Annotated in this window: 50 protein-coding genes and 7 tRNA genes (2 of these 57 running past the window's edge); 31 read left to right on the top strand and 26 right to left on the bottom strand. The window is 47.8% G+C overall.

Annotated features, from left to right (window positions below; genetic code table 11):
- Nucleotides 1-1530, bottom strand: the 5' portion of a protein-coding gene (locus BFC18_RS17485; protein WP_070126841.1) for a PAS domain-containing hybrid sensor histidine kinase/response regulator. It extends 489 nt beyond the left edge of the window; the window shows 1530 of its 2019 coding nt (coding positions 1-1530); it begins with the start codon at nucleotides 1528-1530; its stop codon lies beyond the left edge, outside the window.
- An 80-nt stretch (nucleotides 1531-1610) separates the two neighbouring features.
- Nucleotides 1611-2789, bottom strand: coding sequence for an MFS transporter (locus BFC18_RS17480; protein WP_070126840.1), 1179 nt, complete (start codon nucleotides 2787-2789; stop codon nucleotides 1611-1613).
- A 94-nt stretch (nucleotides 2790-2883) separates the two neighbouring features.
- Between BFC18_RS17480 and BFC18_RS17475 the strand changes: the two genes are divergently transcribed.
- Nucleotides 2884-3657 (top strand): DeoR/GlpR family DNA-binding transcription regulator, encoded by a 774-nt coding sequence (locus BFC18_RS17475; protein ID WP_070126924.1) that lies wholly within the window; start codon nucleotides 2884-2886, stop codon nucleotides 3655-3657.
- A gap of 44 nt (nucleotides 3658-3701) precedes the next feature.
- On the opposite strand, the gene BFC18_RS17470 is transcribed toward BFC18_RS17475, so the two are convergent.
- The 3 genes from BFC18_RS17470 to BFC18_RS17460 all read right to left on the bottom strand — a co-directional run bounded on the left by BFC18_RS17470 (nucleotide 3702) and on the right by BFC18_RS17460 (nucleotide 6274).
- Nucleotides 3702-4337: an HAD family hydrolase gene (locus BFC18_RS17470; protein ID WP_070126839.1), complete on the bottom strand. Its 636-nt coding sequence runs from the start codon at nucleotides 4335-4337 to the stop codon at nucleotides 3702-3704.
- Nucleotides 4338-4478: 141 nt separating this feature from the next.
- Nucleotides 4479-5201, bottom strand: a complete 723-nt coding sequence (locus BFC18_RS17465; RefSeq protein ID WP_083273160.1) for a 3-keto-disaccharide hydrolase — start codon at nucleotides 5199-5201, stop codon at nucleotides 4479-4481.
- 95 nt (nucleotides 5202-5296) lie between these two features.
- Nucleotides 5297-6274, bottom strand: coding sequence for a helix-turn-helix domain-containing protein (locus BFC18_RS17460; protein WP_070126838.1), 978 nt, complete (start codon nucleotides 6272-6274; stop codon nucleotides 5297-5299).
- 214 nt (nucleotides 6275-6488) lie between these two features.
- Between BFC18_RS17460 and BFC18_RS17455 the strand changes: the two genes are divergently transcribed.
- The 4 genes from BFC18_RS17455 to BFC18_RS17440 all read left to right on the top strand — a co-directional run bounded on the left by BFC18_RS17455 (nucleotide 6489) and on the right by BFC18_RS17440 (nucleotide 10761).
- Nucleotides 6489-7892: an ethanolamine ammonia-lyase subunit EutB gene (locus BFC18_RS17455; RefSeq protein ID WP_070126837.1), complete on the top strand. Its 1404-nt coding sequence runs from the start codon at nucleotides 6489-6491 to the stop codon at nucleotides 7890-7892.
- Entirely contained in the window at nucleotides 7892-8731 is an 840-nt protein-coding gene (gene eutC, locus BFC18_RS17450) for an ethanolamine ammonia-lyase subunit EutC (RefSeq protein ID WP_070126836.1), read from the top strand. Before BFC18_RS17455 ends, eutC begins: the two co-directional genes overlap by 1 nt.
- Nucleotides 8732-8744: 13 nt before the next feature.
- Nucleotides 8745-10148, top strand: coding sequence for an ethanolamine permease (gene eat, locus BFC18_RS17445; protein WP_070126835.1), 1404 nt, complete (start codon nucleotides 8745-8747; stop codon nucleotides 10146-10148).
- A gap of 157 nt (nucleotides 10149-10305) precedes the next feature.
- Nucleotides 10306-10761 (top strand): NADAR family protein, encoded by a 456-nt coding sequence (locus BFC18_RS17440; protein WP_211481047.1) that lies wholly within the window; start codon nucleotides 10306-10308, stop codon nucleotides 10759-10761.
- A 141-nt stretch (nucleotides 10762-10902) separates the two neighbouring features.
- Here the strand turns inward: BFC18_RS17440 and BFC18_RS17435 are convergent, their stop codons facing one another.
- A complete protein-coding gene (locus BFC18_RS17435) occupies nucleotides 10903-11646 on the bottom strand; it encodes an SDR family oxidoreductase (protein ID WP_070126833.1) in 744 nt (247 codons plus the stop codon).
- Nucleotides 11647-11801: 155 nt separating this feature from the next.
- Between BFC18_RS17435 and BFC18_RS17430 the strand changes: the two genes are divergently transcribed.
- Nucleotides 11802-12605 carry an SDR family NAD(P)-dependent oxidoreductase gene (locus BFC18_RS17430; RefSeq protein ID WP_070126832.1) on the top strand — a complete coding sequence of 268 codons (804 nt, stop codon included), beginning with the start codon at nucleotides 11802-11804 and terminating at the stop codon, nucleotides 12603-12605.
- A 19-nt stretch (nucleotides 12606-12624) separates the two neighbouring features.
- Here the strand turns inward: BFC18_RS17430 and BFC18_RS17425 are convergent, their stop codons facing one another.
- Complete coding sequence (locus tag BFC18_RS17425) at nucleotides 12625-13599, bottom strand: LysR family transcriptional regulator (protein WP_070126831.1); 975 nt, start codon at nucleotides 13597-13599, stop codon at nucleotides 12625-12627.
- Between the two features lie 107 nt (nucleotides 13600-13706).
- Here BFC18_RS17425 and BFC18_RS17420 point away from each other — a divergent pair, with 107 nt between their 5' ends.
- Together BFC18_RS17420 and BFC18_RS17415 are read left to right on the top strand one after the other, a co-directional pair.
- Nucleotides 13707-14903, top strand: a complete 1197-nt coding sequence (locus BFC18_RS17420) for an MFS transporter (RefSeq protein ID WP_211481046.1) — start codon at nucleotides 13707-13709, stop codon at nucleotides 14901-14903.
- An 18-nt stretch (nucleotides 14904-14921) separates the two neighbouring features.
- Complete coding sequence (locus BFC18_RS17415; protein WP_070126829.1) at nucleotides 14922-15776, top strand: SDR family NAD(P)-dependent oxidoreductase; 855 nt, start codon at nucleotides 14922-14924, stop codon at nucleotides 15774-15776.
- A 24-nt stretch (nucleotides 15777-15800) separates the two neighbouring features.
- Here the strand turns inward: BFC18_RS17415 and BFC18_RS17410 are convergent, their stop codons facing one another.
- Complete coding sequence (locus tag BFC18_RS17410) at nucleotides 15801-16673, bottom strand: metallophosphoesterase (protein ID WP_170826622.1); 873 nt, start codon at nucleotides 16671-16673, stop codon at nucleotides 15801-15803.
- A gap of 367 nt (nucleotides 16674-17040) precedes the next feature.
- Between BFC18_RS17410 and BFC18_RS17405 the strand changes: the two genes are divergently transcribed.
- Complete coding sequence (locus BFC18_RS17405) at nucleotides 17041-17964, top strand: LysR family transcriptional regulator (protein WP_070126827.1); 924 nt, start codon at nucleotides 17041-17043, stop codon at nucleotides 17962-17964.
- 126 nt (nucleotides 17965-18090) lie between these two features.
- Here BFC18_RS17405 and BFC18_RS17400 read toward each other — a convergent pair whose 3' ends face one another.
- Nucleotides 18091-18738, bottom strand: a complete 648-nt coding sequence (locus BFC18_RS17400) for a TetR/AcrR family transcriptional regulator (protein ID WP_070126826.1) — start codon at nucleotides 18736-18738, stop codon at nucleotides 18091-18093.
- Between the two features lie 142 nt (nucleotides 18739-18880).
- Here BFC18_RS17400 and BFC18_RS17395 point away from each other — a divergent pair, with 142 nt between their 5' ends.
- Together BFC18_RS17395 and BFC18_RS17390 are read left to right on the top strand one after the other, a co-directional pair.
- Complete coding sequence (locus BFC18_RS17395; RefSeq protein WP_070126825.1) at nucleotides 18881-19981, top strand: HlyD family secretion protein; 1101 nt, start codon at nucleotides 18881-18883, stop codon at nucleotides 19979-19981.
- A 12-nt stretch (nucleotides 19982-19993) separates the two neighbouring features.
- Nucleotides 19994-21541 (top strand): DHA2 family efflux MFS transporter permease subunit, encoded by a 1548-nt coding sequence (locus tag BFC18_RS17390; protein ID WP_070126824.1) that lies wholly within the window; start codon nucleotides 19994-19996, stop codon nucleotides 21539-21541.
- Between the two features lie 42 nt (nucleotides 21542-21583).
- Here the strand turns inward: BFC18_RS17390 and BFC18_RS17385 are convergent, their stop codons facing one another.
- Both BFC18_RS17385 and bioA read right to left on the bottom strand, forming a co-directional pair.
- The gene (locus tag BFC18_RS17385) at nucleotides 21584-22114 is read right to left on the bottom strand and encodes a DUF2937 family protein (RefSeq protein ID WP_070126823.1); all 531 of its coding nucleotides are present in this window, start codon (nucleotides 22112-22114) and stop codon (nucleotides 21584-21586) included.
- A 9-nt stretch (nucleotides 22115-22123) separates the two neighbouring features.
- Nucleotides 22124-23395 carry an adenosylmethionine--8-amino-7-oxononanoate transaminase gene (gene bioA, locus BFC18_RS17380; protein ID WP_070126822.1) on the bottom strand — a complete coding sequence of 424 codons (1272 nt, stop codon included), beginning with the start codon at nucleotides 23393-23395 and terminating at the stop codon, nucleotides 22124-22126.
- A 98-nt stretch (nucleotides 23396-23493) separates the two neighbouring features.
- On the opposite strand from bioA, the gene bioB reads away from it, so the two are divergent.
- From bioB to bioD, 4 genes are read left to right on the top strand one after another with little or no spacing between them, the layout of a single operon-like run.
- Nucleotides 23494-24606 (top strand): biotin synthase BioB, encoded by a 1113-nt coding sequence (gene bioB, locus BFC18_RS17375; protein WP_070126821.1) that lies wholly within the window; start codon nucleotides 23494-23496, stop codon nucleotides 24604-24606.
- A complete protein-coding gene (bioF, locus tag BFC18_RS17370) occupies nucleotides 24606-25763 on the top strand; it encodes an 8-amino-7-oxononanoate synthase (protein WP_070126820.1) in 1158 nt (385 codons plus the stop codon). Before bioB ends, bioF begins: the two co-directional genes overlap by 1 nt.
- A complete protein-coding gene (locus BFC18_RS17365) occupies nucleotides 25760-26638 on the top strand; it encodes a methyltransferase domain-containing protein (RefSeq protein ID WP_070126819.1) in 879 nt (292 codons plus the stop codon). Before bioF ends, BFC18_RS17365 begins: the two co-directional genes overlap by 4 nt.
- Nucleotides 26639-27316 carry a dethiobiotin synthase gene (bioD, locus tag BFC18_RS17360; RefSeq protein ID WP_070126818.1) on the top strand — a complete coding sequence of 226 codons (678 nt, stop codon included), beginning with the start codon at nucleotides 26639-26641 and terminating at the stop codon, nucleotides 27314-27316.
- On the opposite strand, the gene pepE is transcribed toward bioD, so the two are convergent.
- Nucleotides 27293-28009, bottom strand: a complete 717-nt coding sequence (pepE, locus tag BFC18_RS17355; protein ID WP_070126817.1) for a dipeptidase PepE — start codon at nucleotides 28007-28009, stop codon at nucleotides 27293-27295. The two genes, bioD and pepE, sit on opposite strands and share 24 nt — an antisense overlap.
- 157 nt (nucleotides 28010-28166) lie before the next feature.
- Between pepE and BFC18_RS17350 the strand changes: the two genes are divergently transcribed.
- Nucleotides 28167-29147, top strand: coding sequence for a Gfo/Idh/MocA family protein (locus BFC18_RS17350; protein ID WP_070126816.1), 981 nt, complete (start codon nucleotides 28167-28169; stop codon nucleotides 29145-29147).
- A gap of 17 nt (nucleotides 29148-29164) precedes the next feature.
- Here the strand turns inward: BFC18_RS17350 and BFC18_RS17345 are convergent, their stop codons facing one another.
- Nucleotides 29165-29452, bottom strand: coding sequence for a hypothetical protein (locus BFC18_RS17345; protein WP_139139038.1), 288 nt, complete (start codon nucleotides 29450-29452; stop codon nucleotides 29165-29167).
- Nucleotides 29453-29535: 83 nt separating this feature from the next.
- The gene (locus tag BFC18_RS17340) at nucleotides 29536-30633 is read right to left on the bottom strand and encodes a serine hydrolase domain-containing protein (protein WP_070126814.1); all 1098 of its coding nucleotides are present in this window, start codon (nucleotides 30631-30633) and stop codon (nucleotides 29536-29538) included.
- 136 nt (nucleotides 30634-30769) lie between these two features.
- Here BFC18_RS17340 and BFC18_RS17335 point away from each other — a divergent pair, with 136 nt between their 5' ends.
- Both BFC18_RS17335 and BFC18_RS17330 read left to right on the top strand, forming a co-directional pair.
- On the top strand, nucleotides 30770-31399 hold the full coding sequence (locus BFC18_RS17335) for a winged helix-turn-helix domain-containing protein (RefSeq protein WP_139139037.1): 630 nt from the start codon (nucleotides 30770-30772) through the stop codon (nucleotides 31397-31399).
- Between the two features lie 36 nt (nucleotides 31400-31435).
- A complete protein-coding gene (locus BFC18_RS17330; RefSeq protein ID WP_070126812.1) occupies nucleotides 31436-32710 on the top strand; it encodes a TolB family protein in 1275 nt (424 codons plus the stop codon).
- Between the two features lie 24 nt (nucleotides 32711-32734).
- On the opposite strand, the gene gdhA is transcribed toward BFC18_RS17330, so the two are convergent.
- Nucleotides 32735-34081, bottom strand: a complete 1347-nt coding sequence (gdhA, locus tag BFC18_RS17325; protein WP_070126811.1) for an NADP-specific glutamate dehydrogenase — start codon at nucleotides 34079-34081, stop codon at nucleotides 32735-32737.
- A 216-nt stretch (nucleotides 34082-34297) separates the two neighbouring features.
- Here gdhA and BFC18_RS17320 point away from each other — a divergent pair, with 216 nt between their 5' ends.
- From BFC18_RS17320 to BFC18_RS17310, 3 genes are all read left to right on the top strand, one after another.
- Nucleotides 34298-34987: an SDR family NAD(P)-dependent oxidoreductase gene (locus BFC18_RS17320; RefSeq protein ID WP_070126810.1), complete on the top strand. Its 690-nt coding sequence runs from the start codon at nucleotides 34298-34300 to the stop codon at nucleotides 34985-34987.
- A 194-nt stretch (nucleotides 34988-35181) separates the two neighbouring features.
- On the top strand, nucleotides 35182-35655 hold the full coding sequence (locus tag BFC18_RS17315; RefSeq protein WP_070126809.1) for a low molecular weight protein-tyrosine-phosphatase: 474 nt from the start codon (nucleotides 35182-35184) through the stop codon (nucleotides 35653-35655).
- 363 nt (nucleotides 35656-36018) lie between these two features.
- Nucleotides 36019-37365: a class II 3-deoxy-7-phosphoheptulonate synthase gene (locus BFC18_RS17310; protein ID WP_070126808.1), complete on the top strand. Its 1347-nt coding sequence runs from the start codon at nucleotides 36019-36021 to the stop codon at nucleotides 37363-37365.
- 6 nt (nucleotides 37366-37371) lie between these two features.
- Here BFC18_RS17310 and BFC18_RS17305 read toward each other — a convergent pair whose 3' ends face one another.
- Nucleotides 37372-37713 carry a hypothetical protein gene (locus tag BFC18_RS17305; RefSeq protein ID WP_070126807.1) on the bottom strand — a complete coding sequence of 114 codons (342 nt, stop codon included), beginning with the start codon at nucleotides 37711-37713 and terminating at the stop codon, nucleotides 37372-37374.
- A 69-nt stretch (nucleotides 37714-37782) separates the two neighbouring features.
- Here BFC18_RS17305 and BFC18_RS17300 point away from each other — a divergent pair, with 69 nt between their 5' ends.
- Both BFC18_RS17300 and BFC18_RS17295 read left to right on the top strand, forming a co-directional pair.
- Complete coding sequence (locus BFC18_RS17300) at nucleotides 37783-38202, top strand: DUF3224 domain-containing protein (RefSeq protein ID WP_070126806.1); 420 nt, start codon at nucleotides 37783-37785, stop codon at nucleotides 38200-38202.
- Between the two features lie 299 nt (nucleotides 38203-38501).
- Complete coding sequence (locus BFC18_RS17295) at nucleotides 38502-40091, top strand: rhamnogalacturonidase (RefSeq protein ID WP_070126805.1); 1590 nt, start codon at nucleotides 38502-38504, stop codon at nucleotides 40089-40091.
- 338 nt (nucleotides 40092-40429) lie between these two features.
- Here BFC18_RS17295 and BFC18_RS17290 read toward each other — a convergent pair whose 3' ends face one another.
- From BFC18_RS17290 to BFC18_RS17280, 3 genes are all read right to left on the bottom strand, one after another.
- Nucleotides 40430-41380 carry an IS30 family transposase gene (locus tag BFC18_RS17290; protein WP_070126804.1) on the bottom strand — a complete coding sequence of 317 codons (951 nt, stop codon included), beginning with the start codon at nucleotides 41378-41380 and terminating at the stop codon, nucleotides 40430-40432.
- A gap of 291 nt (nucleotides 41381-41671) precedes the next feature.
- The gene (locus tag BFC18_RS17285; protein WP_170826621.1) at nucleotides 41672-43369 is read right to left on the bottom strand and encodes a hypothetical protein; all 1698 of its coding nucleotides are present in this window, start codon (nucleotides 43367-43369) and stop codon (nucleotides 41672-41674) included.
- On the bottom strand, nucleotides 43350-45341 hold the full coding sequence (locus BFC18_RS17280; protein ID WP_070126802.1) for a patatin-like phospholipase family protein: 1992 nt from the start codon (nucleotides 45339-45341) through the stop codon (nucleotides 43350-43352). Before BFC18_RS17280 ends, BFC18_RS17285 begins: the two co-directional genes overlap by 20 nt.
- A gap of 1113 nt (nucleotides 45342-46454) precedes the next feature.
- On the opposite strand from BFC18_RS17280, the gene BFC18_RS17275 reads away from it, so the two are divergent.
- Together BFC18_RS17275 and BFC18_RS17270 are read left to right on the top strand one after the other, a co-directional pair.
- Nucleotides 46455-47942: a hypothetical protein gene (locus BFC18_RS17275; RefSeq protein WP_070126801.1), complete on the top strand. Its 1488-nt coding sequence runs from the start codon at nucleotides 46455-46457 to the stop codon at nucleotides 47940-47942.
- Nucleotides 47935-49161 carry a PEGA domain-containing protein gene (locus BFC18_RS17270; protein ID WP_170826620.1) on the top strand — a complete coding sequence of 409 codons (1227 nt, stop codon included), beginning with the start codon at nucleotides 47935-47937 and terminating at the stop codon, nucleotides 49159-49161. Before BFC18_RS17275 ends, BFC18_RS17270 begins: the two co-directional genes overlap by 8 nt.
- Before the next feature lie 5 nt (nucleotides 49162-49166).
- On the opposite strand, the gene BFC18_RS17265 is transcribed toward BFC18_RS17270, so the two are convergent.
- Entirely contained in the window at nucleotides 49167-49379 is a 213-nt protein-coding gene (locus BFC18_RS17265) for a DUF3820 family protein (protein WP_070126799.1), read from the bottom strand.
- Nucleotides 49379-51166: an ABCB family ABC transporter ATP-binding protein/permease gene (locus tag BFC18_RS17260; RefSeq protein ID WP_070126798.1), complete on the bottom strand. Its 1788-nt coding sequence runs from the start codon at nucleotides 51164-51166 to the stop codon at nucleotides 49379-49381. Before BFC18_RS17260 ends, BFC18_RS17265 begins: the two co-directional genes overlap by 1 nt.
- A 168-nt stretch (nucleotides 51167-51334) precedes the next feature.
- Here BFC18_RS17260 and moaA point away from each other — a divergent pair, with 168 nt between their 5' ends.
- Together moaA and BFC18_RS17250 are read left to right on the top strand one after the other, a co-directional pair.
- Entirely contained in the window at nucleotides 51335-52303 is a 969-nt protein-coding gene (moaA, locus tag BFC18_RS17255) for a GTP 3',8-cyclase MoaA (protein ID WP_070126797.1), read from the top strand.
- Between the two features lies 1 nt (nucleotide 52304).
- A complete protein-coding gene (locus BFC18_RS17250) occupies nucleotides 52305-52862 on the top strand; it encodes a GNAT family N-acetyltransferase (protein WP_070126796.1) in 558 nt (185 codons plus the stop codon).
- 79 nt (nucleotides 52863-52941) lie between these two features.
- On the opposite strand, the gene BFC18_RS17245 is transcribed toward BFC18_RS17250, so the two are convergent.
- From BFC18_RS17245 to BFC18_RS17225, 5 genes are all read right to left on the bottom strand, one after another.
- Entirely contained in the window at nucleotides 52942-54570 is a 1629-nt protein-coding gene (locus BFC18_RS17245; RefSeq protein WP_070126795.1) for a response regulator, read from the bottom strand.
- Nucleotides 54571-54839: 269 nt separating this feature from the next.
- Nucleotides 54840-54915: transfer RNA gene (locus BFC18_RS17240), tRNA-Val, on the bottom strand.
- Nucleotides 54916-54946: 31 nt separating this feature from the next.
- Nucleotides 54947-55022 (bottom strand) — tRNA-Val (locus BFC18_RS17235).
- Nucleotides 55023-55144: 122 nt separating this feature from the next.
- A tRNA-Val gene (locus BFC18_RS17230) sits at nucleotides 55145-55220 on the bottom strand.
- 31 nt (nucleotides 55221-55251) lie between these two features.
- A tRNA-Val gene (locus tag BFC18_RS17225) sits at nucleotides 55252-55327 on the bottom strand.
- A gap of 303 nt (nucleotides 55328-55630) precedes the next feature.
- On the opposite strand from BFC18_RS17225, the gene gltX reads away from it, so the two are divergent.
- The 4 genes from gltX to BFC18_RS21750 all read left to right on the top strand — a co-directional run.
- The gene (gltX, locus tag BFC18_RS17220; protein ID WP_070126794.1) at nucleotides 55631-57040 is read left to right on the top strand and encodes a glutamate--tRNA ligase; all 1410 of its coding nucleotides are present in this window, start codon (nucleotides 55631-55633) and stop codon (nucleotides 57038-57040) included.
- Between the two features lie 91 nt (nucleotides 57041-57131).
- Nucleotides 57132-57207: transfer RNA gene (locus BFC18_RS17215), tRNA-Ala, on the top strand.
- Between the two features lie 140 nt (nucleotides 57208-57347).
- Nucleotides 57348-57423: transfer RNA gene (locus BFC18_RS17210), tRNA-Glu, on the top strand.
- Nucleotides 57424-57614: 191 nt separating this feature from the next.
- A tRNA-OTHER gene (locus BFC18_RS21750) sits at nucleotides 57615-57671 on the top strand (it continues 89 nt past the right edge of the window).

Below are 57671 nucleotides of genomic sequence, written 5' to 3'. Positions count from 1 at the left end.
GCCTTGGTTACTGCTTTGAACAGCAATTTGGCCGTCATGCAGCTCAATAAGCCTTTTTACCAATGTCAGGCCGATGCCGAGTCCATTTTGAGATCGTTCCAGCACGTCTTCGACTTGAGAAAACATTTCAAAAATACCGCTGAGTTTGTCGGCAGGAATACCAACACCGGTATCTGTGATATCCACTGAAACTGTCGAACTGGTTACATTCAGCGCTATCGAAATTCTACCTTTATCCGGCGTATATTTGGCTGCATTATTGATAATGTTTGTAAATATCTGGGCAAGACGAATTTGATCACCATTTACCCATACATCATCCTCAGGACCATGAAATGTCAGAGATTGTTTTTGTGCATCTATGAGTGGCTGCACTGTTTCTATGGCATCTTGAATGGCTTCACAGAGATTAACCGCAGCGCGGTCAACACGTATCTTGCCACGTGTAATCCGCGACACATCCATTAAATCATCTACAAGCCTGACGAGTTGCGAGACCTGTCGATCTACCTGCCTGAATGCTTCCTCTTTTTGCTGCGGCGAGAAGTCAGCGCGAAGAATTTCGAGAGAGTTGCGAATGGGGGCCAGCGGATTACGAAGCTCGTGGGCGAGGGTGGCAAGAAATTCATCTTTGCGTTTGTCGGCTTCCTTCAGCGCGTTTAGCGCATTTTGTTCGGTGGTGATGTCTACGCCCACACCCGGAAAGCTCACGGCCTGACCGTCTCCATCATAAATTGGCCGCCCACGAAAAGCGCCCCAGCGAATACTGCCATCCTGCTGTACCAGACGATACCGCTGATCGTAAAAATTTCCCGTTGCAATACAATCTTGTATAACCGCGTTAACGTCGTTGATGTCGTCCGGGTGAATACTTTCCTGAGGGCGTTCTATGGGTACACCTTGTGACGCTTCTTCTGGCGTCAGGTTAAAAACTTCACCCAAACGCTGGTCACAAACGAAGAGATTATTTTTGATGTCCCAGTTCCAGATCCCAAAACTGTGTGACGCCTCAAGTGCGAGACGCTGCCGAGATTCAGCCTCTTTGGCCATTTTCTCTGCTTCATAGCGTTCCGTAATATCTCGGGTCGAACCGGTGATGGCTTCCACATTGCCATCGGCATCAAGCACAGGTACAAAAATGTATTCGTAAACACGCAGTCCGTGCATGCCATGATAGGGCACGTCACCTCGCAGCGGTTTTTTGGTAGCGACAACTTCTCTAAGCTCACGCATGTGCTTATCAGCTTGCCACTTTTCATAATTTAACTCATACAGGCTTTTGCCAATGGCTTGTTCCCACATAATTCCCCAGATATCCAGTAACGCATTGTTCACGTAGGTGAATCGCCCTTCGAGGTCAAAGGTATATACGGGATCAGGATTGTGGGAGAGGGCAGCTTCATAGAGACGCTGTTGTTTGAGAAGGCATGCTAACGCCTCGCTAGAGGCTTGAAGTTGGCTTTCAGCACTGTGTGGCGTTAGTAATTCTGGAATACGACTAACCGGGAGTCCTGCACTTAAGTCTTTCAAGCATCTCTCTATTTTTTCTGCTTTTTAGAATTCTATCCTAGTGCAGAACGCACTAGTGTGCGACATATTTCATCTCTTATTTAGTCGTGAAACTGAGATTTCTGATAAGGAACAAATCTGCTTAGCAGCAGTACCAGTGCAAGCAGCGGAATTAGCAGTAGAAGCGCGGTGGACAGGCTGGAATGTTCAGCGACTACGCCGATACTCGCAGGCCCTAAAAGCACACCGGAAAATCCGAGCGTGGATACGGCGGGCACGGCGGTACTCTGGGGCATGACAGTCTGGTTAGCAATGGCGGTGAACATCACCGGCACCACGTTGGCTGCACCCAGACCAATCAGGAAATAGCCTATAATTGATGTGACTGAGTAAGGCAGCGCGAGAAGGATCACGAGACCCATGGCAGAAGTTAGCGTGCCTGCCATCACCACCGGAAACCCGCCAAATTTCGACACCACATTATCACCAGTGAACCTGCCTGCCGTCATGGCAATGGAAAAGGCAGCAAAACCTAAACCACCGAGATTAATGGGCAGCGACCGGTATTCGGTGAGGAACAGACTGCTCCAGTCGAGCACAGCGCCTTCTGCAAGAAAGAAACAAAAACAGATGGTGCCGATGGCTAATACAGGGCCTCGCGGCAACGCGAAAGCCGGGCCGTTTTGTTCATTGCCGTATGGCAGCAAGTGGCGCTGGTAATAAAACAGGCAAACGCCAATCAGGCAGACACAAAACACAACCGATAATGTGACGGAAGTAAGTGACAGCAGGAAGGTCATCAACAGCGCCCCGGCAATGCCACCGAGGCTATAAAAACCGTGGAATCCTGACATCATAGTTTTATCACTTTGCTTCTCAACGAGTATTGCCTGAACGTTCATGGCGCAATCTACAGTGCCCAATCCCGCCCCGGCTAAAACCACCATAACCATTAGCAACCAGAAATGGGATAGCAGTGGCAGCGTGAGCATCGATAAAAGCAGTAGTGTAAATCCTGCCAGGATCACTTTTCGGCAACCGAAGCGACTAGAGAGTGGCCCTACAGTGGGCATGGCAAACAGCGCGCCCAAGCCCATACATAAAATGAGTCCACCCAGCGCACCGTCTGAAACACCAGAGTTTATTTTCAGGTAAGGAATGATAGTTGCCCACACAGCTGAAATAAGACCGGCCCCGAAAAAGGCGCAGTTTGTTGCTCGTTTCTGCGATGTTAAAGATGAAGTGAATGGCTGAATGTCCCGGCGAAAATCTGTCGGCATGAACGAAAGTATCCAAAACTGTTGTTTTATCTATAAAGAAAACGCATCGTTACGATATACTGGCAATCGAATTAATGCTCAATGGTGTAATTTTATGCTCGATTATGCATCCTTTCCTGAACAAAGACAATCAGAGTTGGTAACCCGGTTGCAGCGGGAAGGAAAACTTGTCTGCTCACAGCTTGCTTCTGAGCTCGGCGTATCTGAGCATACGATTCGCAGGGACATTGTCGAACTCGCGAATCGCGGACTTTGCAAGAAGGTTTATGGTGGCGCGATAGAAATTTCGCCAGCTCAGGGCAGTATTTTAACAAGAACGAGCAATATCGGGCATGAAAAGCAACGTATTGCCGAAGGAGCACTTAAGCTGATCGCGCCAAACTCAACGGTTTATCTCGATAGCGGGACTACCAGTTTGGCCGTGGTGCAATCGATGCCCCGGGATATGGACATTACGCTGATCACTAATTCTATTCCGCTGGCCCACGAAGCGCTGTCGCTGTCGAAAGCAGAAGTTATCTTATTGGGCGGAAAAGTGGAAAAATCGGTTGGCGGTTCCGTGGGCGCAGAAGCCCAAGAGCAATTGCGAAAACTTTACATCGACATCGGCTTTCTGGGCGTGTGTGCTTTTGATACCACGCGTGGAATTTCCAGTTTCAACTACGATGATGCCTTATTTAAGCGATTACTGGTTAAACAGTGCGGTCAGTTGGCGGCACCGGTGACAGGGGAGAAATATGCCACCATCGCCAGGCACCATGTTGCAGAGGTAATTGATATTTCTGACATTATTGTGTGCAAAGATAAACTGAGTCAGGAGCAACAAAACGCGCTGGCGCAGACAGACATCACGGTTAATTACGTTTAGGGAGTGGACTAATGTACGTACTGAATACGGTCGTCCATCTCCTTTTAAGCGTTATGCTCCATCAGTTCCTGAAATTCAGTCAGCGACGTCACATGGTAGCGGGCGTTATCAGATTTTGTGATACCCGGTCGCAGAATTTGTACTGTTCGCATGCCAAGTGAATTACCGGCTGCAATTTCAGATTCTGCACTGTCGCCAATAACCCAGATATCCTCCGGGGACACGTTTTCGGTCCTGGCAACAATATCGAAGTAGAACGCCTTGCCTTTGCGGGGCGGTTCACCCGGGTCGTCATAAAAAACATCTTTAAAGGCGTCTCTCAATCCCGCCGCTGCAATCTTGGAACGCTGAAATTTTTCAAAACCCGATGTGACTACATACTTTGTTCCGGGCATTGTATTTACCAATTGGCTGTCAGCGTAACCTTTAATACTGCCTTTCGCTTCCAACTGTCGAAAGTAGGCCAAACCTGCTTGTGTCGATTTTTCAGAGAATTTGAATTTTTCAGCGATGTAGTCGAGAGGTTTTCGCCAGAAGTCTGCTTTCATCTCTGCAAATTGCTCAGCGCTTAGATGATTCTCGTTATTTTCGAGTAATGTAAACAATGGATGTAAAACGTTTTCACCTACCGCGTTACCGGGAACCAGACAATTGTCAAAGTCGAAAATGATGATGCGCACTTCTACCTCTTAATTAAAACCGTTGAGTGATGAGCTTCTCATGCCCAAGTTGCATTTTTAATGTTGACCATCAATAAATGACAAATCAGTATCAAAAGGCCGTCAGCCCCATTTATAACACTCGCCATTCTATTAAGAGTCTTATAACACTCGGACTTTCATGTTGCGGAAGTAAATGGGGGAGGTCCATTCTTGCAGCACGATATGGCCTTTGCTAGACGCGCTGAATTGTGGCAAGTCTTTAAAGCGCGATTGAGAAAGCCAGTTTTTCCATTCATTACTTTTGAAGTCGACTGAAGAGGTGAGGGTACCATTCAGGTAGAACTCAACTTTGCCGTTGTTCTGTTTGATCACCGAGTGATTCCATTGACCGTCGCTGTGCATTTTTGCCGCTGCCAAAGGAGAAGTGTATCCAAAAATATCCCCGGAACGCTTGGCCGGGTCGTCGTTATCTTTATGTGCAGTGCCTAATAGCTGGTACTCAGGGCCAGTTTGCCAGGCAATTTGGTGCTCCGGTGTTTCCTGCACATTAATAAACACACCGCTATTGCCCTCTACCGGTGATTTCCATTCAAACTGCAGCTCGTAGTTTTCAAATACTTTGTCGGTTGCCAAATCACCGTGTTGAACATCGCTGGCTTTCAGGTTCACGGTTAATACGCCGTCCTGTACTTCCCAGGCGGATTTTGCATCGGGATGCTGAAACGGGTGCCATCCTTTTGTTGTATTGCCATCGAATAACAGCTGCCAGCCTTGCGCTTCTTCAGCAGGAGTCAGGGCATTTATTTCGCCAAAGACATTAAAGCTGGAAGCAGAAAGCGTAAGGGTTGCGGCTATGCCAAACCAAGAAGCACGGGACATCATGTTGTTACCTTAATCAAATTTTTAACAAGAATGCCACATTAAGGAAAGTCAGGCTATTGGGGTAAGCTCAGTTGTAGATTGTTAAAGTGCAATGGCTAAGGTCTTCTCACCGAACGAGCGAGGGTTTTTGAAGGTAATTCGCCAAATAACTTCTGATAATCCCGGCCGAATTGTCCGGGATGCCAGAATCCCCTTTGAATTGCGATGTCCGAAATTTTGGCACCAGTTTCTGCGTTAAGCAGGTCACGGCGCACCTGGTTCAGGCGACGCATTTTTATAAACTGAAGGGGGCTTATCCCAAGTTGCGATTCAAAGCTGTATTGCAATGTACGCCGACTCACATGGGCAGTTTCACAGAGTTCTGTGATAGTCATGGCTTTGTCGGGATTCGCATCGATATAAGCTTTCACAATTTCAATCACCCGCTTTCGTTGCTCGTAGCTCCGTGGCGCTGATTTGTCGTAGTGGGGAATGGCCAGTACGTCCAGCAAAGTCTGAATGAATCTTTCGGTTTGTATTGCTGCAGGGATTGAGGGGATATCTTTCTGATCCTGTAACGCCAGCAGTAATTCAATATGCTGAGAAAGGCGCACTTCCTGTTGATGTGTAAGACAGACCTTCGCTTGTGCGCCCGATATTTTAGGCACTGTAACGCCGAGTGTTTCCGCAGCCTTTCGCAGTGTCGAGGTCGATATCACCACACCATAAATCTGAAAATCATCCGGTGTAACCAGTTCAAAATCAACCGCACCCGGTTGACTCATGAGTTGATTATCACCGACTTCAAGTCCGTTAATGCGGGGAAGGCGGTGCTGCGAAGAACGTACCGGCAGACCAAGCCAGATGGCATCCGCTCTTACTTTGCATTGCTGTCGAAGTGACTGACTGGTGGTTTCCTTGAATACCTGAAGATCCTCAAACGGTAATTCCTCGATGACGCCCGAAAAAGCCCCCGCACTGATCTGATCATAACACTGCTGCCAGTTGACCAGGTTTTCTGCCTGTTCTTGTGCATCCCTGGCCGTGTATATGCACTTAGATGGTGCGAAATGATCGCTAACTGACGGCTTCAACGGCTTAAAACCTCATTGGACAACGCATTTTCCCTGATTTCTCCCTTCTAATATCCTGAAAAGACGTAATTTTTAAAATATTGCCAAAATTTGATATTGGCGTGGTACAGCTCTCGCTGCATTCAGTATTAAGAATTAGAACAAGATCTGTGTGCCAGGTGCAAGCCAATAATTTCCATTGGCCCATCTTTCATTACAGTAAGGAGAATATGACGTGTACCGTTATACCCTTGGGGATAAAACATTCACCTTTAAAAATCTGGCTGAATTAATGGCCAGAGCGACTCCTGCACGTTCTGGCGATCGGCTAGCTGGTGTTATTGCCCGTTCTGCTGAAGAGCGTGTTGTTGCGCAGATGTGCCTGGCAGAGGTTCCGCTAAAGCAGTTTCTGAATGAAGTGCTGGTACCTTACGAGAAAGACGAAGTGACTCGGCTCATCATCGACACTCATGATGCCGAAGCGTTTGCACCGATTTCACACCTGACGGTGGGGGACTTCAGGAACTGGCTGTTAAGCGATGAAGCCACAACGGAAGTGCTGAGCGAGGTGCGAGCTGGGATCACGCCAGAAATGGCCGCGGCGGTTAGCAAAATAATGCGCAATCAGGATCTTATTCTGGTGGCTAAGAAGTGCCGGGTGCTCACGGCGTTTCGTAACCAGATTGGTTTACCCGGTCATATGTCAACGCGATTGCAACCCAATCACCCTACCGACGATGTTAACGGCATAGCCGCCAGCATGCTTGATGGTTTACTTTACGGTAATGGTGATGCGGTGATTGGCATTAATCCGGCCACAGACAATGTGGCGCAGGCCATTAAGCTGATGAAACTGATGGATGATGTCATTCAGAGTTATCAAATCCCCACGCAGTCCTGCGTGCTAACTCACGTCACTAATACTATTGAGTGTATTGAGCAGGGCGCCCCCGTTGATCTGGTTTTCCAGTCCATTGGAGGTACCGAGGGCACTAACAGCAGCTTTGGGTTTAACCTAAATACACTGGCAGAAGCTCAGCAGGCTGCGCACTCGCTGAATCGTGGCACGCTCGGCAACAACGTGATGTATTTTGAAACCGGGCAGGGCAGTTCATTGTCTGCAAACGCCCATCACAGTCTGGATCAGCAAACCTGTGAGGCACGTGCCTACGCAGTAGCCCGCCATTTTGATCCGCTACTGGTAAATACGGTGGTGGGGTTTATCGGCCCTGAGTATCTGTTTGACGGCAAGGAAATCATCCGGGCCGGTCTGGAAGATCATTTCTGCGGCAAGCTACTCGGCGTGCCTATGGGTTGTGACGTGTGTTACACCAACCATGCTGAGGCCGATCAGAACGATATGGATAACCTGCTTACTCTACTGGGTGTTGCAGGATGTCATTTTGTGATGGGAATTCCCGGCTCCGACGACATTATGCTGAATTATCAGACTACCTCTTTTCACGATGCACTTTATGCCCGTCGTGTTCTGGGGCTTAAGCCTTCACCGCAATTCGCAGAGTGGCTGGAGAAAATGCAGATTATGAAGAATGCCGGTCAGGCAATTCTGGCAGACAGTATGCCAGATGCCTTCCGCCATTCTCTTGCCGCACCTTCACGTAAATCCGGAGGCCATTGATGAAAAAGCCTGCTTTCATTACCGAGAATCCGTGGCAGCAACTTCGTAGCTTTACTGATGCCCGCATCGGACTGGGACGCGCTGGCGTTAGCTTGCCTACCGAACAGCTACTTGCGTTCCAGCTTTCTCACGCTCAGGCGCGGGATGCAGTGCACTTTCCGCTGGATCTCGATGCCTTTGAAGGTGTTTTCGTGGATGCTGGCTTTGACGCGCCAATCAGACTGCATTCTCAGGCCGAAGACAGAATGACTTACCTGCAACGCCCGGATTTAGGGCGATTGCTTAATGAAGATTCCGCTGAGCGATTACGGCAGTGTTTCGATTCACCGGCACCGTCTTTCGACCTCGCCCTTGTTATTGTCGATGGATTGTCGTCTACCGCCGTGGCCCGGAACACATTACCCTTTATTACCGCGCTGTGTGAGCAACTGGATAGCAGTAAATACGATTGGACACTGGCTCCGCTCGCTGTTGTTGAGCAAGGGCGGGTTGCCATTGGTGATGAGGTAGGCGAGTTGTTGAACGCCTCTATCGTATTGGTGCTGGTGGGGGAGCGTCCGGGCTTGAGCTCGCCCGACAGCCTTGGGTTGTACATGACCTGGGGGCCACGCAAAGGGCTGAGCGATGCCATGCGTAACTGCATTTCAAACGTGCGCCCGGCGGGCCTGAAGCCAGAGGATGCCGCGCGCAAAGCGTTTTACCTGTTGGACGAATCCAGACAGCGAAAGCTATCTGGCGTAAAGCTGAAAGATCGCAGTCAGGATGATGTACTTGAACATGATTCAACATCCCGCTCATTTCTCATCCGTCCGCTCGAAGACAAATCAGAAAAACAATAACTGGGGGAACCACATGTCTGAACAACTCAATCAGGAATATCTGGCGAAGCGTCAGTTAAAAAGAGGCACCGCAGGCTGGATCCTTTTGGCTGGCCTGGGTGTGTCATACGTTATTTCCGGTGATTTTGCCGGCTGGAATTTTGGTATCGCTGAAGCAGGCTGGGGCGGGTTTGCCATTGCTGGCGTGTTGATGGCGCTGATGTATTTCACTCTGGTGCTATCACTGGCGGAAATGTCTGCCGCCATTCCTGCCGCGGGTGGCGGTTACAGTTTTGCCCGTCAGGCAATGGGACCGGTGGGTGGCTACCTTACTGGATTGGCTGTGCTTATCGAGTACGCGTTGGCACCGGCCGCTATTGTAATTTTCATTGGTGCAGCGGTAGAGGAGCTACTTGGGTTTAACGGCCCGTGGGTTTACGCCATTTTTTACCTCGCTTTTATTGGTATTCACCTTGCAGGTGTAGGCGAAGCCCTGAAAGTGATGATGGTGATTAGTGGCCTTGCCGTTTTTGCCATCATTGCCACCGGCATTGCTCTGGTGGGTAGCTTTGATACGGCTAATCTGTTCGATATCGCTGTGACGGATGCGGCCGGTGCAACGGAATTCATGCCGCTCGGCTGGTATGGTGTATGGGCAGCGTTACCGTTTGCCATGTGGCTGTTTCTGGCGGTAGAAGGGGTACCGCTGGCTGCTGAAGAAGCGAAGAACCCCGCGAAGGATGTGCCCAAGGGCATTATCGGCGCGATGATCTTTCTGCTGTTTACCGCATTACTGGTGGTCTTTCTGTTAGCGGGTGCAGCAGGTGCAGAAGCTATTGGAGGCAGTGCTGTGCCGTTGGTCGACGCGCTGAAAGCAACCGGGAACAGTACCCTCGCGACTGTGGTGAATGTACTCGGTCTTGCTGGCCTAATCGCTTCGTTTTTCTCTATTATTTATGGTTACAGCCGTCTTGTGTTTGCTTTATCCAGAGCGGGTTACTTACCGCGAAGTCTGTCTGTGACCAGCGAACGTAAAGTGCCGTCGCGCGCATTAATAGTGCCGGGTATTTTTGGTTTTCTGGTTTCACTCACCGGCGAGGGAGACTTGATACTCGCCATGGCGGTTGTTGGCGCAACGGTATCCTATGCACTGATGGCGCTAAGTCATATTTTGCTACGGGTGAAACAGCCTGAATTACCCCGACCTTACAAAACTCCCGGCGGTATGGTGACATCGGCGATCGCGCTATTGCTTTCCATAGTGGCATTGACCGGAGTGTATGCCTTTGATCCACGTGCGTTTAATTATACGCTCATCCTGTTTGTTGTCGGCAGCCTGTATTTTTTCCTCTACAGTAAAAACCGTCTGGTAGCGAAAACACCGGAGGAGGAGTTCAACATGCTGGCGCAGGCTGAGTCCGATTTGGAGGCATCTTAGGGTATTGCATTAATCTTGATGCTTCCTGAGAGAACGCGATATATAGCCGGTCAGTACTTTGCGAGTACTGACCGTTTTTTTACTGCTGATTTGAAAATGTCATCAGGGCTGGTTTTCTTTATACTGGTTTTAACTTCAGCAATGTAACGGACTGATTTTGTTTAATACGAATAACGAGATGGAAAGCGCCCGTCAGTTTTCCCGTTTTGATTTGGACGACCCACTGTCAACCTGCTCACCACACCCGATTGTACTGGAACAGCAAAACTGGCTGACCTGCGAGCATTATGTTCAGGCTAAGACACTACGAAGCGACAGTCAGGCCATTACCGTAGCGACAATGGCTACTGGCGAGCGTGCTTTCGCTTACGCCAAAGCCTGGTATCGTCTGAAAATAGCAGATTACAAAACACTCGCCCCAGTCTTGATGAAACGCGCACTGTACACCAAGGTACAAATGTACGAAGAAGTACGCGAAGCGCTAATGGCTACTGAAGATAAGCTGATTGTTGAAACGTCACAATACGATTATTTCTGGGGAATTGGCCGTGATCAACGAGGACTAAATCATATAGGTAAGGCCTGGATGGATATTCGCGATAAACTTCGATAGGCTGAGGTTTAGCTCGACTTGAAGAAGGCAAAGAAAAGGGCGACCAACTCTGCTGTTTCAACATTTGATTCGAAGCGAACATCAGAATATCTGGTGATTACAGCATTACATCACCAGAAAATCATAAATCCAAATGGTAGTTTACCAATCCTGTAGTGTGGGGTGAACAACGAGGTCGAAAATATTAACCTCATCAGGTTGAGCCAAAGCATATGCCACAGCGTCACCAATATACTTAGGGTCGATACCGACATCATTGACTTCCATCGCCACTTTCTTCCCTGCTTCATCATTTACTTTTTCTGTCCAGCCCGTATCTATCACACCGGGACTTATCATAGAAGTGCGGATACCATACTTGACTCCCACTTCCTTGCGTAGGCTTTCAGTAATTCCACGGATAAAAAACTTAGTGGCACTGTAGACGCCACTAGACTTACCCACGTGAATTCCTGCTACTGAAGAGGTGTTTAAAATAAGTCCGCACTTTGTCTCTACGAAATATGGCAGCACTGATGCAATCCCGTTCAAATATCCCATCAGGTTAATGTTGATCATTTTCTGCCAGTCATCGACGACCACGTCTTCCCAGTTTGAAAACAACATCAGGCCAGCATTATTAATGAAATGATCTATTCGTCCGTATTTTTCTAATGTGTACGCCACTAGAGACTTTGTATTATCCAGGTCGGTGACATCTGTTACAAAAAAGTCTGCATTTCCGCCCTCGGCGATTATCTTATCGACCAGGTCCTTTAATTTATCCTCACTTCTTGCTGCAAGGATCACAGTCCCTCCCTTCGCTGCAACCGACTTTGCGATTGATTTCCCTATGCCTGATGAGGCGCCGGTGATAATTGTAACTTTTTTTGATAATTCGCTCATTTTTAACTCCTTTGTCGTTTGAGTTCTTTTGATACTAGGAGGTTAACCGTTCAGAGCGGTGAGCAGATTTCAATGACTCGTTGAACTCAAATCAAAGAACTTCTGCAGTCTCATGCACATAGCAAAGAGGGAAACTTGCAAACTAAGGAAATCAAATGACACAAAAATATACCGCTCTGATCACAGGTACCACGAATGGGATCGGTTACGAACTCGCAAAAATTTTTGCTGCAAACAACTTCGACATTATTTCGGTGGCGAGAAACGAGGACAAATTAAAAAAGTTGGAAAATGAGTTGGCTGAATTTGGATGCCGTGTCCATTCTATACCTACCGATCTTAGTAGTTATGAAGAGATAAAGTCTCTGAAGGCCCGGGTGAATGAGCTTAATGTTGAGATCCATTCTCTGGTCATTAATGCAGGACAAGGTCTCGGAGGAAAGTTTATTGGCGGCACGTCACTGGAGAAGGAGCTGAGCCTCATCAGATTAAATGTTGATTCTGTAGTCCACATGGCGAAGATTTTTATTCCGGGTATGATAAAACAAGGCCATGGTGATGTGCTTATGACATCATCCGTATCTGGCACGACGCCTATTCCCTATGAGGCTGTGTATGGTGCGTCCAAGGCTTTCGTTAATTCACTTTTTTGGGCAATTCGGAATGAAATCAATGGGTCACCGTTACACATGACTTTGCTACTACCGGGTGCAACAGAAACAAATTTCTTTAAAAATGCAGGTCAGGCATCTACACAAGTAGGCTCAGGTAATAAAGCAGACCCAGCAGACGTTGCGAAACGGGCCTGGTATGCACTTTCCTCCCGTCACGAGGTTGTCTATGGAGATGATGATGCGGAGTGGGAAGGCGAAGTATTGAACCGTAATTTGAGCGAGTCTCAGAAAGCCCAACGTCACCGGATAATTTCTGAACCTGAAAATAACACTGTCAAAGAATAAATTAATTGCAGGCAGGTGATTACAACTTGTCTGCTTCCTCATGATTTTCTATAAATCCATCCTGAAATTGCTGCAACTGCTCTACAGTAAACTGAAAGTCAGAACTACCCAGTAATTGACCTCTGGCATACTCAATAAATCTGGATGCACGATCAGACAGCTTTCTTCCCCCAGGATAATAAAGATATACTCCATACCTGCCAGACAGGTATCGACAAAGTACGGGAACCAGTTTTCCCGAGCGAATGTGCGCCGCGACGTTCAAATTTGCCAGTAATCCTATACCCATACCACGTAAAACCGCCTCGGTTTCTACTTCAGAATCGCTTGCCCAGAATCTGGACTGAACTTGGTGGAAAATCAGCTCGCCGTCTTCCATAAATTCCCAGGGTTCAATTCTGCCGCTGTTTATTTGCCTTGAGCCGGTACAGGTATGCTCACTTAAATCATGGTAAGTGTCAGGAACACCGTATCGCCTGAGATAATCGGGTGAAGCACAGGCGAGCATCTGAAGATCAAAAAGGCGCAGAGAATAATTATTGCCGCCCGGTTCAAGGCCATTCCGGAAACCCACGTCAATGCCTTCTTTCACCAGATCGACAAAGTTGTCTGTGGCATACAATTCAACTTCAATTCGCGGAAACCGTTGCTGAAACTGATCAATGAGCGGCAAGAGTACCGTTCTGCCAAAGTGAAGCCCACAGGTGACCCGCAAAGTCCCCCGGGGCTCGCTGGATAACTCCCGGGCCTTATCCCATGCATTTTCAATCAGTGAGACGCCTTTCGTGACCTCAGACAGAAACCGCTCACCGTCTTCTGTTAGACGACTTTGCCGGGTATTTCGATACAAGAGCTTCACACCCAAATGTTTTTCAATCTGCGCGATGGCTTTGCTGGTTGCCTGTGGGGTAATACCCAGAATCTTTGATGCTTTATAAAAACTCCCCATTTCAGCAACCTGCCGGAAAATTTCAATCGCGCGTAGCTTGTCCATTCATTATCAACTTCTAGTTGTTTGAGTGTCACCTTATAGTTCGTATAAGGGTTGTTAATCACTGGGTAGAATAGCGCCATTGACAGATTAATCAACTTGGAGCGAACGTGAGTTCAAAGCAAGCGACAACTGAGCAGGTAGTCAGGCCACCACATGGGCTGACAAGTGCAAAGTTGGTACTCGGAATGGGTGGATTAGCCATTGGGACTGGTGAATTTGCCGCAATGGGCTTGTTACCATCGATGGCCGACACCTTTAACATCTCGGTATCTGAAGCAGGTTATGGCGTAATTGCTTACGCATTTGGGGTGGTCATTGGGGGTCCTTTTCTTGCCGTGTTAACGGCGCATCTCCCAAGGCAACGAGTACTGATAGGTCTTTTGGCAATCGTTTTAGCAGGTAACCTCGCTACGGCGTTAGCCCCTGAGATGATTAGCTGGCTTACTGCCCGGTTTATTTCAGGCATTCCCCATGGAACCTATTATGGCATCGCTTCACTGGTGGCGGCATCAATGGTACCTGAAAATCAGCGAGCGACGGCCATTGGCCAGGTCATGCTGGGGCTGGCTGTGGCAAATCTGCTTGGTGTTCCTTTCTCTACCTGGCTGGGACAGGTGGCTGGATGGGAAACCACTTTTCTCGTCATTTCAGCGATAGCATTAGTTACACTTGCGCTTACCTTTTACTTCATTCCCTTTGTTACGGGAGATAAAGCCGCAACCCCTATGAAGGAATTGAGTGTACTGAAACAAGCCGATGTCTGGGCGACGCTACTGGTCGCAACCATTGGCTTTGCCGGTATGTTTTCCCTCTACAGCTATATCACGCCAAGTCTACAGAATCTGACCGGAATGGCTGAAAGCACGGTTCCCTGGATGCTCATGGCGTGGGGTGCTGGCATGGTGATTGGCAATGTTGTGGGCGGGAAATGTGCCGATAGCGCCATGGTGCCATCGCTGTACGGCATTTTAATCTGGAATGCGCTGTTTCTCGCCGCGTTTGCTTTCTTCGCCACGGATATCTGGTCATCAGCCATTCTGCTGTTTCTGATTGGTTGTGGATTTGCGCTCGTACCCGCCCTTCAGTCGAGACTCATGGACGTTGCCAGTAACGCCCAATCACTGGGAGCAACGTTAAATCACTCAGCTTTCAACCTTTCTAACGCGCTGGGGGCGTGGCTCGGCGGCATTGCGTTATCGGTTGGCTTCGGGTGGGAATCACCTGCGATCGTCGGCGCGGTCCTTGCCGCTATTGGTGTGCCCGTACTTGCATTGTCGCTATTACTGGCGAAATCAAAATCTTAATTATTTAAGGAGTTAAGGATGTCTGAATTACAACGTAAAACCCCATTTGCTGCCGGAAATGTCGCTGTTGTCACAGGCGGCGCAAAAGGACTTGGCGCAGAGGCGGTAAAACAGTTTCTCAGTCGCAACATGCAGGTTATCGTCATCGATAACGATGATAAGGCGCTGCATAAACTGCAACAGGTATGTCAGGCGCCGACTTTACTAACACCGGTTGTCGCCGACCTGACTGATGAAAATGATCTTGCGCTCGCGTTTAGTTCAATTACTGAACGCGTTAGTGAGATTCATGTTTTGTTAAACAATGCGGCAGTTATGACGAAGACAGGGTTTAACGATGCGTTATCTGAATGGAAAAGCGTTTTTAACGTAAATGTCTGGGCCATGCTGTCATTGACGCAACAGCTGTTACCTCTTATGACATCTGGTGCCATCATAAATGCTGGCTCAAAAGAAGGCATTACCACGCCTCCCGGGCAACCTGCCTATTCAGTAGCAAAAGCGTCAGTGAAAGTACTGACTGAATTGCTGCAGCATGAACTTCGAAATACAAAACCTGACGTATCAGCGCATTTGCTGGTTCCCGGTTTCACCCATACCCCCATGAACTTTCCGGATGGCGATACTACGTCTGAAAGAGCCAGAGCCGCCTGGCCCACTTCAAAAGTGATAGAGCTTATGATTACGAGAGTGAATCGCGGTGATTTTTATTTATGGGGATTAGATAAAGAAACCACCCGGTCTCTGGATATGGCAAGAATCACCTGGCATTACCAGGACATTATCCAGAATCGGCCACCGCTCTCACGCTGGCACCAGCAGTATAAATCAGACTTTGTGGAGTTCGCCGAACATTTCTGCACTATCGAATAAAGACGAAGATGCAGGTCAAAACTTTTACATTGCTGGTGATGACCGTAGTGTGATGACAGTAATTTCAGGGGGCACGCCAAGCCGGAACGGGAAGCCAGTCCAGATCCCGGTTCCGGCATTGACATACAGCTTCATATTGCCGACATCATATAGGCCACGCACAAAACCATTATTAGCAGGACCGGCCAGTAATCCCAGAGGTCGAATCATACCACCATGGGTGTGACCTGATAGTTGAAGAGCGATTCCATGTTTCGATGCATTCAGTCCATCCACGGGTTTGTGAACAAGCAGGATTTTTGTAGCGCCCTCGGGTGTGCCAGACAGTGCGGTTTCAAGAGCAGGCATGGCCGCCCCCTGGGTTGCGGCAATGTCATCGGGTAAGCCGAGAAGCACTAACTTATCATCGTTTTTGTCTAAGATGATGTGTTGATTTTCGAGAAACTGAATTGGCAGTGATTTGTAAAAGTGTCGCCAGTTATCGTAATCGAAATAATATTCATGATTACCAAAAACGGCATATACACCATCGGCCGCATCTAATTGGGATAAAGGCGCCATATCAACTCGACGGTCTGCCAAATAGCCATCTGACAAATCACCGGCAATCAAAATAAGATCAGACTGAAGTTGATTTGTGGTGCTGACAACCTGTTCTGCCCAGGCAGAATCGAGTAACTGGCTGATATGGAGGTCAGACAACAGCGATATTTTGTAACCATCAAATGACGTTGGAAGGCCGGGCAGGGAGACACTGATAGATTTAATTGAAGGCTGAGAAGTAGCGTTGTAAATGCCAGAAGCTGAAAGACTCAGTGCGACTATTACTAAAGTAAAAAATGAAAATTTATTCAGCGCGAGCGATTTTCTGCTGAATACCGAGATTAGCTTAGCCACTCCGAATTCAACAACAACTAGCAGGGAAAGGAATGTGATACCGCCGAAGCACCACATCCAGAGAATGATGATTGAACGCGGAATCTCAGGAGAAAACATATTACCGAAAATAAGCAGGCACCACAGGTGAAACTCACAAATAGCCACTAAAACGAAAGCAAGAATAATCGTTAATGTTGGTTGCCGAAAAAGGTTCCGAGTACGTAAAAAAACGATAAGTGCCGGGATAAATGTATAGATAAAAAACATGTTTTGATGGACACCGCGATGCTATGCCGAATATGTGAATTCCAAACTTTACCACGACAACCTTGCAATGATTGTTGGCTTAATCTCAATGCTCGGTTGACTAACATTCAAGGAGACTATGTTGCCAGTCAGACCAATATCTCGATTGTCCCGTCAGGAACTCGCTGATCTTAATGCTTTCTGTATGGTCGAACGCATGCGGAGTTTCACCAAAGCGGGGGTAGAGTTGGGTATCACCACATCCGCGTTAAGTCATGCGATCAGAAATTTAGAGAGCCGACTTGGGATTAGGTTATTGAACCGTACGAGCAGAACTGTAGCACCAACGGATGCTGGAGAAGCTCTGGCCAAGCAGCTGAATAAAGGGTTTAGTGAAATCTCAGCAGGCCTTGAGACGCTGAATCAGTATCGTGACAAGCCTGCCGGTAGAATTCGACTAAACGTATTGAGCGATGGTGCACGGCTGGTTCTTGCTCCCCACTTAGCACGTTTTCTCAGTGCTTATCCCAATGTTGAAGTGGACATTATGGTGGATGACCAAATTGCGGATATTGTTGAGGCTGGGTTTGATGCCGGGTTTCGATACGGAGGAACGATTCCTGAAGATTTCGTCGCGATGAAGGTTTGCGACAATCTTCGCTGGATTGCCGTAGCTTCTCCAGACTATTTAAAAGACAAGCCTCCCATTGAACATCCCGATGATCTACTAGAACTCAATTGTATTCAAATCCGAACGGGGCAAGGAGTTATTATGAAGTGGGATTTCGACCGCGGCGATGAAAGACTGTCTATTGATGTTCGTGGCCAGGTTTGCGTGGGCGAGACCGCACTGGGCATTGAGTTGGCTCTGGCTGATGTGGGGATATTTTATTGTCCAGAACAGCGGGTTGAAGGTTATCTCTCCAGCGGAAAACTGCACTGTGTGTTACCGAACTGGGTAAGCCTGGATGACGGCATGTATATTTATTATCCGAGTTTCAGAACGCCTCCAAGAGGATTGCGGGAACTGATAAGTGTACTAAGAGAAGGAATGCTCTCGTAGGCACTCCCACCAAATATGAAGACGAGAATTAGACAGTAGAACGTCATTATAAGCGCCAAAAGAATCCCATGGTTGTGTACATTCTAAATTTGTAAGCTTATCTGCGCCGCTCTTTTCAAGCTTTGATCACTTATCAGACCTGCACCCATTCAAAAACATCGATACTGCGCTTTCCACATAGTGGGCTTTTTCATCTTCAGACAAAATAACTTCTTCACCCAGCACCGAGCGCAGGTGCATAGTGCCCTTGAACAAACTGACAAGCTGTTCTGCGGCAATTTTGCAGTCGTTAATTTCCAGATAACCACGCTGGTTCAACTTTCTTAGATAATCTTCAACCCGGCGCAAGTTTCGCTCTGGCGCGGTCTGCATGAAAATTTCTCTCAGTTGAGGGTATCGGGCTGATTCTGAAATCAAAAGCCGGTGAATCGCGCCGACATAAGGCGAGGTGAGAACATTAATAAACGCGATGCCCAACGCATTGAGTACCTTTTCAGGCTCTGGGTTATCGGCATCAAGGGGAAGCAGAGAATCAGACAAATTTTCTGTAGCCCGTTCAATGATGGCTTTAAACAGGCCTTCTTTATTTCCGAACATTCGATAGAGGGTGGCCAGGGAACCGCCTGCCTTCGACATAATTTCCTGCAGGCTGGTGGCTTCGTAGCCGTTCTCAATGAAGGAGGCTTCCGCTGCGTCCAGAATTTTATTCCGGCGCTGTAGCCCTTTTTCCCGGGGCGTGTAGGAATCGTCAGGCAAGTTTTCTGATTTTGGCATAACTGCTATGGAATACCTTTATTAAGTTCGAAACGGGAGTCTATCAAAAAAGTAATCAACGACCTATCACCGAAGTCTAGTCGCAAATAAAAATGTAGTGTAATATACGTTACACTTTTGGTTTGCAGTTGTAGAGAAGAAAATGCCGTCAGTTAAAACACTCATTTTGTCACTTGCCGGGCTAATCGCCGTTTCGTTTATCGCAAACGAGGCGTGGTACTGGTATGAAGACGGACGCTTTATCGAGGAAACGGATAATGCTTACGTTAAGGCTGACAGCATCGCCATTCGTCCGGAAATATCGGCGCGCATAAAAGCTGTGTTGGTGCACGAGAACCAGCACGTAAAAGCGGGAACGGTGATGATCCAGTTGGATGAAGGGGATTATCTGGCGCAGGTAAGTGAAGCGGAGGCACAGCTAGCAGTGGGGCGTGCGGCAATTGCGAATGCGAAAGCCCAGATAAACCTGCAGGACAAAACCATTGCAGAAGCACAGGCCAGTATCGATGCGGCCAACGCTGAACTGAATCGCAGCGAGTTGGAACTGAACCGGTTTAAAGTGCTGGAGAAGCAGTCGTTTGATTCCAGACAGCAAGTACAGAACGCAGAAGCTGCCATGTTAGTAGCAAAAGCACAGGTCGACCAGGCCATTGCCAGCAAAGCGGCAGCTGAGCAAATGATAGACGTGTTGAATGTGCAGTTTGATAGCGCAAAGGCGCAGCTGAATGTGCTTGTGGCACAGCGAGACTATGCACGTAATCAGTTGGAGAAAACCCGTATTGTGGCACCGGTTGACGGCATTGTTGGCAATCTCGGCGCCCGGGTTGGCAGTGCGGCGCAGCCTGCCCAAACTTTGCTTTATGTGGTACCGCTTCCTGATGTGTACGTGGTCGCCAATTTTAAAGAAACACAAATCGGTAATATGTCAGCAGGACAGCCCGTAACCTTGCACGTAGATGCTGCGCCAGATATTCAGTTTACCGGCATTGTTGAATCCCTCGCGCCAGCGTCGGGCACAGAGTTCAGCCTGTTACCGGCGGACAATGCCACGGGCAATTTCAATAAGATTGTTCAGCGCGTGCCGGTACGTATACGTGTGACCGGACCAGAAGCATCGTTGCCATTGCTACGCCCCGGTTTATCAGTGGTACCAGGGGTAGACACCCGGACATTTCACAAGCAAATTTCCTATTTAATGGAAAGTGATACACCTTACAACAGTTCGCTTACCTCATTGCAATAACAGAGCGGATTTATGTCTACACAACAGGATTTGCCAGATTTTAAACATCGGCTCGGATTCTTTGCTGCCATTCTCGGCATGTTTATGGCTATTCTCGATATTCAGATTGTTGCCAGTTCGCTGAATGAAATTCAGGCTGGCGTGTCGGCTACGCCAGATGAAATTTCCTGGGTACAAACCGCGTATCTCATTGCCGAAGTGGTAATGATCCCGCTTAGCGGCATGCTCACCCGTTGGCTTTCAACCCGGCTTACCTTTGTGATCAGCTGTAGTGCTTTTACCTTAGCGAGTCTGGGATGTGCCATGGCACAAACTATCGACCAGTTAATTGTGCTGCGTGCCATTCAGGGGTTTGTTGGTGGTGCTATGATCCCCATTGCCTATGCGTTGAGTTTTCGTTTGTGGCCGCCACGGATGATGGGCGTGATACAGGCGCTCATCGGCATGATTGCCACTACTGCACCGTCTATTGGCCCGACTCTGGGCGGCTACATTACTATTTCCCTCAGTTGGCACTGGTTATTCCTGATGAATATCGTTCCCGGTATCGTGGCTGCGATATTGGTGTGGATGTATCTGGATATCGATAAACCGGATTTCTCGTTGTTTAAAAAGATAGACTTCATGGGGCTCGGTTTTATGGCGCTGTTTCTGGGCTCGCTGGAATTTGTCCTTGAAGAGGGTCCGGGTGAAGACTGGTTTGCCAGCCATGAAATTATCTTTATGAGCATGCTATGCGTGTTGGGAGCCATCGCATTTTTCTGGCGTACCCTCACGGTAGAGATGCCCATCGTTGACCTTAAAGTGTTCCGTAATCGCAACTTTGCCCTTGGCACCTGGTTAGGATTTCTGGTCGGGGTGGCGCTGTACGGTCTGGTTTATCTGATGCCCATGTTTTTTGGTACAGTGCGTCAGTTTAATAGCCTTCAAATTGGCGAAATCATGTTTGTCACTGGGGCGACCATGTTCCTCAGCGCGCCGGTAATGGGTAAGCTGTCTGATAAAATTGACCCTAGGCTACTGTTAACTTATGGCCTGTTTATGGTCGGCCTGGGCGCTATTCTCAACAGCACACTAACGGCGGATGCAGGCTTTGATGCTTTCTTCTTGCCGCAGATTGTGCGCGGTGCCGGATTACTGGTGTGCATATTAACGGTGACACGCATCGCCATGGGAACACTTCCGCAGCATGAAATCAGTAATGCGTCGGGGTTGTTCAACGTAATGCGAAATCTCGGTGGTGCGGTAGGGCTGGCAACCATGGATACCATCCGCGATGTTCGCTTCGATTACCACTGGGAGCAGTTGATTGGTGCCATTAACACCACCCGGGATGTGGTTGTCGACACACTTTATCAGTCTCAAATGCAATTTACAGGCATGGTAAGCGATCCGGCGGCTGCTGCGGTAAAACAGCTGGCACAGCGAGTTTCTACGCAGGCTTATGTGTTGTCGTTTAACGACCTGTTTCTGTGGTTAGGCATTGTTTATATTCTGGCAATTCCACTGATGTTATTTATTCGGAAACCGGCACCGGGTAAAGCGCCTGCTGAGCATTAATGGTGAAACTAAAGAATAAGCCTGATTTTCAGGCTTACGCTTTTACCCGAATCTCACCCGATGCTTCCTCTCTCGATACCAGTGATAACCGTGGCGGCAGGCCCAGAACGGACAAATGATGAGTAGGTTAATCAAAATCGCAGTAGCCAGACTAAACACAATGGCGGTTGGCGTGAGTGGTATAGACGGGGCGAAATTATCCAGCACACGAACAAGGGTGTCCTGACGGCTAGGCGCAAACATGTAGCTGGCCTGTTGAAAATAATTGCCGTTGTTCAGTTTGGTGAGGCCTTCATCGGCTTCAGCCAGTCGTACCAATAAATCGGATTTATTGGCGGCATCTTCCCGTACTACTGCGTCGGCATTCTGTTTCAAACTGTCAATCAGCGCATCTACCGACGGGTAGTTGAACTGTCTGGCAAGAACTTCTAATTCAGCTACCTGCTCACGGGTGGCATCGAAGTATCCGGCGAGGTACTGGCGGTAGTGATCGGCAAGAATAGGCACCTGCAGCGCGGCAATAAAGAGCGCTGCAAATAATAACTTGTCGATAACCCGTGCCAGTACATGCATAGTTTGTCCTTACAGGCTGGCGAGGGTGTCGTAAATGCCGTCGGTCAGCCGCTTTAATTGAGATTCACTGATTATGTACGGTGGCATGATGTAAACCAGTTTACCGAAGGGGCGGATCCATATGCCTTTTTCGACGAATGACTTTTGCATTCGCGCCATGTTTACCGGCTGTCTGGTTTCCACCACGCCGATGGCACCCAGCACGCGCACATCCGCCACGGCAGGTAATTCCTTGCAGCGAGGCAGGCTGGCTTGCAGTTGCTTTTCGATACCAGCAACCTGCTGTTGCCAGTGTCCTTCATTGATCAACGTCAGGCTGGCATTCGCTACCGCACAGGCCAGCGGGTTACCCATGTAAGTGGGACCATGCATGAACACGCCCGGTTCACCCTGACATACGCCCTGTGCAACATCTTCTGAGCACATTGTGGCCGCCAGCGTCATATAGCCGCCAGTGAGCGCTTTGCCCACGCACATAATGTCGGGACTGATATGGGCATGGTCGCAGCCGAACAATTTGCCGGTGCGGCCAAACCCGGTGGCAATTTCATCGCAGATCAGCAGCACATCGTAAGCATCGCAGAGCTGTCGGCAACGCTTGAGATATTCGGGATGATAAATCCGCATGCCACCCGCGCCCTGAACAACTGGTTCAATAATCAGCGCGGCAAGTTCATGATGATGACGCTCAAACAATTCCTGCAGCGGCAGGATGTCGTCTTCACTGAAAGTCTGATCGAAACGGGTTTGTGGAGCCGGGGCGAATACCTGTTTACTCAGCACACCGGAGAACAAACTGTGCATGCCGTTTACCGGATCGCACACCGACATAGCTGCAAAGGTATCGCCATGATAACCATTGCGGGGCGTAAGAATGCGGTGTTTTTCCGGTCGCCCCTGACAGGCCCAGTATTGCAGTGCCATTTTCAGCGCTACCTCTACCGACACCGAGCCTGAGTCGGCAAGGAACACCCGGTTCATGCCATCTGGCGCCATATCCAGTAGTTGTCGGCACAACGAAACCGCCGGGTCGTGAGTGAGACCACCAAACATCACATGGGAGAATTTGTCGATTTGCGCTTTGGCGGCGTCATTCAATGCTGGATGGTTATAGCCATGAATGGCAGCCCACCAGCTCGACATGCCATCGATTAACGTCTCGCCGCTGGCAAGCTGGATTTCCACCCCGCTAGCGCCGGTCACTTCAAAGCAGGGTAGAGGGGAGATGGCAGAGGTGTACGGATGCCAGATATGCTGGCGATCAAATTCAATATTGCTCAAAATATAGCCACTAGTAAAGGTTTGAAAATGGTCAGAGTTGACAACTCGCTTACTGCGAATAGACTAAGCCAGCATTTCTCATTAGTAAAGGATAGGGCATGACCATCGCGTCGACCGCACCACACACTCAGACAGACATTCGCCACGACTGGACCCGTAAGGAAGTTCTGGCACTTTTCGCATTACCATTTAATGATCTGCTGTTTAAAGCCCAGACCGTACATCGTCAGCATTTCGACCCGAACGAAGTTCAGGTGAGCACGCTGCTGTCGATCAAAACCGGCGCGTGCCCGGAAGACTGTAAATACTGCCCGCAAAGCGCACGCTATGATACCGGTCTGGAAAAAGAACGTCTGCTCGAAATCGAAAAAGTTATCGAGCGCGCCAAAGAGGCCAAAGCCACCGGTTCCACCCGTTTCTGCATGGGCGCGGCGTGGCGTAATCCCCGCGACCGCGATATGCCGTATGTGACCCAAATGGTGTCTGAGGTGAAAAAGCTGGGTCTGGAAACCTGCATGACGCTGGGTATGCTTACCCGTGAACAGGCTATCGCGCTTAAACAGGCTGGCCTGGATTACTACAACCATAACCTGGATACCTCACCGGAATTCTACGGCGACATCATTACCACCCGTACCTACGACGACCGTCTGAACACCCTGCAGAACGTGCGCGATGCGGGCATGAACGTGTGTTCCGGTGGTATTGTAGGCATGGGCGAATCTGCTGAAGATCGTGCCAGCCTGCTGATGCAACTGGCAAACCTGCCGGAACAGCCGCAAAGTGTACCCATCAACATGCTGGTCAAAGTAGAAGGTACGCCGCTTGATAAAGTGGACGATCTGGAGCCTTTCGAATTTATCCGCACCATTGCCGTGGCCCGTATCATGATGCCTGCGTCTCACGTACGTTTGTCCGCCGGTCGAGAAAATATGAACGAACAGATGCAGGCCCTGTGCTTTATGGCCGGTGCAAACTCGATTTTCTACGGCTGCAAACTGCTGACAACATCAAACCCGGATACCCACGAAGACGTACTCTTATTCCGTAAGCTGGGTATCAACGCCGAGCGTACCCGCGAATTCTCTGATGAAGCCCATGAACAGGCGCTGCAGGAAGAGATCGCGGCACAGTCGGCACCGGCAGATTTATTCTATGATGCCACCACGCCGAAATCCGCAGCAAAATCCCCTGCAGCCACGGAGGCCTGATGGCATTTGAATTTTTCGATACTGCGCTGAAAGACAAGCAGGAAGCGGGGTATCTGCGTCGTCGTCATATTGTTGAATATGAAAAAGACGGCGTGATTTGTGTAAATGGTGAACACTACCTGAACTTCGCCAGCAACGACTACCTCGGTATGCGTCAGCACCCCGGCGTGCTGCAAAGCTGGGTGGAAGGACTGGCGCAGTTTGGTGGTGGCAGCGGTGCATCGCCGCTGGTCACCGGTTACACTCAGGCCCATTCGGCGTTGGAAGGCTATCTGGAAGAGAACTTGCAGCGTGAAGCTGTGTTGCTGTTCAATTCCGGCTTTGCCGCTAATCAGGCGATTTGTCAGGCACTCTTTTCGAATGGCGGTAACGCCGTTGCCGACAAATACATGCATGCGTCGTTTATCGACGGCGTGCTGGCAAGCAATGCATCGTTTAAACGTTTCCGTCATAACGATACTGCGCACCTGCAAACTCTGCTGGATAGCAGCGAGGGCGATACCCTGGTCGCCAGCGAAGGCGTGTTCAGCATGGACGGTGACAGTGCTCCAGTCGATGTGCTGGTAAAACAGTGTGCCGACAAAGGAGCCTGGCTGATGCTTGACGATGCCCATGGGTTCGGCGTGCTGGGTGAAAATGGTTTCGGCACTGCGGAACTTTATCAGTTATCCCAGCAGGATGTGCCAGTGCTTATGGGTACCTTCGGTAAAGCGGTTGGTACCGCCGGGGCGTTTGTTGCCGGCAGTCAGGCGTTTATCGATTATCTGGTAAACACCGCTCGACACTATATTTATTCCACAGCAATGCCGGCTTCTCAGGCTATTGCGACCTTGTATTCACTCACAGTCATCGCTGGCGGTGAAGAGCGAGGCAGGCTTGCCGAAAATATCAGCCATTTCCGCACCGTGGCGGCAAAGCAGGGGTTAACCCTGACTGAATCGCAAAGTGCAATCCAGCCGGTGATCTGCGGCGACCCACACAAAGCGTTGGCATTATCAGATGCGTTAAAACAGCGTGGCATTTGGGTTCCAGCCATTCGATATCCCACCGTGCCGAAAGGCTCCGACCGCCTGCGCATTACCCTCAGCGCTTCGCACAGCACAAAAGATATTGATGTGCTGGTGGATGCACTGATGCTGGCAATGGAGTCGGTGTGAGCAGTCAATATGTTGTAGCCACGCATTTGGACAAGCACGTTGAAACGCAAACGGGTGCTGGAAAGCAGGCCATTGCTACCCGGTTCAGTCGTGCCGCATCTACATACAATGATATTGCAGATATTCAGGCGCGGATTGCTGGTGATGCCCGTGAAGCCTTACTTTTGCAACTAGCAGACACCAGCCGAAATTCCCTTGATGTTGGCAGCGTTCTCGACAACGGTCGCGTCCGTGACAGCGGCTGCGTCCTCGACATTGGCTGTGGCACTGGCCGTGAGAGTGCGAGGTTGGCGGCGAGCGGTTTAGCGGTAACCGGCCTTGATATCGCCCCCGCAATGCTTGAAAAAGCCCGTGAGGATTATCCCTCCATTACGTTTTGTGAAGGCGATGCCGATGCGTTGCCTTTTGAAACCGGTGAGTTCGGCGGCGTATTTTCTTCCATGGCACTGCAGTGGAGCGAGTCACCGCAACAAGCTATTGCTGAAGTGGCAAGAGTGCTGAGATCCGGTGGTCGCGGCCAACTTGCCATCATGGTGGCGGGTTCGTTTCAAGAGTTGGCACAAGCGCGTAGCGATGCTGGATTAACCGCCAGCGTCAATACACTACCCAGTGCGCTGGTGTGGGAAAAAGCCGCGGGGCAGGCGGGACTCAAAACGCTGTATTCTGAAGTGACAACCTATACAGATTGCTTCGATAATATTCGCGCGCTGCTGCGGTCCATCACCAAAGCCGGGGCTGGACTATCGTTAAATACCCGCGACACTTCTCCAATGACCCGCGCTCAGTTGCAAGCGCTGGATGCTGCTTTTTCAAGGAATGCTGACGGCCAGCTTTCACTGACCTATCACGTTCTTCATCTTTCTCTGGAAAAATAAATGACCACGTCTTATTTCATTACCGGCACAGATACTGAGGTCGGTAAAACCTTTGTGTCTTCATTATTGCTGAAGGCCGCTGCCGCAGCGGGTTTACAATCTGTGGGCTACAAGCCCGTGTCTGCTGGCTGTGAGCTGGTGGATGGCGAAATGAGCAACGAAGATGCGCGCTCGCTGCATGCCGCTTCGTCACTGCCGGTTTCGCTTAGTGAAGTGAATCCCATTGCGCTAATGCCACCCATCGCACCACATATTGCTGCGGCTCAGGTTGACCATACAATCACTTCGGAAGCCCTAATTGCTGGATTTACCCATTTACAAGATAAACAACCGGATTTTCTGCTCATGGAAGGGGCGGGTGGCTGGCGTTTACCGCTGGGTAACGATTTGTGGATGCCGGATGTGGTGAAAACCCTGAAGCTGGATGTGATTGTGGTGGTGGGGATGCGTCTTGGATGCCTTAATCATGCCATGCTTACCTGTGAAGCGATTCAGCACGATGGACTCAACATCAGAGGCTGGATAGCCAATCAGCTGAGCCCAGACATGCCGGTGTACCAGGAAAATCTGGCGACCCTCAAAGCCGCCATGCCAGCGCCCTTGCTGGCGGAAATCCCCTACGGCGCCGGTGACGACACCGTAGCGGCATTACACTCACTGGTGCATGAACTGAGATAAATCGTCACCGTCATTAATCGGGGTTTTATCTTTATCTACAAAGATAAAGCCACCGTGCTCGCCTTTAAACATCAGCTTGCCGCCCGACAATACCAGCGCCGTGCCTTCGCGTATAGCCAGCACCGGTGTCTTTGGGTTCAGCGTAGTGAATTCAGCCAGTCGCTGATCACGGGTTTCACCGTTAAAGCCCGGCGGATGATAATCGGAATAGTGCGGATTCAACTGGCAGGGAAGTAATGCTAGTGCATTGAACGACGGCGGTTCAATAATGGGCATATCGTTGGTGGTACGAATGGTGGCTCCACAGATGTTGGAACCAGCACTCCAGCCAATATACGGTGTGCCCGCATTAATCGCTGTACGGATGGATTCAATCAGGCCGTCACGATAAAGGCAGCTCAGCAGATTGAAGGTGTTTCCACCACCTACCAGAATTGCCGTACGGTTTTTCTGCGCTTCCATCACCGCCTGTTCAGGGTGTTCAAAGGTGTGCAGGCCGGTTACGTTAAAATCCGGCAATGCGGCTTGCACCTTATCGGTGTATTCATCGAAGCTCATGGTCACACCGGCATACGGAACGAACACTACGTCGCGGATATCACCTAAGTGTTCAAGCATCAACGGTTTGGCGTGCTCAAGGTAATCTTCATTCCCTACCCGGGAACTGCTCAGCATTAATACATGGGCAGACATGGTTACTCCTTGCTTGTCGTTATTGGCCGCACATCATACGTGATGGCCTCCATTGATTCATCCTTTAGTATAAAAGGTTGCGAACAACTGTCCGCCATGAAATGCTTTTTAGCAGTCTAAATCATTCATTGTGCGAAATTATCAAGGACTGAAATAAATGGAAAAAGTGAAGTGGGGCATTATCGGCGTAGGCGATGTGTGTGAAGTGAAAAGCGCGCCAGCTATGCAGCTTATTGAGAATAGTGAACTGGTAGCTGTGATGCGACGCACCGGCGAGCTCGCGCAGGATTATGCGCAGCGTCACAACGTACCCAAATGGTATGACGATGCTGACGCACTGATTAACGACCCCGATATCAATGCTATCTACATTGCCACACCGCCGGATGGCCACCTTCCTTACGCACTTAAAGCCGCGGCAGCAGGAAAGCCGGTGTACGTAGAAAAGCCCATGGCGCGGACTTACCAGGAATGTGAGGAAATGATTGCCGCCTGTGAACAGGCGAGGGTGCCGTTATTCGTTGCTTACTATCGCCGCTACCTGCCAAATTTCCTGCAGGTGAAGCAATGGCTGGACAATGGCGAAATCGGCGACGTGCGACAGGTACATGTGAGCCTGATGCAGTCGGTGCGCCCACAGGTTCTCAATAATATCGATAAACCCTGGCGGGTGAACCCGGAGGTGGCGGGCGGCGGCTATTTCTATGATTTAGCTTCTCATCAACTGGATCTGCTGGATTTTCTGCTTGGCCCCATTGCAACAGCCAGCGGTCTGAACGCCAATCAGGGCGGGTTGTATAACGCGGAAGACAGCGTTACTGCCTGCTGGCTGTTTGATAATGGTGTGCTCGGCAGTGGTAACTGGTGTTTCAGTGCCGCCCAAAGTGCCGAGTGTGATCGCGTTCAGATCATCGGCAGTGAAGGGATGATTGAATTCCCTGTGTTTGGAAAAGGCGTGGTGACCTTGCACAAAACTGGCAGTGAACCATTAGTACTCGAGTTCGAACTTCCTAAGCACATCCAGCAGCCGCTAATCACCGCCATTGTTGGCAATTTAATTAACGGTACTGAATGCGATTCAACCGGCGAGTCCGCAGCACGAACTAACCGGGTGATGGAGCAGATTGTTAAGCAATAGGCTTTTGCGTTAAGCGCTTAATCATCATCCCGTGGCGGTGGACGTCTGTCACCGCCGCCCATGTTGTTTGGGCGGCAAGCCAGTTCATCACTGTCTGCATCGGGCGGTGGTGCCATGCACACGCCTTCTACGGTTTCACCCTCCCGACCGGACATCGCACAGCTATCCTGTTCGCTAGCCGAGGCACAGGCATCATAAGCTTCCTGCGGGATTTGTGGTGGTTTACGATTCTCTGCTGCCTGCGCGAGTACGGCCGCTGTGGCAGTAACGAGAAGCACGCTAACTATCAGTTTCTTTCTGAACATAAGAAATTCCGTGAAAATAAAATTAACGTTTCGACTCATAGCGTGAGCGGAGGTTTATTGATTTGCAGAACCTTTACGCACCTTTATTTTTCGGGCTTTGTGCTTTCATCAAATGCAATAGCGGCTATTATGCTATTGGTAATTACTTCAGGCGCAGTCCAACCACCGCCGTTAATACCATCGCTGTTACTCAGCACAACAACAAAAGTTTTGCTGTCTTGCAGATAAGCACTATGGCTGGAATAGCCCATGGTCGAGCCATTCATTCTCAGCGCGCGCTTACCACCCACTTTTTCTATTGAGTAATTATATGGACCAGGAACCTGGGAACCGTCATTTAGCGCAATAGGACGGGTGAGAGCGGAAAGCTGGTCTGCATTAAGAAGTTTTCCCTGCATTAATGCAGAATTAAAAGTATTCAGGTCGTCTACTGTCGAGAGTAAATCGGCTGCACCAAACGCCCAGCGCCAGTTTAGAAAATCGTGTTGTCGTGGCGTGGCGCCATCAAATGTATATCCGGTGGCCTTTCCTTTGACAATCTGAAAGCTCGCCTGATGGGTGTGTTGCATGTTTAGCGGGCGAAAGATCATTTTCTGAAGTGCTTCTTCGTATGCCATTTCAGATGCTTTTTCAATGATAGAGGCGAGCATGCTGTAACCAACATTACTATAAATAACGTGTTGACCCGGTTCGTACGCCCATCGGCCATTTTTAAATTCCTGGATCAGACTGTCGAGATCCGTATCATCATTAATTCGCGTAGCGAGAAATTCAGGTTCATTGATTGGGTCGACAAGGCCCGATGTATGGGAAAGCAGATGCGCAATTGTTACTGGTGACTTTTGTGATGTGATCCCCGGAATATAGCGACTAACCAGGTCGTTTCGGTTCAGCTTTTCTTGTTGCTCCAGCAGTAAAATTGCAGTGGCAGTAAACAGCTTGGTCAGTGAGCCAATTTCGAAAACCGTGTTGGCGTTAACTGGCACACCAAGTTCAATGTTGGCTAGGCCAACCGCTTTTTTACAAACTACGGTATTGTTTTGCGCTACTAAAAACACAAACCCAGGAGCGTCATGTTTTGCATACTGCGCGGCGGCTTTTTCTACACCAGGGAAAGTGCATGCGAGTAGCTTGGCGCTGAATACAACCGTGACAATCACAATGAATTTCATTAACCTCATTTTTGTTTTCCTTATTGGTGAATAACGTCGTCGGTTATCCCATCACAGTGAATGAACAGCGATATTGGAACACTGTTTTTTCTCTGATGTTTTTATGATGTGCCTATTTATCAACGGTTTATTTTATTGAGGTTGTGTGGAAAGGTTTTATTTACAGGGAGTATGCGTAGACCCGACTCGAGGCGAAATTTCGTCTGGCGATGAGGTCTGTACGGTTGAACCTAAAGCCATGGCGGTACTGGTTTACCTTGCAGAGCATGCTCATACCGTGGTGTCGCAAGAGGCTTTGTATAATGCGGTATGGCCACGTGGTATATTCAATCCGGGGGTTCTACAGCGCTGTATCGCCCAGTTAAGAAAAGCGCTTTCTGACGATGCCAAAAATCCCGTATTCATTAAAACGCATCCCAAACGGGGTTATTCCCTGGAAGCTACCCCTGAACGGAAAATGACGTCTAGCTCCAAGCCCTGGCTGCCGATATTTGTTATTACCGTCGCTGTACTTTTGTTAACTATTGGCTTCGTGGGAAAGCCTACAGAGCCCACTTTTACTGGCCGACTCACGGCCATCACATCATCCGATAGCTATGATTTCTATCCGGCATATACCCAAGATGAAAAGTCCCTTGCGTTTATCAGACAGTCGGAACATGGTTCGCAAATCGTGGTGATTGATAGTCAGACGGGTAAAGAAATGCTTTCGCTGAACAAAAACCTCAATTATCAGGGACTGGCCTGGGCAGCAGATGGCTTAACACTGTATTAGCTTGCCCGAGACGATTCGGGGGACAGAATTGGTAAGGTGGACATCACAACCGGACAAGCGATACCGCTGTATCAGCACAATAAATCGATGTCTGTGTGGCGAATCTTTCCTGCTGGAAACGTGATGTATTTTATGGCTGAAAGTGTGCCATTAAATCGCCCACCAGAAACAGCCTTGTATGAGCTAGATTTGGTGACGAAGGCGATATCCCCAATACTGCGAAGTTCTGATAGTTTTACCCCTTATCGCTTTGCACTGACGAACGTCAACAAGCGATTTGCAATTGCTGGCGAGAGCGAGAGAAACACCATTGAGTTTAGGATATTTGAGGTTGATAGTGGCAAACTTAGCGAGCCCTTTGCCTCGTTACCATTAGGTTTTACTGAAATCAACTGGTACGACGAATCTCAGCTTGTGGTACATCATCTCAATAAGTTGTATTTACTCTCATTGGATGGTGAATTGACAAAACTCCCCATCGACAGCTTTATGCGAATTTTTAACCCTGTAGTAGCACCACAATCTGGCAATATCGCCATGACCGTGACTGAACAGGACCGCGACCTGGTTCTCATCGATATGGATAGCCAGCGTGAGCAGCGGGTAATAAATTCAACGGGCGAGGATCACTTAGGTCGTATTTCTGCAAACGCGAGGCTGCTGGCATACGTATCTGCCCGCAGTGGTGTGCAACAGGTGATGATTGCGGCCGACGGCAAGACCTTACAGGTTTTCCCCAATCCGGAAAACCTGCCGGTGAATAGGGCACCGGTATGGGATAAAAGCGGCAGACGACTCGCATTTGCACAAGGGCAGAACCTGCATGTATTTGATACCCGAACTCAAGCATTACAAACAATAGCGATGCCAGACTGGTTCACTTCCGTACTTGATTGGTATGAAGACGGCGAACGCTTACTGTTAGCCACCAAAAAGGATAATCAGTCCTGGTTCGAAGTTTTCGATTTGCAGAGCCAAACGTCCCAACGTATCACTGAAACTGGCGTTAATTATTACGCCAGGCTGGACCGCAATGATGCTCTGGTTTTCAGCGTCGATGACACCGTATATTGGGGAGAAAACCGTTATCAGCATCCTACTTTTACCCAAAGTCATGGGCGGTATTTTCCGTCAGGGAATACATTGATTTATCAGGCGGGTGATAGCGTTTATGCTTTTGACGGACAACGTGTGAGTACGCTGCTTGCCACATTGCCCAATGACGCACAGCAGTTGATTGATGCGAATGCAAATCAACTGCTATTTGAGTCTTCGGTTACGGCGCGAGCAAGAATAGTTAAGTTAGACTAGCAAAGGTGCGAAACTTCAACCAACCTAAACGCCTTGTGCCACCATGGCATCAGCGAGACGTCTAAAAGCAGCAATGTTGGCCCCTTTAGCATAATGAATGAAGTCGCCGTCTTTGCCTTCTTCCACACACTGTTGGTGGATGTGCTGCATGATGGATTGCAATTCGTTGTCTAAGGCTTCCCAGGAGTCTCTACTGAATGTGGCGTTTTGTGCCATTTCAAGGCCAGAAAGTGCCACCCCGCCAGCGTTAGAGGCTTTGCCCGGTACAAAAGGAATGCGGGCGTCAGCAAAAACTCTCTGGGCTTCGCTGGTACAGGGCATATTGGCGCCTTCGAGCACGTATTTAACACCGTTGTCTTTCAGTTGTGTCGCATCATTTTCATCGAGTTCATTTTGCGTGGCGCAGGGTAAACAGATATCCATAGTTTGTCCCCACGGCTTTTTGTTCTCCTGCCAAACAGCGTCTGCGCTGCTTTCATCTGCCAGAGCGGTAAGCACATTGTTGTAGCTAGCGTTGTTTTCAATTGCCCAGCGAATATCACTTTCGCTAAAACCGTCCTTTTTAATCAAGCAGCCGCGACTGTTCGACAAGCTTACAACAATCGCATTTTTGGTTACCGCCTTAAGCGCAGCATGTAGTGCCACATTACCCGCACCACTAACACCAACACATTTGCCCTCTAGTTGCTCATCGTGTTCAGCCAAAACGGCTTCAAGCATGTAAATCAGGCCGAAACCTGTCGCTTCAGTGCGCACATGGCTGCCGCCGAAGGAAATGTCCTTGCCAGTAAGGGTGCCTTCAAACTGATTATGGATACGCCGATATTCACCGTAAAGGAAGCCGATTTCCCTGCTACTTACATTGATGTCTCCCGCAGGTACGTCGGTATGCGAGCCAATGTGGCGTTGTAGCTCGCCCATAAACGCTTGGCAGAACCGCATGATCTCGTTATTACTGCGACCTTTGGGATTAAAGTCTGAGCCACCTTTTGCGCCGCCCATGGGAAGACCTGTGAGGGCGTTTTTAAATGTTTGCTCGAAGGCAAGGAACTTTAAAATGGATTCATTCACAGTGGGGTGAAAGCGTAATCCACCTTTGTATGGACCAATCAGACCGTTGTGTTGAACACGCCAGCCACGATGAATCTCAATCTCGTTGTTATCATTCATCCATTGCACGCTAAATTGAATGATGCGCTCGGGCACGCACAACCGTCTCACCACATCGCACTTTTTATAATCGTCGTGCACATTTGCCACTGGCATGATGTCATTCACGATTTCATCAACAGCCTGTAGATATTCTGTTTGTTCGGCATATTGGCCGCTCAGCCATTCGAGTAATTGGTCTTGATTAGATGTGTGACTCATATCACCTCTTTACGGTTCTTTATCAATGAAATTGTTTTGCTTACCCTTTGAAGCTTTGGGGTTTCTACCCTTGGGATGAGTGACATGATCATTAATTTCCTGTCATCAACCGTACATGCTTTCTTACAGAAGTCGGGGAGTAGGTGAACCAGGGAACGGCCATGCCGTACCAAAATTGAACCTTCCTTTATCACACAAGAAATCACAGGAGGCATTATGACTAAAACGGTATTGGTGACTGGCGGCAACCGGGGTATTGGTTTGGAAATTGTTCGTGGTTTTGCCAAGCAAGGCTATAAGGTGCTACTCGGCTGTCGACGAGAAGAAGATGGCGAAGACGTCAAAAAAGACATCGTGGGCAAGGATATTCAGGTTGTAGAGTTAGATTTAAGCAATACAGCTTCTGTAAAAGAGCATATGAACCGTGCCATGGCGGTGTATGGCAACATTGATGTATTAGTGAATAATGCTGGCATCATGGAAGATGGTGCATGGGAGGAGCTTGACCCTGCGGCGATAGCGCAGTCGATGCAGGTGCACGTAAATGGCCCGTTTGCACTTATTCAACAAGTGCTGCCAGGTATGTTAGAAAACAATTTCGGCCGCATCGTTAACGTATCTTCAGGTTACGGCGCTTTCTCTGAAAACATGCAGGGGCCGCTTGCCTATGCAGTGAGTAAGGCTGCACTTAATGCACTCACGCTTAACTTAGCGAATCAAATCGACAGTGACAAAAACGTAAAAATAAACGCCATGTGTCCCGGTTGGGTGCATACCCGAATGGGCGGCAGTAGTGCACCGCGTACGCCAGAGAAGGGCGCAGAGACGGCGATCTGGCTTGGTCAGCTTGATGATGATGGCCCTAGCGGTCAGTTCTTCCGTGATAAAAAGCGACTTGACTGGTAGCACGCTCAGATTATTCAAATCTCTGGAGTCGAAATGCCCGGCAGCGGGCATTTATCGTAAAGCCATTTCGAAAAAAAGCTAAACGGCGTTTATGCAACGTCTAAAATGTGGCACCCTAATAGGCTGTTCGAAATAGTTTTCCTGTCTGTGGCGGTAGTTGTCCGCGGCAGCGCCCGATAAGTAGAAAGAGTGAAATGAGTAATAAAGCCAATAAACCCTCTGTGTTGTTCGTTTGTCTGGGCAATATTTGTCGATCTCCTACCGCTGAAGCGGTATTCCGTCACAAAGCGAAATTGGCAGGACTGGACATGGTCATCGATTCTGCCGGTACCCATGGTTACCATATTGGTAAGGCGCCGGATAAGCGTTCAATCGCGACGGGAGAAGAACGTGGCTACTCGTTTAAAGGTTTAAAGTGTCGTCGAGTGGAAGCGTCGGATTTCGAACAATACGACTACATCATGGCCATGGACGAGAGCAACTACGAAAACCTGATGGAAATTAGTAATGGGGTTAATCAGGACCGCATCCACTATTTCCTCGACTTTGCGCCGGGTGACGACAAAGAAGTGCCTGATCCTTATTATGGCGGCAAGAAAGGGTTTGAGTTAGTGCTTGATCTTATCGAGAAGGCTTCCGACGGTTTTATTGCTCACCTCAGAAAATAACGTTGGTTTGTTGCTGGTGCCATTCTGATTATATCGAAGGCACCGCATAGCAACGACAGCGAACAGCCCGAAAAAACTCCACGATTTTTGCATAATGAAGCCTATAGTCGCGGTTTAAATGTGATAGACTCCGCGCAGGTGTTCACTATAAAGCCGAAATGTGGTCAAAAGCTTGCGTTTCGCAATAAAGTACGGTCAGGTTCAACAGTGCATTTCGCATCCTTTCCTGATGAACCGAATACACAAATCCTGCAACACCCACACGGAAAGTGATTTTTCTGGTATCACGGAATCGATATCAACAAGTCGTCCATGGGACATCAATCTGTACGGGCCATCGCTGTCAATTAATGAGGAGAAAGCGTGAGTAACTGGCAACCCGACAGCTGGAGATCTAAGCCGATTCTGCAGCAACCTGAATATGATAATCAGGAACAAGTTAATCAAGTTGAGCAAACACTGAGCAAGTACCCGCCACTGGTTTTTGCCGCTGAAGCACGTGAACTGCGTCGTCAGCTGGGCGAAGTGTGCGAAGGGAAAGGCTTTTTACTGCAGGGCGGTGATTGCGCTGAATCTTTTGATGAATTTAACGCACCCAAAATCCGCGATACCTTTAAGGTAATGCTGCAGATGGCTATCGTAATGACTTTTGCCGGTCGTTGCCCAGTCACCAAAATTGCTCGTATGGCTGGCCAGTATGCCAAGCCACGCTCTTCAGATTATGAAACCATCAACGGCGTTACGTTGCCAAGCTACCGTGGCGACATCATCAACAGCTTTGAATTCACCGAGGCGGCCCGTCGCCCTGATCCGAACCGTTTATTAGATGCCTATCACCGCAGTGCATCTACGCTGAATCTGCTGCGCGCGTTTGCGCAAGGTGGTTTGGCTGATCTTAACGAAGTAAACCGTTGGAACATGACGTTCCTCGAAAATAACCCGCTGAAAGAGCGCTATCAGGACATTGCTGACCGCATTCAGGATTCTCTTGAATTCATGAAAACCATTGGTCTGAATTCACTGAACACGCCTTCACTGCACGAAACCAGCCTGTTTACTTCTCACGAAGCACTGCTGCTGAACTATGAGCAGGCGCTAACTCGCATCGATACCCTGACAGGCAAGCCATACAACTGTTCTGCACACATGGTGTGGATTGGTGAGCGTACCCGTCAGCTTGACCACGCACACGTAGAATTCTTCCGCGGCATCAATAACCCTATTGGTGTAAAAGTGGGTCCTACGATGGACGAAGATGAGCTTATCAAATTAATTGATGTGCTGAACCCGAACAACGATGCGGGCCGTCTGACACTGATCACCCGTATGGGCGCTGATAAGCTGGAAGCAAACCTGCCGCGTCTGCTGCGTCGTGTTAAAGCGGAAGGCCGTAAAGTAGTATGGAGTTCTGATCCGATGCACGGTAACACGTTCTCGGCATCAAGCGGTTATAAGACCCGTAACTTCGATGCGATCTTAAGCGAGATTCGTCAGTTCTTCGCAGCCCACGAAGCTGAAGGTACCCACGCTGGTGGTGTTCACCTGGAGATGACAGGCCAGCACGTTACTGAATGTACTGGTGGCGCTTATCAGATTTCAGATGAAGATCTGAAACAAGCTTACAAAACCCAGTGTGATCCGCGTTTGAACGCCGATCAGGTTTTGGAAATGGCGTTCCTGGTCGCAGACCATTTACGCAAAGGCGCGTAAGCCTATTTAGTTTTCGCTGGCGGCAAACGTCGCCAGCGCTTCTTCTCGTTCTTCCTCAGTCAAAATGCCGGTAAAAATCGTTGTTCGACGCAACGTATTCCATCGCGGTTCATCACTTAATAATTGTTTTTTGAACGCCTCAGGTTGGCCTCTTAATTCAAGCACACTGTGCCATAGCAAATAGCTACCATAACGCAGTAACTTCTGCTCGTAGCGTGCCTCTAGCGTTAATTCTGCCTGCGTGATGAGTGCCGGATTAGCGAGCAGTTTATCGGCGATGAAACCGTGTATGTGCAGTATACGCTGGTCGATATCCGCATCCCGCTGTTTTCTGGATCTTGAATACATCTTGCTACTTCTTTAATCTGCTGTATGGTTATACAGTGTCATTCTAAAACCAAATCCGGAGAAAATACAATGGCAGAAGATGGTAATGAAGTGCAAGGTAAAGAAATACAAGGCAAATTTGACGTTAATCTTAATCCGCTGGATGTGCATATGCCTGCCTCGGAATCCTTAAAGCCAGGGCGGATGACCATAGATAAAACCTTTCACGGGCCGCTATCGGCAACCAGTAAAGGCGAGATGTTGTCGGTAATGACTGCAGTTCCAGGCTCAGCCGGTTATGTGGCGATGGAAATTGTCAGCGGTACACTGGACGGAAAAACCGGCACCTTTGCGCTTCAGCATTTTGGTGTAATGAATAACGGCAAAGACAGCCTTATTCTGAAAGTCGTACCTGACTCGGGCACTGACGAACTCGCCGGGCTTTCCGGTGATATGAAGATTATCCGTGAGGGCGGTGAGCACATTTATGTGTTTAATTATGCACTCTGAATGATTGTCTGCGTTTGCCGTTAACCAGAACACATCCGACTAAATATTCTAAGTCATAGCAACGCAACTACTTTGCGGAACTGAATTTTTTGTTCGCTCTATGTCTATAAATTCATATTTGAACGTTTTTCAACTTAAATGCGTTGGTACGCAGCGCTTTAACGGTTTGAATTGACGACAGCTTTATCCCCCTAATAGCATGCTTAAAAAGCCGGTTTTCTTTTGCATCGGCAGAGGTTCAGAGGGTAAAGGATATGGGCAGGTTTTTCATTCAGTTGTCTCTACTATGGATTGGGTTCATGGCTATGGCACAGGCGCAGGAAATAACAGGTTACTTCAATGTTCGCGACTTTGGGGCTGTGGGTGACGGCGCGACCAGAGATACCGATGCCATTAATGCTGCCATTTTTGCTGCTAGTGAGAGCGGCGGAGGAACGGTGTATTTCCCTCCGGGCACTTATGCCAGTTTTAGTATTGAGTTGAAAAGCCAGGTGGATCTGCATCTCAGCAACGGCGCAACTTTGCTTGCCGCGACGCCTGCGGATGAAAGCGAAGGATACGCGAAGCCCGAGCCCAATATTTGGGGCGAGAAATATCAATATCAGGATTTCGGGCACAGTCATTTCAGGAACAGCCTGCTCTGGGGCGATAATATTCACGATATCACTATTTCGGGTAGTGGACTGATAGACGGCAAAGGTCTGTGGAAAGGGCTTTATCCGCCACTCGGTCCTGCGCCTTCGGTGAATCCGGGCAATAAAGCTATCGCAATCAAAGGTGGTAGAAATATCACGTTTCGGGATTTCAGCATTTATCGCGGTGGTCATTTCGGTATCCTCGCAACGGCCATCAACAACCTTACCATCGACAATCTGCGTATCGATACTAATCGTGACGGCATCGATATCGATGTATGCAAAAACGTGCGTATTACCAATGTGGTTGTAAATAGTCCCAATGACGATGCAATCGTGCTGAAAAGCTCCTACGTGATGGGAGAGGCTATTGCTACAGAAAATGTCACCATAAGTAATAGTATCGTCAGTGGTTATGCCATGGGTACCATGCTGGATGGTACTTATCAGCCAATGACCGGTTCGGCTCCCGATGAAGACGGGCCGACCGGACGTATTAAACTAGGTACCGAGTCTAACGGCGGCTTTAAACGCATCACTATCAATAATGTGATATTCGATCACAGCCGTGGTCTGGCTCTGGAAACGGTAGACGGCGGCATTATAGAAGATGTGGTGGCGACGGGTCTGGTGATGAATCAGGTCAGCAATTCTCCTATTTTTATCTATAACGGCGCTCGCATGCGTGGGCCTGAAAATACGCCGGTTGGGGCAATTCGCCGGGTGTTAATCAGTGATGTTACGGTAAGTCATTCTGACGGACGTTTTCCGGTAATTATACAAGGTCTACCCGAGTCGCCGGTGGCTCAGGTTACGCTGAAAAATATGTATTTGAATATGGGGGGAGGGCTCTCTCAGCAAGATGTGCTTACACAAACGTCAGATCTTGTGAGTGCTTTCTTTGCCCTTGAAGAAGACGCGCCGCGAAAGTCAGTATTTGATGTTCCCGTTCGACGCGAAGCTTATCCTGAACCCAGCATGTTTGGTTTATTACCCGCATCAGGTGTGTATATGCGTTATGCCCACGATATCACGCTGGACAATATCAGCATGCGATTGGCTGAACCTGATACACGCTCTGTTCTGGTATTTGATTCTGTCGGCGATATAGAGCTTCGTGACCTGAGCTTGCCCGGCAATGAAAAGGCAGATCAGATTACGGTGATTAGCAGCGACAATATTGAATTGTCTACCTCAACCGGAAAACAGCAAAGTTTGTCTGCTGGAGAGGCAGAAGGTTTCAGTGGATTTTGACACAGTCAAGGCCGAATATCCCCATTACTTTAGTTAAATTTTGATTTTTACAGAATTTAGGACTGTGCACATTTTAGCAAGCATTCTTTAGCTCTTTTGAATTAACAGGAGATTACCTTTCAGCGACTTGTTATGTGTGGTGGTACAGGCGCATTCAATTTTGAAAAGTTAGTGTTAACAATAGTTCTCATTATTTAAATGGTTAAATATATAAGAGTAAGCTTTGCAAGTTCTTTGCAAACTAACTTTGTGAATAATGTGTGCTAACTCAGACCTGATCTGACATTTACCCAGTTTTTCTGGCGCGAATTCAACTCCGAAGTGCACCACTCGCTAAATTAGGCAGCCCTGCGTAATTCATCGAATACCGCAACAGGTTGCCTGAAGCCGAGGCACTTTCTCGGTCTGGCATTTAATGCCCGTTCAATCTCACTAATTTGCTTATCTGTTACCGTCCGTAAATCGGTGTCTTTCCGTATGTACTGACGCAGCAAACCGTTGAAGTTTTCATTCAGTCCGCGTTCCCAGGATGAATACGGATTCGCGAAGTAGATGTTGGTTTTAAGCTTCTCAGCGACCAGCTCGTGGTCACAGAATTCGCTGCCGTTGTCCGCTGTGATTGTTCGGACATGACCTCGATATTTCCAGAGCATCCCAACCATGGCTCGGGCTACGTCTGCTGCGCTTTTCGCTGGCACTTTGCGTATTAGGTAAAGTTTACTTTTGCGCTCGACTAGGCTAACTATCGCGCCCGTTCCTTGCATACCCAGAACCGTGTCAGCTTCCCAGTCACCGAATCGTTTTTTCTTGTTCACGATAGCGGGACGATGCTCAATGCCAACGCGATTCGGGATAATTATCCGCTTCGCACGGTCACCTTTTCGATACCTTCTGTGACTCTGGCGCAGCTGTTTGTACAACCTACCGCCACGTAATCTATCACGCTGGACGTAGCGATAAATCCATTCGTGACTGACGTGATGACCGATGATTTTACCTACACCAGCAATTTGCTCAGGGCTCCACTTTTCGTTCAGCCCGAACTCAACAAAAGTAATCGTCAGTTCAGATATCCTGAACTTTGCGGCCTGGCTGCGGCGCTTCAGTGCCTTTGCCTGTGCGACTTCCGGCAAATAGTGGTTATCCCGAATTCTATTGCGATTTACTTCCCGGCTGATTGTGCTGTGACTCACGCTCAGACGTTTTGCGATCTCCCGGTAACTGAAACCCTCGCGTAAGTAGGCCTCAATCTGGTATCGTTGTCCCTCGATCAACTGCTTGTAACTCATGGTAATACTCTAATTGTTTGGCGACTTTAGAATACCACCAACAGGCAGTTGATCATCTATCACCCGTTAACCATGAGTGGTGCACTTATTATCTGAATTCGGGGGTGCCAGCGTCAGATTAGATTTGATCTAAAGTCTTTTCAGCTGTTCATAATAGACGGAGCTTTGAGAGAAATTGTTTCAATAAGATGAAACGCAGCTAAGGCTGCGTTTGGTTTTTCAGATGAAGGATAAGGCGACCCCCTTGTTGAACCGCTCTGTAAACTTACTTTCTGTAATTAAATGACTTCATTAGTTACAGGTGAGTGATAGCGTACTTACCGTTGTATCAAACACGTCGGTGAGAGCCAGCGTTGGATTTGCATCGCTAACGGTAGCTTTAATTTTGTCACCTTCAATAGAGAAGGGGATTGTGTGGCCGTTAAGCTGAATGCTCTCAACTTGTTTTACCCCTGTTTGGGTTAATGTAATGGTAATAGTATTTTTGTTGTCATCTATGTTTTTGCTGCACGTTGCAGCTGGAGTCCCAGCCAGAGCGTCGGCAACAATTACCGGGAAACTGGCAGTTTTATTCTGTTTGCCAATTTTGTAGTTCACCTGAAATTTACCTGTGTCATTGGTAAATGAGCTTTTGGCTAAGGTGTAGCAGGTCGAGCTTTTTGATTGAGAAGTAAGAGTCACTGTTTGGTCCGATTGTGCATCCAAAAACAATACTGCCTGATTTGTTAGCACATCGACATTTTCTGAATGATCAAAACATAACGAACTGCTTGCTGCATTTTTAGGAATAAAATGTGTACCATTTACACTTAATTTCGACTTTAACTGAATGTCGGCATTTAGTTGCGCAATTTCTTGTTGAATTTTTTCTATTCGCGAAGTCATCGCTTTCATATTTTCGACCGTTAACGCATTGGGGTTACGCAGCAGTTTATTGATTTCTTCTTCTTGAGGGTAAAGCGCTTTTCGTACTGCCCATTGAGACGGATCTCCGCCTTTTACAATACTGAATCTCAGCCAGGTTTTATCAGTAAATGCCTCGCCGTCTTTACTTAAGCCATCATCGGTTACGCTAATTTCTTCAGCTTTAAGCGGTTCTAGTGATTTAGCATCGGCTACATCGGTAGTCGCTTTTACAATTGTTGTCGGTACTAACATTACAATATCAGTTAGCACACCCGGGCCATTGGCCGGTACACCGTCTGTATAATTACTGAAGTAGTCCCAACAGGTGCCTATTCGGCAAGCTTCTTGTTTTACTACCACCAGTTCGCTGTCTTTGAGCGGCAGTACACGGGATTTTGAATAGTTTTTATATTTTTTATTACCTGCAACGAAATCAAAATCCATATTAACAACAAGATCATTTTCGTTAGTGCGAATTAGAGTTTGTGCTATTTCTTTGGCAATCTTAATTTCGCCAAGAGTAACCGGATCAGCCAGTGCTAAAGTAGATGCCGAGCCTGCAATAAACTCTAACATGGCGGCATTATTCTCATTTTCTTCTAAATCGTACTCGTAAACCTTAATGTTCATGGTCAGCAGGTCGCTTTCCATTTTCTTAGGGCCATACAGTGCTTTATTTAGCAAAGGCGCGCGGGTTGCGTCAGCAATATTGTTATACGGGCCTAAAATTTTGGTAATGGTGTCTTGAGTTGTACCAGTTACCGCTTCGGTAAACTCCACCACGATAAGCACTTCGTTAATACCTCCCCAATCCTTTAGGTAGCGTAAATAGGTGTCGGTTAAGTAAATCGCAAATACATCGTCACCATTTGAGTTGCCGTTTTGTTCGGTTTTAAAAATAGTATTCTGGTCATTAATGAGCTGTTTAGACTCAACTAGCGGTGACATAAGTTTATTGTCATCGCCAACGGTATGCACGGTAATAGTCCCCAGTGGTGCAGCGCAGGCCGTTAATAAAGCGATCAAAATGGTGATTAGTGATAGTTTTTTCATATTCCATTGCCTATTGGTTGTGCAATCCACATTCGTTAAAAGGTAAAAGGTTATCTACTGTTAGGGTGAGGTGATTTACCCTTATCTCCCCATCTTCAGAAAGCTCGAATCGCTGTGCTATAAATTTGCCCAGGTCTCTGTAGGCAAAATAAACATCTACACTCATCTCGTACGATGTGCTGATTGTGCTGTTGTTGGGGAAAATAGAGGAATCGCTGACGACACATTTGCCGTTTTGCATGTCATGCCGCTTTTGAAAGTACTTTGACACAGAGCAAGGGTAGGCTTCGTCTTCGCCACAGTTTTCAGCTAATCTATGTTTTATTAGACCGGTTTTTATAAACCATAGCTTTATAAAATTTTTGCTCTCATCTTCGGTTATAAAACCTGGGGCAAACCCGGTAACGGTGCCTGTATAGATATTTTGAGCAGCATCAAGGGGGTCGACAACCTTTGCGTTGATTGGCTCATCGTTTTGATCTAGCAACGCTATCTGGTTGCCGTCTTCAGAAAAGAGTGACAATTCGAGGTTATGCTCTTTTTTTATCATTCTGGCCAGATTTTTAAGTTCCAACCATTCTCCATTTCCATCTTCGCTGGCATCTGCCATTATGATATTTTTAACACCGCGTCGAATAAGTGAATAAGCGCCGGAATGTTCTACATGGGCGCCATCGCTTAGATAAATACTGCTGGCTTCTGTTGGTGAATCAACAATTGGAAAGCAATAAAAAGGAATTGGTAATATTGCTCGCCATGACGACGAAGGGGAGTTTGGATGATAGTTATCTACCTTTTGGCCCAGATTAAAATTGAATAGATGCAATAATCCGGTACCCAAGGGATGAGCAAACATACTGTATTGACTGTCCATGGCGGCACCAGACAACTGCACTACATCTGAAAGGGTTAATTCACCATACGGTTTATCAACAAATCCATTTTGTTCAGAACCATACGATAAGGGGGTAAATTCAAAGATTCGGTCGGTATTGGTTGTAGGACTATCAACTTTACAGATGTTGCGATTATAGTTGGCCGCCGTATTTAAGATCCAAAACGGCATTTTGTTGCATGCGCCGTTGCTATCAGCGTCATTGCAGAGGCGAGAATTTTGTTGGTAAGCATCCTGTATTTGTTCGAAGGTTAAGTCTTTAGCGGAGTAGTTATTCATCCACAAAAATGAATCTGCATTTCTATATATTCGGTCATCAACATGTGGCTGGCTCACATCTATAGGGTACAGCCCAAATGCTCTTTCTAGTCCATGATTATAGGCACTCTTTACAGGCGAAAATTGAATGTTCCAGTCAAACAGTGTGTTTCCGAGGTGATGAACCGGAAGGCTAAATATCTGTGAGGTTATAATACCCAGATATTCAAAACCTTGAGCGACAGTCCCTTTCGACACGCCCAAAATGCTATTCCCCCCATCCATGTGGTAATTTAACAGATCGGTTTGTTCGGCAATCTGATTTTGAAAGCGATATCTCTGTGACCACCTGTCATATGTGTCTTCACAAATACTTGGGTAGACGTTGTTAGTTGTTCCTTTGTACCTGTTAAATTTCGGGTCATTCGCAGGATAGCAGTCATTAAAGAAAATTCTTGGCTTCACTAAATCACCGACATTGTTGGGTTCTAAATAAGCTTTTTGAGAATAATACAGTGCACTCATATACCAGTATGCGGCATATCCACCACCTGATACCGTCGAAAGGTAATCAATATTTTTTAATAAATCTTGTTGGTTAAGCCCGGCCAGAATACCCATACTAAAACTAGCTGAGCGCATTCCGCCTCCTGAAAGGCTTAGCCCCAGCTCTGGATTGGTGTGTTCAAATTCCTTGGCAAAAATCTGATGTTTTTTGTTTGAGTCAATTTCTGAGATTTTTAGCCCCAGATGTGAGACTTCTTCTTTAGTTACCGATTGACACCCTGTGGTTGTGAGTAGAATAAATAGAAAAGCAAATAAACATTTGTTCGAATCTAAAATCAACATATTCAACGTCCATGTTTTTATCTTGAGTATTAATTTATACGTCTCTGTATTTATAGAGCTCGAAGATTGCTGCTACGTGGAATGGGTATTGGAATTGATTTGCAAAAAAGTGAAAACAAAACTACGAATTCAAATACACATATCTCACATGCTATTCAGAACTGCAGTTAGCGAATGATAATTCACGACGCGTAACTTCTAACAAGTCAGCTATTGCTTCTGATAGTGTTGCGGTGTAATCGTAGCTTTTACTATCAGCATAAAAAATGTACATATTTTTTGGGCGTCTAACAAGACTTTATTCCATTCTTTAAATTTAAACTGTTCAGATATGAGGTTCCTGCAAATAGCTCGCGGAAAAGCGAGTGGGATATTCCGGGAATGACAGTGTGGGGATGATGTGAATTTGGTGGAGATAACGATGATGTCACGGGGGCTCATATCCTGGGGATTCAGCAAATCAGGGATAAAAATCGAGAGGGGGAATACTCGGCAAATGCGAGAACCTCCACTCGATTATGCTGATGTAATGGTCAACACAAATTTTCGTTCAGGTACTCCCGAATTCAAACAAATGCACCACTCATGGCTATACGGTGACTAGAGATCAACTGCCTGTTGGTGGTAATCTGTAATCGTCAACTAAACATGAGTAGTTATCATTAGTTACTAGCAGTTGAGCGTGGGGCAATGAGACCAGATTGAGGCCTACTTGTGCGAGGTTTTCAGTTACCGGGACCCCGGGAAACGTTCATGTGTCAATCACAGAACCATTAGTAGATAAGTTAATCGTAATCGAATTTAGGATAACCATTATCTGCCGGAAGTGAACACTATGTTCTTCTTTGCCAGTTGAATTTGAATCCCACAATCACTCCAAATCAGGTTAGTGTTAATCAATATTAACATCACCTAAAACTTCCTCCATAAACGAAAGGAAAAAGCTGGACTACGTCCCACGCTACTAACGCCCGGATTCTAGACGTGAGTTTATAAATATATAATTGAATCAATCAGCTAACTTCTATACTCTCCTCCTCATGGATGTCGGGCGATGCCGGCTTTATTAAAGGTAATCGCCCGTAATGTAATGGACTGAATGAAGTAGTAGTTATGAAAGTCTTTCTGTTTGGCTGGTTAAGCCTGTTTCTTTTCTGGGGCGCAGCGTTTTATTTTTGTTTTATCGGCTCAGAGGTCGGATTTAAACACTGGAAGCGCAAGCTTGTCATCGGAACTCCTTTTTTTCTGATTTTCTATTTTCTCGTTCACGCTTACGGCGTACCTCGCTACTTCGTTTACGATCAGGTGACACCGAAAACCCTGGATGGAGAAGTGTATTATCCTGCCGTAAAGAATCATCTTCTATTTCAGGGCACGTCATTTAAAGACTACGGTATTATTAGTGAAAATCTCGACACGTTTAAGGCAAGTGACGAGTACTTCTCCGCATTTGGCGTTCAGCCGCTGAAAGAATATCCCTCAGTGAAGGGGCTGACACGTTGGTTTAATGAACTGCTGCTTGTTGGCTACTTTGTGCTGTGGTGGCTGTTTCTCAATAAATTTCATAATGCCAGTGCGGCAAGTGAGCTGTACAAGGTTGCCAGAAAGGGCTCGCGACTGGAGCACTATCAAAGCTATCTGAACGCATCTCATTCTATCCGCTTTTTTCAGCCGCTAAAGCGACGTATTGTTAAGCGCGACATGCTAAAAATTCGCGAAGTGTACCTTCATGCCTTGCAGCGTGTATTACTGCATTTGATGACGCAGGCAAATGACAATAACAGACCATTTTTAACCTATCTGCATCAGCAACTAGGTGCATCCAGCGAAGCGTTTCCCAGCGTTATGGTGAAGGCATCCGTAGATGATAAGTCGACGGCCGAAGCCATAGATAAATTTGAAAGACCAGCACAAATAAAAAGTGACTTTTATATGCCTGATAACAGCAAATTATCAAAGGCGCTGACAACCTGCGTAATAAGCACACTGAATCAGTTTATACCTGAAAAACTTATCAGGCCCTGTTTGACAGACAATGCAGCCCCTACGGCTGAATTGTCCTGCCAGCTCAACGCATTACTTCATAGACTCGCTACGTTTGACTCCGGAAAAACAATACCTCTTGTAATAATTTACTCAAACCAGAACCTCACTCCGAATAGCCAGAGTCTGCACCTGGGAAGTAAAAATTTTGAGTTTCCTCAAAGGCTCTATCCAGACAACGAAGACAAGAGTCAGGCTTACTGTGTGAACCTTCTTGCACAGACGGTGGTTAACAATGTTTTCTTCACCGATTTGAAACAGGTGGGTGAAATCACCGATCAGGCAAAAGCCGTGCTTAAGCAAAAGCAGGAAGCGCTGCAGAAGCTTCAGCAATCGCTGTTCGATACCATCATCAAAGAGTGCAAATCCACCGTAAAGAGTGCGGCACTAGCCGAAGGGGTGAGTCAGGCCATAGAGCGCAACCAGGCGCTGTTTGACAGTGTGATGGCAGACACGCATCAGCTTATTGCTGACCATGCTGAGTTGTTTGCCGATATCGTCGCAAAAGAAGTGGCTGCTGGTTTGCTTGAAGGACTTGCGGAGGCGGCCAGTGAATAATTGGATGAAAGGGGCGGTAGTTTGCCTTGTATTAACGGTGCTGATGTCTTGTTCAAAAGTATCCAAACTGAAGGATATTGCCCAGGAAGAAGGTGTGGCAACGGCAACGGGGTGGGGCGTGGACACGTTGTTGCAGTATCTTGATGTCGATTACCTGGTTACGAAAATGGAGGAAAATCGGGTTCATAGTGCGACAAACGGAAAAGGCGTTTCTCTGACCTTGGTTAACTGGCAGTCAAATGTGGTTATTCACGCGGAACCGGTAGACACCGTCGGCGCGAAGCGTCGGATTTTTGCTAGTAACTACCTTAAGCCCGGCACCTATATTTTTACCTCCGCCATTGGCAGTGCGTCGAAAACGCTTACGCTGAACAAAGACATCCGTTTTGACTTTTTTGAACTGACCAAAGCGCTAAAGGCGGATGTCAGCAAAGGTCGCGGTAGGCTAACGCTTAACATTACACCGAAAGATGCCCGAATCATTCTTTACGGCACGCCGGAGAAATACCACAAAGGCATTAAGCTGCCCGAAGGTAAATACACAGTTAAAGTTACCAGCCCCGGTTATGAAGACGAGACGGTGAGCCTGACGATTAAAGACGACCAGCTCACCACCGTAACAATCAACCTTAAACGTCGACAGGTATCCGAAACGCCGCAAACGGGCCAGCCGGAAGTGGAAAAAATCGTTGTAACGGGTTCTAAGAATGGCAACTTGAAAGAGGTGGAGATTGAAACCGGAGAACTGGTTATTACTCCACAGCGTGATGATATTGTTTTTACCATCATTGCCGCGTCTGGTGAGGTGTATAAGAACTCACCTTCACTCAAATTACCCGTAGGTGATTATCGCGTAACGGCAAAAATGGTTGCTACCGTTGAGATACTGGAAACAAAGTCAGTACGTATTCTTGGTGAACAGCGACATACCTTGAACTTCTCCGCGCCAGAGCCAGTGATTGATACAGAGTTGCCGGTGACACTCATGTTCAAGACCAGTCAGCTTAATCGTCAGCGGGTCGAAATCACGCTAACAACGGTTAACGGCGATACAATTCGACGTCGTGAACGTATGGGCCGTAACGGTCTTGATATCGAGTTGAAACTCATGACTGGCGAGTATGAAGCAGAGCTTGTTGCAAAAGGCGTAGAATACGATTTAGGCACAATACGAATAGCCAGCGACAAGAGTAATAAATTTCAGTTTTTACTCGATTAACAGAATTAGTCTTCCAGCAGTGGCTCTGCCACTGCTTCTAATCCATTGAGCTTAATTTCATACATCAGGGCGAGCTGCTCACCGAGTTTCCCCTTGGGAAAGCCCTGTTTATGAAACCACACCAGATAGGGTTCCGGCAGATAAAAAAGCTTTCTGCCAGCATATTTTCCGAAGGGCATCTGTGCGTTTACGGCGGTTTTCAAGAAAGCCGGATCCATTAGTCTTCCTGTTTTTGTTGTAGTGTCCACAGGCGGGCATATTCGCCTTTCTGCGCGAGCAATGCGTGATGCGACCCTTGCTCAGCCAGTTCACCATTTTTCAGTACCAGGATGTTATCTGCATCAGTAATGGTGGAAAGGCGGTGAGCAATCATCACGCTGGTATGATTCGATGCCAGCGCTGATAAGGCCTGCATGATGGCCTGTTCGGAGCCGCTATCCAGCGAGGACGTGGCTTCGTCAAACACCATTATCGGAGGATTTTTCAGTACCGCTCTGGCGATGGCGACCCGCTGCTTTTCGCCACCAGATAATTTCAAGCCCCGTTCGCCTACGCGGGTATCGCCCTTATCCGGTAACAGTTCGATGAATTGTGAAAGATGCGCAGTTTCTAATGCGCTTTCAATGGCTGATTCATCGGCACTCGGATCGCCGTAGCGGATATTTTCAATCAGCGTATCGTTAAATAGCACGGTGTCCTGGGGCACAATGCCCAGGTGTTTGCGTAGCGATTGTTGCGTTACGCTGCGAATTTTCTGGCCATCAATACTAATATCACCTGCGGTCACATCGTAAAAACGGAACAGCAGTTTAACCAGCGTGGATTTTCCCGCACCGCTGGCCCCCACAATCGCGACTTTCTGTCCGGGAAAAATGGTGAAGCTGACGTTTTTGAGAATAGGACGGTCTTCCCGATAGCTGAAACTGACATGCTCGAAGCGAATTTCTCCTTTGCTGACGGTTAACTCCTGGGCATCTTCCGCATCGGATACCGAAGATGATTTATCCAAAAGCGAAAACATCTTATCTATATTGGCCATAGAGCCGCGGATTTCCCGGTAAACAAATCCTAAGAAGTTCAATGGCATAAAAATTTGCATGGTGAATGCGTTTATCAGCACGAAGTCACCAATGGTCATGTCACCCGACGCCACACCATAAGCAGCGTTAGCCAGCATGGCGGTCATGGCTGCAGCGATAATAAATGCTTGCCCACCATTCAGTGCAAACAAACTCAGGCGGTTTTTACGACGAGCCACCTCCCATTCGGCAAGATTACTGTCGTAGCGTGATGCCTCGTAACCTTCATTATTAAAATATTTAACCGTTTCAAAATTCAGCAAGCTGTCTACTGCGCGGGTGTGGGTGGTAGAGTCGGCTTTGTTCATGGCATGCACGTAACGGGTTCGCCAGTTGGTGGCTTTCATTGAATACCACACGTAGGCCACCACGGAAGAAAGGATGATCCCGGCGAAAGAGAAGCCATATTGTGCGAACAACAGGCCAACCACAATGGCGATTTCAAGCAGGGTGGGGCCAATATTGAACACCATAAAACGCATCAGAAAACTGATACCGCTGGTGCCTCGCTCGATGTCACGAGACAACCCGCCGGTCTGTCGGTTTAAGTGAAAATTTAAATCCATCTGATGCAAATGCTCAAAGACTCTCAAGCCCATTCTGCGCATGGCTCGTTCGGTCACCCGGCCAAACAGGGTATCGCGAACTTCGCCGATGATGGTGTTCAATAGTCGCAGGGTGCCGTAGGCAATGATCAGTGAAAGTGGTACTGCAACAAGACCCGTGGCGGTGTCTTCAGTATTCAGGCCATCGACGGTGTATTTAAGTACGTAAGGTAGGCCAATTCCGGCAAGCTTGGCTAAAACCAGGCAGGCGAGGGCAATAAAGACACGGGTTTTGAATTCCAGCAAGTAAGGCCAAAGTTGTTTTACTACATGCCAGCGCACGGGTGTGTCGGGAGAAACGTCGGAACGTGAAGGTCTCATCTTGAAATTTTTGTGAACGACAGCATGTCTATAGAGTATCTCAAAGCGTTGCGCGCTCAAAGTTTAACGTTGGTTGACATGAGTGGGGTATAAAGTCACGCATAATCCATGATAAAGTGAATTTATAGTAGTTTTATCTTACCTATTTGTCCCACAGAGGTGATTTCTTTGTTACAGGATAGCTTTGGTCGGCGGTTTCATTATCTTCGCCTGTCGATTACAGAAGCATGCAATTTCAAATGTCAGTATTGCCTCCCGGACGGTTATCATGGCCCATCGGACGATACTTTTTTGACGTTGCCCGAGATTGATACTCTGGTAAAAGGGTTTGCCGGTCTCGGCACATCTAAAATCCGTATTACAGGCGGTGAGCCAAGCCTGCGTCGCGATTTTGTAGACGTTATTCGCTTGTGTAGAGAAACCGAAGGTATTACAAAAGTTGCCACCACCACCCATGGCGGTCGTATGGCCCGCGACGCTGCAGCATGGAAAGATGCCGGGCTCGACCAGGTCAATGTGAGTATTGATAGCCTGGACCCGCGTCAGTTTGCCGATATTACTGGCCAGAACAAATTAACCCAGATCCTTCAGGGCGTAGACAAAGCCATTGAGGTGGGTCTGGATGTTAAGGTGAATGCGATTTATTTGAAGCATTTTGCCGGCAGGCAGCTACAAGAATTCAAAGATTGGCTTAAACATATGCCAGTTACATTACGCTTTATCGAGTTAATGGAAACCGGTGATCATCCACAGTTTTTTGCCGATCAGCATTTGTCAGGTTTACCATTAAAGAACCAACTTCTCGCTGAAGGTTGGATGCCGGTAATTCGAGGTAAAGATGCAGGACCCGCGCAGGAATTTCACCACCCGGATTACGCCGGGCGGATAGGGCTCATAATGCCTTACAGCAAAGATTTCTGTGCTACCTGTAACCGTTTACGTGTAGCCGCTAACGGAAAACTGCATCTTTGTTTGTTCAGTGAACATGGTATCGATATTCGCCCCTATCTGCAAAATGCTGACGTAAATGGGCTGATGGCACATTTACAGCAGTTGTTAATGCAGAAACACGCTACACACTATCTTCAGGACGGAAATACCGGCGCCACATCTCACCTCGCCATGTTGGGCGGCTAACATGCGAGTTGCCGACAGCAAACGGCTGTCTTATCACTTTGTAACGGCTGATGATGCCCGCTTTTTGTGGGAAATCGACCAGGATGAAGCGGTAATGAAGTACCTGAACGGCGGCACAAAAACCAGTTGGGAAACCCTGGAAAAGCAATTTCTGCCTCGGATCGCTGAATTTTCTGATGAAAGTAGAGGGTGGGGCTTGTGGCGTGTTTCACTGAAACAGTCACCGTGCACGGACTTGGGCTGGATACTCGTTCGCCCCTATGGTTTTTTTACCGGCGAACGTGATGACAATAATCTTGAGCTTGGCTGGCGCTTTCACCGCGCTGCATGGGGAAAAGGTTACGCCACTGAAGCTGCGCGACAGGTTAGGGATAGCCTTTATCAACACGGTACACGACAGTTTTGTGCGATTGCTATGCCTGAAAACGCAGGCTCAATTGGTGTGATGAAAAATCTCGGTATGATGTATTCTCATACACATCGATATACTGATGCGATTTTCGACGAAGACGTGGCGGTTTATCAGCAGAATATGATGCCTGCCAGACCTTTGTGCTAACTTCTTTTCCTAAGCAATTCTGCAGCAAATAGATTAAGTCCCGGTTCCATTTTGCAGAGTTAACGCATGCGCTGCGTTATTAATCGAAATTACTTATGGTGGCCTTAACCCGCTGGTAGCGCTTGTCCTGTTCTTCCGATAACGTCGCCGCTTCTAAGGTTTCCATACACTTAAAAATGATTTGTTTATTTTCTGGTGTGTGGCGGGCAGTGTTGTCTCGAATTTCTGCGGCAGTGGTTTGCAGCAGGTTAAGTGCAATTGCTGCGTTCTTGGGCATTACCGTGAATGCCTGACGGAAAGTGGTGAGCGCTTTGTCTAATTCGCCGCGCTGGAACTGAGTGACAGCAATGTTGTTGAGCATTTTAGGGCTGTCAGCAATTTCCCGTTTCTCCTGTTTCTGTTGTTTCAAATAATGCATAAACAACTCACTTTGCTCATCGCTGGTATTACAGCGACGTTCAATTTCGTCCAGGATCGCTAAAGCATGATCTTGTAAGCCAACTTCATGAAATGCCTTGGCCCGATCCATGAGCGCATCCATATTTTCCTGTTCCCATTCACTGCCATCGAGCTGGCTCAACAAGTTTCTGGCTTTATCTGTTTCATCCTGAAGATAGTATATTCGCGCATCGATGACTTTAAGTTCGTTATCAACGGCCGCTTTAGGGAAAGCTTCTTTCATCTGGCGAATAAAATCATGGGTTTGCTTCACCAGTTTTGCTGTTTCACTGGCGTCTGCCGTCATGGCGAAATCAATACCGGCGCGTGCTACGTTCAAGTAGTTTTCAGGCTTGTCATGGAACGAATGCTTCGCGTATCTCACAACCCGCTTCGCAGCATCAAACTGGGCAGGGTAGTCACGGGTGATTTTTGATAAATCTACCGCTTGTTGATGACGGCCCACGTTGCTCGGAGATATATGGGCGGCGATGTTCACAGATTCTAGTGCATCATCGAATTCCTGCTGCTTGATTTGCAGCGCAGTAAGTAAGTCGTAGGCGCTAAGCATGGCGTCGGGCTGAAACGCCAATCGCAGAATCAATCGCTCAGCTTCATCATCTTTATTCAATTGCAAATAGCAGCGCACTAAACCTATCTGTGCCCAGGTAAAATTTTGCACGTTGATAATGGCTTGATAAAAATCTTCAGCCTCTTCAACGCGGTTACACAGCAATAAAAGCTCGCCTTTGGTGCGAAGCGCTAGAGGAAAAAACTCCGCGTTTTTCGGTTCAGTGAGGAAACGTTCAAGCTCAGATAGCGCGCCGTTAAAGTCACTTTGGTCCATCAGCGCGTAGATGTCTTTTAACACCTGTTTGCGGGTTAATACGCGCGTGAGCCTTTTATCCAGTTCGCTAACAGAAAAAGGTTTTGCAAGGAATTCGTCGGGCTGCAGTTCAACAATGGAGTGGACAATTTCCGCCGTAGTGTCGGCTGAAATGAATACGAAAGCGGTGGTTAAAGGCAGAATTTTATGCGCTTTTAGCTGTTCGTAAAGGAAGTAACCCTCTTTCTCTTCACGCAAATCATAGGCGCATACAACCAGTTCAAAGTGCTCGCTTTTAATCAGCTTCAACGCTTCATCGGCGTGATCGATATAGCTAATTTGCTGAAAGCCTAGCTCTTCCATGGTGTATTTCAGATAGCCTTTCGCAAGAATTTGATCGTCGACGATTAAAACGCGAATAGCCCGGGCCAGTTTGGTATTCATTATAGGTGTTACTACCTGTCCACAGTAAAGCAATGTTCTATCGGTTTATCGGCAGAAACCAGCAAAACTATTAGGAAAATCAACTGCAATAGTGAGAGCAAACCATATCACGGTTTTATTCGAAAAGAGAAGAAATAGCGTTTGGATAGAGTAGGGAAGTGGTGGACGTCTACTGTGCACTTTTTAAAAGCAGGCAACGAAGTTGTTGAACCAGTGAACGGTTTAATTAGGTTTACGTTAGCAATGAAATCAGGAATGTGAAAAGGAAGTGGTGGACGCTACTGGACTTGAACCAGTGACCCTCGCCTTGTAAGGGCGATGCTCTCCCAACTGAGCTAAGCGTCCGAATTTTTTGCTGCAACAAACTGTAAGGAGATGGTGGACGCTACTGGACTTGAACCAGTGACCCTCGCCTTGTAAGGGCGATGCTCTCCCAACTGAGCTAAGCGTCCGATAATTTGTTGCTAAAAGAAAGAGACTGCTCACAGCGATAGTGAGAAAGTGGTGGACGTCTACTGTGTCTCGCAACGAAGTTGTTGAACCAGTGACCCTCGCCGTACCAATTCCAAAGAATTGGTGGACGCTACTGGACTTGAACCAGTGACCCTCGCCTTGTAAGGGCGATGCTCTCCCAACTGAGCTAAGCGTCCTCTTTCTTTTCAAACAGCGCCACCGAAGAGATGGTGGACGCTACTGGACTTGAACCAGTGACCCTCGCCTTGTAAGGGCGATGCTCTCCCAACTGAGCTAAGCGTCCGCTGTTTGTTTACTTGTCCGTGCTGGGCAAGTGGGGCGGTATTATAGGGTTGCATGCGAAGGTGTCAACAACAAAATTACGGAAAAATGACTGCTTGCCTGATTTACGATCAATTCGGCCATCCTCGTTGATTATCTCTTCGACGTTTGACGGAAAATTCATCAAAAATCAGTCTGGCACCGTAAATTCAGTCATTGAACCGCTGATATTTCACTGTCACGCGATGGCTGGCTTTTGTAGTGCTGCTTTGGCTGGTAGAATGCAGCCAAATTTTTTTCATTCATTAATAGATAGAGAAACATAATGTCTGTCGTTACGCGATTTGCTCCTAGCCCTACAGGCTATCTTCACGTTGGTGGTGCACGTACTGCACTTTATTCCTGGTTATATGCAAAAGCCAAAGGTGGCGAATTTGTTCTTCGTATAGAAGATACCGATCTGGAACGTTCAACAGAAGAAGCCAAGCAAGCCATTCTTAATGGTATGCAATGGCTGGGTCTGACCTGGGATAAAGGTCCTTATTATCAGACACAACGTTTTGACCGTTATAAAGAACTGATTCAGCAAATGCTGGATGAAGGTAAAGCCTATAAATGCTTTATGAGTTCAGAAGAACTGGATGCCATTCGTGAAAAGCAAAAAGAGAATGGTGAAAAGCCTCGTTATCCGGGTACCTGGCGTGACCGTACCGATCACCCTGAAGGTCAGCCTTTCGTTATTCGATTCAAAAACCCGCTGGAAGGCACGGTTGTTATTAATGACCACATCCGCGGCAATATCGAAATCAGTAATAAAGAGTTGGATGATTTGATCATTCAGCGCTCCGACGGCTCTCCTACTTATAACTTCTGTGTTGTAGTTGATGACTGGGATATGGGCATCACCCACGTTGTTCGTGGTGAAGACCATATTAATAACACGCCGCGCCAGATTAATATTCTGGAAGCGCTAGGCGCACCGGTACCGGAATATGCCCACGTGTCGATGATTTTAGGCGACGACGGTAAGAAGCTGTCTAAACGTCATGGCGCTGTAAGTGTGATGCAGTACCGCGATGATGGTTACCTGCCGCAGGCCGTACTGAACTATCTGGTGCGCTTGGGTTGGTCTCATGGTGATCAGGAAATCTTCTCACTGGAAGAAATGATTGAATACTTCGATCTTGATGCCATTGGTCAATCGGCTTCTGCTTTTAATACAGAAAAGCTGGTGTGGCTAAACCAGCACTATATGAAAACATTGCCAGCGAGTGAGGTTGCCTCACGTCTTAAATGGCACTTTGACGAAATGAATATCGATTTAGCAACGGGGCCTGCGTTGGAATCGGTGATTGCTATTCAGGCCGACCGGGTAAAAACCTTAAAAGAGCTGGCGGAAATCAGTACCTATTTTTATCAGGACTTTGATGAGTTCGATGCCAATGCTGCGAAGAAGCATCTTCGTCCAGTAGCAAAAGAGGCATTAGAGGTGGTTAAAGAGAAACTGCTAGCAGTAGAAGAGTGGAATCCTGAAAATATCGGTGCAGCTATTAATGCCGCGGCGGAATCTCTTGGTGTAGGTATGGGTAAAGTAGGCATGCCTTTACGTGTTGCAGCTACCGGAAGTGGCAACTCTCCATCGCTGGATGTAACGTTGAATTTGCTCTCAAAAGTCAAAATTGAAGAGAGAATAAACAAAGCGCTTACTTTTATAGCAAACAGAGAAAATTCCTAAAAAAACCGTTGACAGGGCAGTGGGGTATGCCTAGAATGCGCCCCGCTGTCACGGAACAGTCACACGAAAACACAGTGACCATTCCAAGTACGGGGCCATAGCTCAGCTGGGAGAGCGCCTGCATGGCATGCAGGAGGTCGGCGGTTCGATCCCGCCTGGCTCCACCAAATTCTTAAAGAATTTACAGTAGTCGGAAAGTAATTTCCGGTAAGTTCTTAGGTAAGGCAAAGAATAAGGCCGCTCATCTCGCGGGCTCGATTCGCCTTACTGAAAATCTCGGAAGCTTGCTTCCGAAAGAAGATTTTCAGTCCCCTTCGTCTAGAGGCCTAGGACACCGCCCTTTCACGGCGGTAACAGGGGTTCGAATCCCCTAGGGGACGCCATTTATATCGCGTCACAGTCGATTGATACTGTGAAATAGGCCGGGGTGGTTGATTGTTGTTCGCATCAGTGAGTTACAGTTAAGCATTTCCAGGACTTGAAAGTTCAGTAAAGCAAAAATGCCGCGCGGTTCGCAGGCTCACCTTGCCTTTACTGAAATTTAGCGAAGCTTGCTTCGCTGAGCAAAATTTCAGTCCCCTTCGTCTAGAGGCCTAGGACACCGCCCTTTCACGGCGGTAACAGGGGTTCG

The organism is Alteromonas confluentis (assembly GCF_001757105.1).
Classification (GTDB): Bacteria; Pseudomonadota; Gammaproteobacteria; order Enterobacterales; family Alteromonadaceae; genus Alteromonas; species Alteromonas confluentis.
The sequence above is the reverse complement of the archived record's forward strand: the minus strand, read 5'-3'. Positions and strand labels throughout refer to the sequence as shown.

Bases quoted from the DNA above. Each gene is read 5' to 3' on its own strand.
- BFC18_RS17480 (WP_070126840.1), bottom strand. From the start codon at position 2,789: ATGCCGACAGATTTTCGCCGGGACATTCAGCCATTCACTTCATCTTTA.
- BFC18_RS17475 (WP_070126924.1), top strand. From the start codon at position 2,884: ATGCTCGATTATGCATCCTTTCCTGAACAAAGACAATCAGAGTTGGTA.
- BFC18_RS17465 (WP_083273160.1), bottom strand. From the start codon at position 5,201: ATGATGTCCCGTGCTTCTTGGTTTGGCATAGCCGCAACCCTTACGCTT.
- eutC (WP_070126836.1), top strand. From the start codon at position 7,892: ATGAAAAAGCCTGCTTTCATTACCGAGAATCCGTGGCAGCAACTTCGT.
- eat (WP_070126835.1), top strand. From the start codon at position 8,745: ATGTCTGAACAACTCAATCAGGAATATCTGGCGAAGCGTCAGTTAAAA.
- BFC18_RS17435 (WP_070126833.1), bottom strand. From the start codon at position 11,646: ATGAGCGAATTATCAAAAAAAGTTACAATTATCACCGGCGCCTCATCA.
- BFC18_RS17430 (WP_070126832.1), top strand. From the start codon at position 11,802: ATGACACAAAAATATACCGCTCTGATCACAGGTACCACGAATGGGATC.
- BFC18_RS17425 (WP_070126831.1), bottom strand. From the start codon at position 13,599: ATGGACAAGCTACGCGCGATTGAAATTTTCCGGCAGGTTGCTGAAATG.
- BFC18_RS17415 (WP_070126829.1), top strand. From the start codon at position 14,922: ATGTCTGAATTACAACGTAAAACCCCATTTGCTGCCGGAAATGTCGCT.
- BFC18_RS17405 (WP_070126827.1), top strand. From the start codon at position 17,041: ATGTTGCCAGTCAGACCAATATCTCGATTGTCCCGTCAGGAACTCGCT.
- BFC18_RS17400 (WP_070126826.1), bottom strand. From the start codon at position 18,738: ATGCCAAAATCAGAAAACTTGCCTGACGATTCCTACACGCCCCGGGAA.
- BFC18_RS17395 (WP_070126825.1), top strand. From the start codon at position 18,881: ATGCCGTCAGTTAAAACACTCATTTTGTCACTTGCCGGGCTAATCGCC.
- BFC18_RS17390 (WP_070126824.1), top strand. From the start codon at position 19,994: ATGTCTACACAACAGGATTTGCCAGATTTTAAACATCGGCTCGGATTC.
- BFC18_RS17385 (WP_070126823.1), bottom strand. From the start codon at position 22,114: ATGCATGTACTGGCACGGGTTATCGACAAGTTATTATTTGCAGCGCTC.
- bioB (WP_070126821.1), top strand. From the start codon at position 23,494: ATGACCATCGCGTCGACCGCACCACACACTCAGACAGACATTCGCCAC.
- bioF (WP_070126820.1), top strand. From the start codon at position 24,606: ATGGCATTTGAATTTTTCGATACTGCGCTGAAAGACAAGCAGGAAGCG.
- bioD (WP_070126818.1), top strand. From the start codon at position 26,639: ATGACCACGTCTTATTTCATTACCGGCACAGATACTGAGGTCGGTAAA.
- pepE (WP_070126817.1), bottom strand. From the start codon at position 28,009: ATGTCTGCCCATGTATTAATGCTGAGCAGTTCCCGGGTAGGGAATGAA.
- BFC18_RS17350 (WP_070126816.1), top strand. From the start codon at position 28,167: ATGGAAAAAGTGAAGTGGGGCATTATCGGCGTAGGCGATGTGTGTGAA.
- BFC18_RS17345 (WP_139139038.1), bottom strand. From the start codon at position 29,452: ATGTTCAGAAAGAAACTGATAGTTAGCGTGCTTCTCGTTACTGCCACA.
- BFC18_RS17340 (WP_070126814.1), bottom strand. From the start codon at position 30,633: ATGAGGTTAATGAAATTCATTGTGATTGTCACGGTTGTATTCAGCGCC.
- gdhA (WP_070126811.1), bottom strand. From the start codon at position 34,081: ATGAGTCACACATCTAATCAAGACCAATTACTCGAATGGCTGAGCGGC.
- BFC18_RS17320 (WP_070126810.1), top strand. From the start codon at position 34,298: ATGACTAAAACGGTATTGGTGACTGGCGGCAACCGGGGTATTGGTTTG.
- BFC18_RS17315 (WP_070126809.1), top strand. From the start codon at position 35,182: ATGAGTAATAAAGCCAATAAACCCTCTGTGTTGTTCGTTTGTCTGGGC.
- BFC18_RS17305 (WP_070126807.1), bottom strand. From the start codon at position 37,713: ATGTATTCAAGATCCAGAAAACAGCGGGATGCGGATATCGACCAGCGT.
- BFC18_RS17300 (WP_070126806.1), top strand. From the start codon at position 37,783: ATGGCAGAAGATGGTAATGAAGTGCAAGGTAAAGAAATACAAGGCAAA.
- BFC18_RS17295 (WP_070126805.1), top strand. From the start codon at position 38,502: ATGGCTATGGCACAGGCGCAGGAAATAACAGGTTACTTCAATGTTCGC.
- BFC18_RS17290 (WP_070126804.1), bottom strand. From the start codon at position 41,380: ATGAGTTACAAGCAGTTGATCGAGGGACAACGATACCAGATTGAGGCC.
- BFC18_RS17280 (WP_070126802.1), bottom strand. From the start codon at position 45,341: ATGTTGATTTTAGATTCGAACAAATGTTTATTTGCTTTTCTATTTATT.
- BFC18_RS17275 (WP_070126801.1), top strand. From the start codon at position 46,455: ATGAAAGTCTTTCTGTTTGGCTGGTTAAGCCTGTTTCTTTTCTGGGGC.
- BFC18_RS17265 (WP_070126799.1), bottom strand. From the start codon at position 49,379: ATGGATCCGGCTTTCTTGAAAACCGCCGTAAACGCACAGATGCCCTTC.
- BFC18_RS17260 (WP_070126798.1), bottom strand. From the start codon at position 51,166: ATGAGACCTTCACGTTCCGACGTTTCTCCCGACACACCCGTGCGCTGG.
- BFC18_RS17250 (WP_070126796.1), top strand. From the start codon at position 52,305: ATGCGAGTTGCCGACAGCAAACGGCTGTCTTATCACTTTGTAACGGCT.
- BFC18_RS17245 (WP_070126795.1), bottom strand. From the start codon at position 54,570: ATGAATACCAAACTGGCCCGGGCTATTCGCGTTTTAATCGTCGACGAT.
- gltX (WP_070126794.1), top strand. From the start codon at position 55,631: ATGTCTGTCGTTACGCGATTTGCTCCTAGCCCTACAGGCTATCTTCAC.